This window comes from Sphingorhabdus sp., from assembly GCF_046154385.1.
Taxonomy (GTDB): domain Bacteria; phylum Pseudomonadota; class Alphaproteobacteria; order Sphingomonadales; family Sphingomonadaceae; genus Sphingorhabdus_B.
In genome coordinates this window covers 55,449-111,389 of the sequence record NZ_JBJXFW010000008.1, presented here as the reverse complement: position 1 = coordinate 111,389, position 55,941 = coordinate 55,449, and the positions used below count along the sequence as shown (strand labels likewise).

General features: G+C 52.9%; 59 protein-coding genes, 3 tRNA genes and 1 other RNA gene (1 of these 63 cut by a window edge). 30 read left to right on the top strand and 33 right to left on the bottom strand.

Annotated elements, in window-relative coordinates; translation table 11 throughout:
• Nucleotides 1-39 precede the first annotated feature (39 nt).
• On the top strand, nt 40-288 hold the full coding sequence (locus tag ACKVOS_RS02080; RefSeq protein ID WP_409210362.1) for a hypothetical protein: 249 nt from the start codon (nt 40-42) through the stop codon (nt 286-288).
• Between the two features lie 129 nt (nt 289-417).
• Here ACKVOS_RS02080 and ACKVOS_RS02075 read toward each other — a convergent pair whose 3' ends face one another.
• The 5 genes from ACKVOS_RS02075 to ffs form a co-directional block, all read right to left on the bottom strand.
• Entirely contained in the window at nt 418-690 is a 273-nt protein-coding gene (locus tag ACKVOS_RS02075) for an HU family DNA-binding protein (protein ID WP_373476944.1), read from the bottom strand.
• A gap of 190 nt (nt 691-880) precedes the next feature.
• Complete coding sequence (gene lon, locus ACKVOS_RS02070; RefSeq protein ID WP_409210361.1) at nt 881-3,280, bottom strand: endopeptidase La; 2,400 nt, start codon at nt 3,278-3,280, stop codon at nt 881-883.
• A 154-nt stretch (nt 3,281-3,434) separates the two neighbouring features.
• Nucleotides 3,435-3,770 (bottom strand): YbaB/EbfC family nucleoid-associated protein, encoded by a 336-nt coding sequence (locus ACKVOS_RS02065; RefSeq protein WP_409210360.1) that lies wholly within the window; start codon nt 3,768-3,770, stop codon nt 3,435-3,437.
• Complete coding sequence (locus ACKVOS_RS02060; RefSeq protein ID WP_409210444.1) at nt 3,767-5,410, bottom strand: DNA polymerase III subunit gamma/tau; 1,644 nt, start codon at nt 5,408-5,410, stop codon at nt 3,767-3,769. The genes ACKVOS_RS02065 and ACKVOS_RS02060 overlap by 4 nt, the downstream gene beginning before the upstream one ends.
• Before the next feature lie 150 nt (nt 5,411-5,560).
• An RNA gene (gene ffs, locus ACKVOS_RS02055) (signal recognition particle sRNA small type) lies at nt 5,561-5,655 on the bottom strand.
• 137 nt (nt 5,656-5,792) lie between these two features.
• On the opposite strand from ffs, the gene ACKVOS_RS02050 reads away from it, so the two are divergent.
• Complete coding sequence (locus ACKVOS_RS02050; RefSeq protein ID WP_409210359.1) at nt 5,793-6,143, top strand: PilZ domain-containing protein; 351 nt, start codon at nt 5,793-5,795, stop codon at nt 6,141-6,143.
• A gap of 9 nt (nt 6,144-6,152) precedes the next feature.
• Here ACKVOS_RS02050 and ACKVOS_RS02045 read toward each other — a convergent pair whose 3' ends face one another.
• The 8 genes from ACKVOS_RS02045 to ACKVOS_RS02010 all read right to left on the bottom strand — a co-directional run bounded on the left by ACKVOS_RS02045 (nt 6,153) and on the right by ACKVOS_RS02010 (nt 15,129).
• Nucleotides 6,153-7,559, bottom strand: a complete 1,407-nt coding sequence (locus tag ACKVOS_RS02045) for a glutamine synthetase family protein (protein ID WP_409210358.1) — start codon at nt 7,557-7,559, stop codon at nt 6,153-6,155.
• Nucleotides 7,559-8,902 carry an aspartate aminotransferase family protein gene (locus tag ACKVOS_RS02040; protein ID WP_409210357.1) on the bottom strand — a complete coding sequence of 448 codons (1,344 nt, stop codon included), beginning with the start codon at nt 8,900-8,902 and terminating at the stop codon, nt 7,559-7,561. The genes ACKVOS_RS02045 and ACKVOS_RS02040 overlap by 1 nt, the downstream gene beginning before the upstream one ends.
• On the bottom strand, nt 8,899-10,125 hold the full coding sequence (locus ACKVOS_RS02035) for an NAD(P)/FAD-dependent oxidoreductase (protein WP_409210356.1): 1,227 nt from the start codon (nt 10,123-10,125) through the stop codon (nt 8,899-8,901). Before ACKVOS_RS02035 ends, ACKVOS_RS02040 begins: the two co-directional genes overlap by 4 nt.
• A gap of 16 nt (nt 10,126-10,141) precedes the next feature.
• Complete coding sequence (locus tag ACKVOS_RS02030; RefSeq protein ID WP_409210355.1) at nt 10,142-10,504, bottom strand: cupin domain-containing protein; 363 nt, start codon at nt 10,502-10,504, stop codon at nt 10,142-10,144.
• A gap of 10 nt (nt 10,505-10,514) precedes the next feature.
• Nucleotides 10,515-11,861, bottom strand: coding sequence for a glutamine synthetase family protein (locus ACKVOS_RS02025; protein ID WP_409210354.1), 1,347 nt, complete (start codon nt 11,859-11,861; stop codon nt 10,515-10,517).
• 98 nt (nt 11,862-11,959) lie between these two features.
• Nucleotides 11,960-12,679 carry a TorF family putative porin gene (locus tag ACKVOS_RS02020; protein ID WP_409210353.1) on the bottom strand — a complete coding sequence of 240 codons (720 nt, stop codon included), beginning with the start codon at nt 12,677-12,679 and terminating at the stop codon, nt 11,960-11,962.
• 329 nt (nt 12,680-13,008) lie between these two features.
• A complete protein-coding gene (locus ACKVOS_RS02015; RefSeq protein ID WP_409210352.1) occupies nt 13,009-14,394 on the bottom strand; it encodes a hypothetical protein in 1,386 nt (461 codons plus the stop codon).
• Nucleotides 14,395-14,661: 267 nt separating this feature from the next.
• Nucleotides 14,662-15,129, bottom strand: coding sequence for an Lrp/AsnC family transcriptional regulator (locus ACKVOS_RS02010; protein ID WP_409210351.1), 468 nt, complete (start codon nt 15,127-15,129; stop codon nt 14,662-14,664).
• A 132-nt stretch (nt 15,130-15,261) separates the two neighbouring features.
• On the opposite strand from ACKVOS_RS02010, the gene ald reads away from it, so the two are divergent.
• Together ald and ACKVOS_RS02000 are read left to right on the top strand one after the other, a co-directional pair.
• Nucleotides 15,262-16,389: an alanine dehydrogenase gene (ald, locus tag ACKVOS_RS02005; protein WP_409210350.1), complete on the top strand. Its 1,128-nt coding sequence runs from the start codon at nt 15,262-15,264 to the stop codon at nt 16,387-16,389.
• Complete coding sequence (locus ACKVOS_RS02000; protein ID WP_409210349.1) at nt 16,386-17,438, top strand: LacI family DNA-binding transcriptional regulator; 1,053 nt, start codon at nt 16,386-16,388, stop codon at nt 17,436-17,438. The genes ald and ACKVOS_RS02000 overlap by 4 nt, the downstream gene beginning before the upstream one ends.
• Before the next feature lie 130 nt (nt 17,439-17,568).
• On the opposite strand, the gene ACKVOS_RS01995 is transcribed toward ACKVOS_RS02000, so the two are convergent.
• Entirely contained in the window at nt 17,569-18,093 is a 525-nt protein-coding gene (locus tag ACKVOS_RS01995; RefSeq protein WP_409210348.1) for a DUF2239 family protein, read from the bottom strand.
• Nucleotides 18,094-18,675: 582 nt separating this feature from the next.
• Between ACKVOS_RS01995 and ACKVOS_RS01990 the strand changes: the two genes are divergently transcribed.
• Nucleotides 18,676-18,978 (top strand): hypothetical protein, encoded by a 303-nt coding sequence (locus ACKVOS_RS01990; protein ID WP_409210347.1) that lies wholly within the window; start codon nt 18,676-18,678, stop codon nt 18,976-18,978.
• Between the two features lie 599 nt (nt 18,979-19,577).
• On the opposite strand, the gene ACKVOS_RS01985 is transcribed toward ACKVOS_RS01990, so the two are convergent.
• From ACKVOS_RS01985 to ACKVOS_RS01955, 7 genes are all read right to left on the bottom strand, one after another.
• Nucleotides 19,578-22,607 (bottom strand): NACHT domain-containing protein, encoded by a 3,030-nt coding sequence (locus ACKVOS_RS01985; RefSeq protein ID WP_409210346.1) that lies wholly within the window; start codon nt 22,605-22,607, stop codon nt 19,578-19,580.
• Between the two features lie 128 nt (nt 22,608-22,735).
• The gene (locus ACKVOS_RS01980) at nt 22,736-23,365 is read right to left on the bottom strand and encodes a hypothetical protein (RefSeq protein WP_409210345.1); all 630 of its coding nucleotides are present in this window, start codon (nt 23,363-23,365) and stop codon (nt 22,736-22,738) included.
• Nucleotides 23,362-23,682 (bottom strand): hypothetical protein, encoded by a 321-nt coding sequence (locus ACKVOS_RS01975; RefSeq protein WP_409210344.1) that lies wholly within the window; start codon nt 23,680-23,682, stop codon nt 23,362-23,364. The genes ACKVOS_RS01980 and ACKVOS_RS01975 overlap by 4 nt, the downstream gene beginning before the upstream one ends.
• Nucleotides 23,683-23,685: 3 nt before the next feature.
• Complete coding sequence (locus tag ACKVOS_RS01970) at nt 23,686-23,871, bottom strand: DNA-binding protein (protein ID WP_409210343.1); 186 nt, start codon at nt 23,869-23,871, stop codon at nt 23,686-23,688.
• An 85-nt stretch (nt 23,872-23,956) separates the two neighbouring features.
• The gene (locus tag ACKVOS_RS01965; RefSeq protein ID WP_409210342.1) at nt 23,957-24,658 is read right to left on the bottom strand and encodes a hypothetical protein; all 702 of its coding nucleotides are present in this window, start codon (nt 24,656-24,658) and stop codon (nt 23,957-23,959) included.
• Entirely contained in the window at nt 24,655-25,881 is a 1,227-nt protein-coding gene (locus ACKVOS_RS01960) for a tyrosine-type recombinase/integrase (RefSeq protein WP_409210341.1), read from the bottom strand. The genes ACKVOS_RS01965 and ACKVOS_RS01960 overlap by 4 nt, the downstream gene beginning before the upstream one ends.
• A gap of 196 nt (nt 25,882-26,077) precedes the next feature.
• Nucleotides 26,078-26,163, bottom strand: a tRNA-Tyr gene (locus ACKVOS_RS01955).
• Nucleotides 26,164-26,308: 145 nt separating this feature from the next.
• On the opposite strand from ACKVOS_RS01955, the gene rlmB reads away from it, so the two are divergent.
• From rlmB to ACKVOS_RS01940, 3 genes are read left to right on the top strand one after another with little or no spacing between them, the layout of a single operon-like run.
• The gene (gene rlmB, locus ACKVOS_RS01950) at nt 26,309-27,067 is read left to right on the top strand and encodes a 23S rRNA (guanosine(2251)-2'-O)-methyltransferase RlmB (protein WP_409210340.1); all 759 of its coding nucleotides are present in this window, start codon (nt 26,309-26,311) and stop codon (nt 27,065-27,067) included.
• An 18-nt stretch (nt 27,068-27,085) separates the two neighbouring features.
• Nucleotides 27,086-28,168, top strand: a complete 1,083-nt coding sequence (locus ACKVOS_RS01945; RefSeq protein WP_409210339.1) for a hypothetical protein — start codon at nt 27,086-27,088, stop codon at nt 28,166-28,168.
• Complete coding sequence (locus tag ACKVOS_RS01940; RefSeq protein WP_409210338.1) at nt 28,168-28,791, top strand: DNA-3-methyladenine glycosylase family protein; 624 nt, start codon at nt 28,168-28,170, stop codon at nt 28,789-28,791. Before ACKVOS_RS01945 ends, ACKVOS_RS01940 begins: the two co-directional genes overlap by 1 nt.
• A 9-nt stretch (nt 28,792-28,800) precedes the next feature.
• Here ACKVOS_RS01940 and ACKVOS_RS01935 read toward each other — a convergent pair whose 3' ends face one another.
• Entirely contained in the window at nt 28,801-29,310 is a 510-nt protein-coding gene (locus ACKVOS_RS01935) for a hypothetical protein (RefSeq protein ID WP_409210337.1), read from the bottom strand.
• A gap of 117 nt (nt 29,311-29,427) precedes the next feature.
• On the opposite strand from ACKVOS_RS01935, the gene ACKVOS_RS01930 reads away from it, so the two are divergent.
• Nucleotides 29,428-30,246 (top strand): SDR family oxidoreductase, encoded by an 819-nt coding sequence (locus ACKVOS_RS01930; RefSeq protein ID WP_409210336.1) that lies wholly within the window; start codon nt 29,428-29,430, stop codon nt 30,244-30,246.
• Here ACKVOS_RS01930 and ACKVOS_RS01925 read toward each other — a convergent pair.
• Nucleotides 30,236-30,529: a 4a-hydroxytetrahydrobiopterin dehydratase gene (locus ACKVOS_RS01925; protein WP_409210335.1), complete on the bottom strand. Its 294-nt coding sequence runs from the start codon at nt 30,527-30,529 to the stop codon at nt 30,236-30,238. The genes ACKVOS_RS01930 and ACKVOS_RS01925 overlap by 11 nt on opposite strands.
• 49 nt (nt 30,530-30,578) lie before the next feature.
• On the opposite strand from ACKVOS_RS01925, the gene ccmA reads away from it, so the two are divergent.
• Together ccmA and ACKVOS_RS01915 are read left to right on the top strand one after the other, a co-directional pair.
• Nucleotides 30,579-31,190, top strand: a complete 612-nt coding sequence (ccmA, locus tag ACKVOS_RS01920) for a heme ABC exporter ATP-binding protein CcmA (RefSeq protein ID WP_409210334.1) — start codon at nt 30,579-30,581, stop codon at nt 31,188-31,190.
• Nucleotides 31,187-31,834 (top strand): heme exporter protein CcmB, encoded by a 648-nt coding sequence (locus tag ACKVOS_RS01915; protein ID WP_409210333.1) that lies wholly within the window; start codon nt 31,187-31,189, stop codon nt 31,832-31,834. The genes ccmA and ACKVOS_RS01915 overlap by 4 nt, the downstream gene beginning before the upstream one ends.
• 18 nt (nt 31,835-31,852) lie before the next feature.
• Here the strand turns inward: ACKVOS_RS01915 and ACKVOS_RS01910 are convergent, their stop codons facing one another.
• On the bottom strand, nt 31,853-32,680 hold the full coding sequence (locus ACKVOS_RS01910; protein ID WP_409210332.1) for an SDR family NAD(P)-dependent oxidoreductase: 828 nt from the start codon (nt 32,678-32,680) through the stop codon (nt 31,853-31,855).
• 99 nt (nt 32,681-32,779) lie between these two features.
• Between ACKVOS_RS01910 and ACKVOS_RS01905 the strand changes: the two genes are divergently transcribed.
• From ACKVOS_RS01905 to ACKVOS_RS01845, 13 genes are all read left to right on the top strand, one after another.
• Nucleotides 32,780-33,355, top strand: a complete 576-nt coding sequence (locus ACKVOS_RS01905; protein ID WP_409210331.1) for a NifU family protein — start codon at nt 32,780-32,782, stop codon at nt 33,353-33,355.
• A 30-nt stretch (nt 33,356-33,385) separates the two neighbouring features.
• On the top strand, nt 33,386-33,976 hold the full coding sequence (locus ACKVOS_RS01900; protein WP_409210330.1) for a malonic semialdehyde reductase: 591 nt from the start codon (nt 33,386-33,388) through the stop codon (nt 33,974-33,976).
• A gap of 17 nt (nt 33,977-33,993) precedes the next feature.
• Nucleotides 33,994-34,602, top strand: a complete 609-nt coding sequence (gene tsaB / locus ACKVOS_RS01895; protein WP_409210329.1) for a tRNA (adenosine(37)-N6)-threonylcarbamoyltransferase complex dimerization subunit type 1 TsaB — start codon at nt 33,994-33,996, stop codon at nt 34,600-34,602.
• Nucleotides 34,599-35,054 carry a GNAT family N-acetyltransferase gene (locus ACKVOS_RS01890; protein ID WP_409210328.1) on the top strand — a complete coding sequence of 152 codons (456 nt, stop codon included), beginning with the start codon at nt 34,599-34,601 and terminating at the stop codon, nt 35,052-35,054. Before tsaB ends, ACKVOS_RS01890 begins: the two co-directional genes overlap by 4 nt.
• Before the next feature lie 75 nt (nt 35,055-35,129).
• Nucleotides 35,130-35,564 (top strand): MucR family transcriptional regulator, encoded by a 435-nt coding sequence (locus ACKVOS_RS01885; RefSeq protein WP_409210327.1) that lies wholly within the window; start codon nt 35,130-35,132, stop codon nt 35,562-35,564.
• A 376-nt stretch (nt 35,565-35,940) separates the two neighbouring features.
• The gene (locus ACKVOS_RS01880) at nt 35,941-36,363 is read left to right on the top strand and encodes a Fur family transcriptional regulator (protein ID WP_409210326.1); all 423 of its coding nucleotides are present in this window, start codon (nt 35,941-35,943) and stop codon (nt 36,361-36,363) included.
• Nucleotides 36,335-37,135: a lysophospholipid acyltransferase family protein gene (locus ACKVOS_RS01875; RefSeq protein WP_409210325.1), complete on the top strand. Its 801-nt coding sequence runs from the start codon at nt 36,335-36,337 to the stop codon at nt 37,133-37,135. The genes ACKVOS_RS01880 and ACKVOS_RS01875 overlap by 29 nt, the downstream gene beginning before the upstream one ends.
• Before the next feature lie 9 nt (nt 37,136-37,144).
• Nucleotides 37,145-38,485: a tRNA (N6-isopentenyl adenosine(37)-C2)-methylthiotransferase MiaB gene (gene miaB / locus ACKVOS_RS01870; RefSeq protein ID WP_409210324.1), complete on the top strand. Its 1,341-nt coding sequence runs from the start codon at nt 37,145-37,147 to the stop codon at nt 38,483-38,485.
• A complete protein-coding gene (locus ACKVOS_RS01865; protein ID WP_409210323.1) occupies nt 38,486-39,478 on the top strand; it encodes a PhoH family protein in 993 nt (330 codons plus the stop codon).
• Nucleotides 39,475-40,017: an rRNA maturation RNase YbeY gene (gene ybeY / locus ACKVOS_RS01860; RefSeq protein ID WP_409210322.1), complete on the top strand. Its 543-nt coding sequence runs from the start codon at nt 39,475-39,477 to the stop codon at nt 40,015-40,017. The genes ACKVOS_RS01865 and ybeY overlap by 4 nt, the downstream gene beginning before the upstream one ends.
• 32 nt (nt 40,018-40,049) lie before the next feature.
• Nucleotides 40,050-40,988, top strand: a complete 939-nt coding sequence (locus ACKVOS_RS01855; protein ID WP_409210321.1) for a hemolysin family protein — start codon at nt 40,050-40,052, stop codon at nt 40,986-40,988.
• Between the two features lie 61 nt (nt 40,989-41,049).
• Nucleotides 41,050-41,373, top strand: coding sequence for a type II toxin-antitoxin system RelE/ParE family toxin (locus ACKVOS_RS01850; protein WP_409210320.1), 324 nt, complete (start codon nt 41,050-41,052; stop codon nt 41,371-41,373).
• Nucleotides 41,370-41,660: a helix-turn-helix domain-containing protein gene (locus ACKVOS_RS01845; RefSeq protein ID WP_409210319.1), complete on the top strand. Its 291-nt coding sequence runs from the start codon at nt 41,370-41,372 to the stop codon at nt 41,658-41,660. Before ACKVOS_RS01850 ends, ACKVOS_RS01845 begins: the two co-directional genes overlap by 4 nt.
• 642 nt (nt 41,661-42,302) lie before the next feature.
• On the opposite strand, the gene ACKVOS_RS01840 is transcribed toward ACKVOS_RS01845, so the two are convergent.
• Nucleotides 42,303-42,971: an MOSC domain-containing protein gene (locus ACKVOS_RS01840; protein ID WP_409210318.1), complete on the bottom strand. Its 669-nt coding sequence runs from the start codon at nt 42,969-42,971 to the stop codon at nt 42,303-42,305.
• A 96-nt stretch (nt 42,972-43,067) separates the two neighbouring features.
• Here ACKVOS_RS01840 and ACKVOS_RS01835 point away from each other — a divergent pair, with 96 nt between their 5' ends.
• The 4 genes from ACKVOS_RS01835 to ACKVOS_RS01820 all read left to right on the top strand — a co-directional run bounded on the left by ACKVOS_RS01835 (nt 43,068) and on the right by ACKVOS_RS01820 (nt 46,511).
• Complete coding sequence (locus tag ACKVOS_RS01835; protein ID WP_409210317.1) at nt 43,068-44,231, top strand: glycosyltransferase family 4 protein; 1,164 nt, start codon at nt 43,068-43,070, stop codon at nt 44,229-44,231.
• Complete coding sequence (locus ACKVOS_RS01830) at nt 44,231-45,538, top strand: replication-associated recombination protein A (RefSeq protein ID WP_409210316.1); 1,308 nt, start codon at nt 44,231-44,233, stop codon at nt 45,536-45,538. Before ACKVOS_RS01835 ends, ACKVOS_RS01830 begins: the two co-directional genes overlap by 1 nt.
• Before the next feature lie 21 nt (nt 45,539-45,559).
• Nucleotides 45,560-46,414 carry a hypothetical protein gene (locus ACKVOS_RS01825; RefSeq protein WP_409210315.1) on the top strand — a complete coding sequence of 285 codons (855 nt, stop codon included), beginning with the start codon at nt 45,560-45,562 and terminating at the stop codon, nt 46,412-46,414.
• A gap of 21 nt (nt 46,415-46,435) precedes the next feature.
• Nucleotides 46,436-46,511 (top strand) — tRNA-Thr (locus tag ACKVOS_RS01820).
• Between the two features lie 6 nt (nt 46,512-46,517).
• Here the strand turns inward: ACKVOS_RS01820 and ACKVOS_RS01815 are convergent.
• Entirely contained in the window at nt 46,518-46,649 is a 132-nt protein-coding gene (locus ACKVOS_RS01815; RefSeq protein WP_409210314.1) for a DUF2256 domain-containing protein, read from the bottom strand.
• A gap of 237 nt (nt 46,650-46,886) precedes the next feature.
• On the opposite strand from ACKVOS_RS01815, the gene ACKVOS_RS01810 reads away from it, so the two are divergent.
• Entirely contained in the window at nt 46,887-49,427 is a 2,541-nt protein-coding gene (locus tag ACKVOS_RS01810) for a TonB-dependent receptor (RefSeq protein ID WP_409210313.1), read from the top strand.
• A gap of 168 nt (nt 49,428-49,595) precedes the next feature.
• Here the strand turns inward: ACKVOS_RS01810 and ACKVOS_RS01805 are convergent.
• The 5 genes from ACKVOS_RS01805 to infA all read right to left on the bottom strand — a co-directional run bounded on the left by ACKVOS_RS01805 (nt 49,596) and on the right by infA (nt 51,696).
• A tRNA-Phe gene (locus tag ACKVOS_RS01805) sits at nt 49,596-49,670 on the bottom strand.
• A 67-nt stretch (nt 49,671-49,737) separates the two neighbouring features.
• Nucleotides 49,738-49,917: a DNA gyrase inhibitor YacG gene (locus ACKVOS_RS01800; RefSeq protein WP_409210312.1), complete on the bottom strand. Its 180-nt coding sequence runs from the start codon at nt 49,915-49,917 to the stop codon at nt 49,738-49,740.
• Nucleotides 49,901-50,890, bottom strand: a complete 990-nt coding sequence (locus ACKVOS_RS01795; protein ID WP_409210311.1) for a ribonuclease E/G — start codon at nt 50,888-50,890, stop codon at nt 49,901-49,903. Before ACKVOS_RS01795 ends, ACKVOS_RS01800 begins: the two co-directional genes overlap by 17 nt.
• The gene (locus tag ACKVOS_RS01790; RefSeq protein WP_409210443.1) at nt 50,883-51,458 is read right to left on the bottom strand and encodes a Maf family protein; all 576 of its coding nucleotides are present in this window, start codon (nt 51,456-51,458) and stop codon (nt 50,883-50,885) included. Before ACKVOS_RS01790 ends, ACKVOS_RS01795 begins: the two co-directional genes overlap by 8 nt.
• A 19-nt stretch (nt 51,459-51,477) precedes the next feature.
• On the bottom strand, nt 51,478-51,696 hold the full coding sequence (gene infA / locus ACKVOS_RS01785) for a translation initiation factor IF-1 (protein WP_125230427.1): 219 nt from the start codon (nt 51,694-51,696) through the stop codon (nt 51,478-51,480).
• A gap of 184 nt (nt 51,697-51,880) precedes the next feature.
• Here infA and ACKVOS_RS01780 point away from each other — a divergent pair, with 184 nt between their 5' ends.
• Nucleotides 51,881-54,547: a hypothetical protein gene (locus ACKVOS_RS01780; protein WP_409210310.1), complete on the top strand. Its 2,667-nt coding sequence runs from the start codon at nt 51,881-51,883 to the stop codon at nt 54,545-54,547.
• Between the two features lie 6 nt (nt 54,548-54,553).
• Here ACKVOS_RS01780 and ACKVOS_RS01775 read toward each other — a convergent pair whose 3' ends face one another.
• Nucleotides 54,554-55,393, bottom strand: coding sequence for a transcriptional regulator (locus tag ACKVOS_RS01775; RefSeq protein WP_409210309.1), 840 nt, complete (start codon nt 55,391-55,393; stop codon nt 54,554-54,556).
• On the bottom strand, nt 55,390-55,941 hold the 3' portion of the coding sequence (locus tag ACKVOS_RS01770; RefSeq protein WP_409210308.1) for a GNAT family N-acetyltransferase. 627 nt of this gene lie beyond the right edge of the window; 552 of the gene's 1,179 nt are visible here — the last part of the coding sequence; the start codon falls outside the window, past its right edge; its stop codon occupies nt 55,390-55,392. The genes ACKVOS_RS01775 and ACKVOS_RS01770 overlap by 4 nt, the downstream gene beginning before the upstream one ends.

The following is a 55,941-nucleotide window of genomic DNA, read 5'->3' as shown; positions in this document are numbered from 1 at the left end:
CCTATATAGACGACATGGGGGACATAAAGGACCAGTGCTATGACCCTCATTGCTTCCCTCCTCTTCGCTATTGCCCTTATTGCGTCAGTAGCCGTGATTGCTCTCACTTTCTCAAACTCGATGCCGCGTATCATAGAGGTGATCGATATGGAGTTGGCACCGACAGTTGCCCTCGAACGCCGCATTACATACGGTGCAATCAAAGGCCGCTCGCCGCAGCCCATTGCTGAGGTTATCGCCTTTCCACGCAAGACTGCCGCACCAGCGGATTTTCGTCTCGCCGCCTGAACGAACAATATGCGAATATTAAGGGAAGCGCCTTCGGGCGCTTTTTTTTGCGCCAGAACATGGCAGCACCAAAAAGAAGAGGGCGGAAGCTTGCGCTCCGCCCTCTTCTGCAAAAACAAAGTGTGAGGTTTAGTTCACAGCGTCCTTAAGAGCCTTACCAGCCTTGAACTTTGGCTGTGTCGAAGCCTTAATGGTCATTGGTTCGCCCGTGCGCGGGTTACGTCCAGTTGACGCTTTACGCTTTGCAACGCCGAAAGTGCCAAATCCGACCAAGCGGACTTCGTCGCCCTTTTTCAAAGTGCGTGTAATGGCTTCAAATGTTGCTTCAACAGCTTTGCCTGCATCAGCCTTTGTAAGTCCGCTAGCGTCCGCAACGGCATTGACGAGATCTTGTTTGTTCATATTGGGAACCCCCCTCTGAAAAAATAATTGAGACTCATTTATTGTTTAATTGAGTCGCGGCTTAAGCCGGTGGCGGGATAATGATGAGAATGTGCGCGCTGTCAAAGGAAATATCGGCATAAAACCGTCATTTTCTGTTAAAAACGCGACGTACTGTAACCACATCCTCAAACATTGTGCTCTTTATGCTCTAATGTGTAACCGAAGTGCCACTATCATTGGCAATTGCCGGAGGTAGCAAGGCCGCCAATTCATCTGCTTCGGTCCATTCAACGGGGATCAAGGGCGAGACCAATGCTCGCGCCAAAACCTGATCAACATGGCTTACCGGAATGATTTCCAAACCTTCTTTGATGTTATTTGGGATTTCGGCCAGATCCTTCTCATTATCCTGAGGTATCAACACAGTCTTGATACCGCCACGTAACGCCGCGAGCAATTTTTCCTTTAATCCACCGATCGGCAATACGCGCCCGCGCAACGTAACCTCTCCCGTCATCGCAACATCGCGATGCACGGCAATTCCGGTTAATGTCGAAACAATGCAGGTCACCATGCCAATGCCAGCTGATGGACCATCCTTCGGAACGGCACCTTCCGGAAGATGGATATGCACATCCTTGCGTCCGAAAAGACTAGGCTTGATACCATAGCTTGGTGCACGCGCCTTAACGTAACTCAATGCCGCCTGTATGGACTCACCCATCACCTCGCCGAGCTTACCGGTGGTTTTAATCTGGCCTTTACCCGGTACAGTCACTGCTTCTATGGTCAGCAACTCGCCGCCCACTTCAGTCCATGCCAGTCCGGTCACGGCACCTATCTGGTTTTCTTCTTCGCCCATATCATGGCGATATTTTCGGACACCCGAAAAGTCCGCCAGATTTTCCGGTGTAATCGAAATGCTGTTGGCTTTGCCTTCCAATATGCGGCGAAGCGCCTTCCGCGCGAGTTTCGCAATCTCGCGCTCAAGGGTACGGACACCGGCTTCACGCGTATAATAACGGATAAGATCGCGTAAGGCATCGTCCGAAACCGAAAATTCTTCGGGCTTCAATCCATGGGCGTCGACCTGCTTTTCAAACAAGTGGCGTTTTGCGATTTCCAACTTTTCGTCTTCGGTATAGCCTTCAAGCCTGATGATTTCCATCCGGTCAAGCAACGCTTGTGGCAAGTTCATGCTGTTTGCGGTTGTCACAAACATGACATCGGACAGATCAAGATCGATCTCGAGATAGTGGTCATTGAACTTGTTATTCTGTTCCGGATCAAGCACTTCAAGCAACGCCGAAGCTGGGTCACCCCTGAAATCCTGACCCAATTTGTCAATTTCATCGAGCAGGAACAGCGGGTTCATGGTACCCGCCTTTTTCAGATTGGCCGCGACCTTACCGGGCATCGAACCGATATAGGTACGACGGTGCCCGCGAATTTCTGCTTCATCGCGTACGCCGCCTAACGACTGGCGTATGAATTCACGCCCCGTTGCCTTGGCAATCGACTTGCCAAGTGAGGTTTTGCCCACACCGGGCGGGCCCACCAGACACAGGATCGGACCTTTCAACTTGTTGGTCCGCGCTTGCACGGCGAGATATTCGACGATCCGGTCCTTGACCTTCTCCAAGGCAAAATGGTCGGCATCAAGAACCCCTTGCGCGGCGGCAATGTCACGTTTCAATTTCGACTTTTTGCCCCACGGAATTCCCAACAAAGTATCGAGATAATTGCGAATAACAGTGGCTTCAGCCGACATCGGCGCCATGCCGCGCAGCTTTTTCAATTCGGCGTTGGCTTTTGTTTTTGCTTCCTTCGATAACTTCATTGTATCGATTTTGGTCTGCAACTCAGCGACTTCGTCGCCACCATCGCCGTCATCATTGCCCAGTTCGCGCTGGATAGCCTTCATCTGCTCATTGAGATAATATTCGCGCTGGGTCTTCTCCATCTGGCGCTTCACGCGCCCACGGATTTTCTTTTCGACCTGCAACACACCCAATTCGCCCTCCATAAAGGCAAATGCCATTTCCAGGCGGCGCATAGGGTTAGGTTCGACAAGCAAAGACTGCTTGTCCGATACTTTTAACTGGATATTGGCTGCTACCGCATCGGCCAACGCGGCGGGCGTTGCGATTTCAGTTAGTTGCACCGCTGTTTCTGCGGGCATTTTTTTGTTGAGCTTCGAATAATTTTCAAATTGCTCGGTTACCGAGCGCATCATCGCCGTTGCTTCCGGGCCTTCGGCCACTTGCTCTTCAATCAAGCGCACACCGGCTTCGACATAGTCGCTGCCACGCGAAACCAAATCGCGCAGTTCGGCGCGTTGCTTACCCTCGACCAGCACGCGGACTGTTCCATCGGGCAGTTTCAGCAATTGCATGATCGTCGCGGTGACGCCGATATCGTACAGATCGTCTTTTTCAGGATCATCTTCCGCAGGATCAAGCTGCGCCACCAGGAAAATTTCCTTGTTGGCTGACATGGCCCTTTCGAGTGCCACCACGGATTTGTCGCGACCAACGAACAAAGGAACAATCATGCCAGGGAAAACAACGATATCGCGCAACGGCAACAGCGGAAGGTTCAATTCCATATATACTCCAATTGGCGGCCCATAAAGCGGCACCTGCCTCATCGCCCCTCAATATGTGTGCTTTTACTCCGCTTTCAATGAGTTTGCGTTAACTCGGCGTGATTTGTTGGGGAAAAGACGGGACATTAGCTGCTCCCGTCTTCCCGAATCCCGCTTAAAAAGGCAGTTTGAAACCTGCTGGCAACGGCAAACCGCTCGACATTTTACTCATTTCGGCATTGCTCGCGGCATCGGCCTTGTCGCGCGCGTCATTGAATGCTGCGGTTATCAGATCTTCAAGCATAGTCTTGTCTGCAGGCACAATAAGGCTGTCATCGATAGCAACGCCCAATATTCGACCTTTGGCCGTCGCACGAACCTTGACCAATCCGCCACCAGACACGCCTTCAACTTGGATATTGTCAAGAGTGACCTGCGCTTGTTCCATTTGCTTTTGGATATTCTGCGCGGCTTCCTGTGCGGCTTTAATCATGTCTTCCATGCTTTTCATGCACGTTTACTCCATTTGGCTTCATTTTCATCGCCGTTAAGCAACTCGGCCTCCGGGAAAGCGGCGAAAGCTGCTTTAACCAGAGGGGATTCCATTATTATGCGACGCTCTGCTTCAGCTTCAGCCTGTTCTGTTTCCAAAAGGCTCGGGCTCGATGGGCCTTCACGTTCTTCGACATCCCAGCGTGTACCTGTTGTTTTTGCCAGCGCATCGCGTAACTCAGCGACAAAGTCAGGTGCGACCGGTCCTGCCAACTGATAGGCGAGTAAAGGCGGAGAATATTCGACCAAACGCACGACATCCCGCAATGTCATTTCAAGACTGACATAGCCTTCTCTCGACAATCGTTCCAGCATCGCCTCAAAATTGGTCGGCATCAATGCCTCGACCTTGGCAGGGGAAGGCATATCCAGTGATGTGGGGGCCGAGGCGGGAGGTGCAGTTGAAAGCCCAGCTTGCGTTATCATTTTTGCAAGCTCGCCCGGATCAGGCAAAGTCGCGGCATGGATTACCCGCAATAGCGCCATGTCTGCGGCGTCCAACGGCACTGAAGCCCGCGCAACCTCCTCTTGACCCTTTAACAGCAACTGCCATAGGCGATGCAAATTGGGGAATGAAAGCTGGTCAGCATGACCTTCAACCAACTCCGCCGTCCCCGCGTCAAGCGCGCGATCATGCGGAGCGCCCACTTTGGCGAGTGTCAAACGATGGACCTCGGACAAAAGCCCTGCAAACATTGCGAGCGGTTCTACGCCCAGATTATATTGGGCGTTGGCCTCTGCCAGCATGGCGATCGCATCACCCGTCAGAATAAGCCCGAACAGACGTCTAATGGCACCGCGGTCGGATAAGCCCAACATATCGCGCACCTGCGATGCTGTTACCTTGCCATCGCCTTCCATGTCGGCATGGGCAATCGCTTGGTCTAAGATAGATTGGCCATCACGCGCCGACCCTTCGGCCGCCTGTGCGATTAAAGCCAATGCCTCATCTTCGGCATTCACGCCTTCATTGGCACAAATCATCCTGAAATTCTGAACCAGCAGTTCAGGCGTAATCCGCTTCAGGTCAAATCTCTGGCACCGCGACAGGACGGTGATCGGCACCTTGTTCACCTCGGTAGTCGCAAAAAGGAATTTCACATGACCGGGCGGCTCTTCCAATGTTTTCAGCAATGCGTTGAACGCATTTTTGGACAGCATATGCACTTCGTCGATGATGTAGATTTTATAGCGCGCGGATACCGCGGAATATCGGACGGCTTCAATAATTTCGCGCACATCGTCGACGCCTGTATGGCTTGCGGCGTCCATTTCGATAACATCGATATGACGACCTTCGGCAATGGCGACACAAGGTTCACACACACCGCATGGATCGATTGTTGGACCCCCCTGCCCATCAACCCCGATACAGTTCAAAGCCTTCGCTATAAGCCGTGCTGTCGAAGTTTTTCCCACCCCGCGAACACCTGTCATCAGAAAAGCATGGGCCAGACGGTCGCGCTTGATCGCATTGCCAAGCGTCTGCACCATGGCATCCTGACCGATCAGTTCGGCAAATGTCTGAGGGCGATATTTTCGCGCCAGCACACGATATGCTGCGCCACCGGCGGATACAGGCCTGGCCTGTTGTGGCATATCCAGACCAAGCCCGAGAGCATCGTCGGGCATATCCGGATCGCGCTCGGCGATCTCTATTTCAGGTGAATCGTCCATCGGTGTCATGTTAGGCTGCGGATATACCAATGTCGAAGATGTTTTCTTGCGGATTGGGAACGCAGAGAAAATAAAATAGGAGCCGAATGACCCGCAGCGAATTCGTTGTGGCTGCTTCCGTCAGGATCTGACCAGGTTGGCGAGTACCACGTCCATCCGACTCCCGCCGCGCATATGGCGAGAGAAGCTGCAAAATGCAAGCGCAGCGTTACGGGGAGATTTGGTAAACATGTTCTTTACCGCAAAATGAAATAAATCATTCATTTAGATCAGTTATCCCATCTTATTCATGTTGGGAGTATCGATGATGATTATCTCGCAAAAACTGGAACGAGCTTATATGCGTTATGAAGACGCCGCACAGGAAGATCGCTGCGCGCCACGCGTAAAGCTGCATATTCCGGCACAAATGCGCCCATCAGGGTCGCCCTCTTTTTCTGTTGTAGTCAAAGACCTCTCATTATCCGGGGTTGCGTGTGAAGCGCTGACAGGAATGTCGGCGGGCACCCGTGTCTGGCTCACACTGCCGGGATTATCCGCGCTTCAGGCAAAGATTGTCTGGAATGACGGCACGATGGTGGGTTGCGAATTTGACACGCTGCTAAATCTTGCGGTCATGGAAAATGTCCTCGCCCGCTTTCCTGTCCAAGCCTAGGGGCACGACCTAGGCGTTTCGCAGGTACCAGTCATAATCAAGCGAAGGCACTTGCCCGAAATAACGGTCCTGTTCCACGCGCTTTACAATCGTGAACATATCGACAAAGCGTTCGCCCAAATAATCGCGCATCAGGCCAGAAGCATGGAATCTGTCAACCGCCGCAAACCAGTTGCTCGGCGGCTTATCATCGCCTGAACTGTCCCGGTCATAGCCGTTGCCAACAACGGCGGGGCCGGGATCAACCTGATTGACAATACCGTGATGAATCCCTGCCAAAACACCTGCAACTGCCAAATAGGGGTTGGCATCCGCGCCACAAGCGCGATGTTCCACATGGCGACTTGCCGGTGGTCCTGCCGGAATACGGAAAGATACCGTGCGGTTGTTCACACCCCAAGTCGGTGCAACCGGCGCATAGCTATTCGCCTTAAACCGGCGGTAGCTGTTGGCGTGAGGGGCAAAAAGGGCAAAACAATCGCCCACGGACGCGATCATGCCGCCGATGGCGTGGCGTAACATGGGTGTTCCCTCCGGATCCTCATCCGCGAAAAGATTCTTTCCGGTCGTGTCATTCATTGAAACATGGATATGCATGCCGCTGCCAGCCTGCTCGGCAAAAGGCTTGGCCATGAAAGTGGCTTCCAATCCATGCGCTTGCGCTACCGCCTTCACCACACGCTTATACATGATCGCATCGTCACAAGCGCGCAGAACGTCTGGTTTGTAGCGCAATGTAAGTTCGCACTGCCCCGGCGCAAATTCGGATATCGCCGATTCCAAAGGCAGACCCTGTATATCGCACGCTTCATACAGTTCATCAAAAAAGGGACGGAAATCATCCAGTTCGCGCAGGCCGTAAACCTCGACCATCTGCGGCGTCGTGCCGCTATAATCCGGCCGCGCCGGACGCACCGATCCATCCCGCGCCCTTTTGGGGTCGAGCAAGTAAAATTCGAGCTCCACCGCCAACGCTGGCGTAAGGCCCATTTCGGCAAAGCGATCAACCACAAGACCCAGCACATGGCGCGGGTCAAGGTCATGCGGTTGGCCGTCCAACTCGTAAAAATCGACCATGAACTGCGCCGCGTTGTCGCCCGCCCATGGTGTCCGCACCAAAGTGCCCGGAATGGGTTTCATGGATCGGTCAGCGTCACCATCTTCCCAGACAAGGCCGGTTTCCACCGTATCCTGCCCCGTTATATCGACCACTGTGATTGATCCCGGAAAGAAACGGCCAATTTCGTAAACCGACAACACCTCGTGCTGCCGCAGCCGCTTGCCACGCGGGACGCCACCGAAATCGGTGTAGATCATTTCGATGGAATCGATATCCGGATTGGCGGCAAAAAAAGCCTCGGCCTCACTGCGTGGTGCGATGGTTGCAGATGATTTGGCGCGTCTAATCATATTCATTACTCCAAAAGCTCGCCTACACAGGAATCAAGCGCATGCAAGAGCCGATCAATCTGCACCTCCTGCGTCACAGGACTTAAGAGCATCATATTATGAAATGGCGCGAGCAAAATGCCGCGATTGGTGAGATACAAATGGACCACGGACTCCAGATCATGGTCCATTGCCGCCCGCGCCTCGCTGCCGTTGGCGGGTGGATGCGGGGCGCAGACAAATTCCACCCGTGCGCCGACATGACTGACATGCCACGGCAAGCCATGTCTCTCAATAACTTGCCGGAGACCTAACACCAGCCTGTCCGCCATCGCCAGCATATGATCATACGCATCCCGCGTAATAACCTGCCCCAGCATGGCATGCATGGCCGAGATCGCCAGCGCATTGGCAGAAAGCGTAGTTCCGATGCCGCTATGTCCAGCGGGACGCGCTTTGTTCAGCGCCTCCATCTGGGCCGAAATTTCGGAGGAAAAGCCATAGACCGCGCAGGGCACGCCGCCGCCGATGGACTTGCCTATGACCATGATGTCGGGCATCGGTCCATAGCTATTGCTATGCCCTCCATAACCGGACGAGATCGTGTGTGTTTCGTCAAAAACCAGCAATGTCCCGGTTTCGCTACACAATCGGCGCAGTGTTTCCAAATAGCCCGGCGCGTCCCGAACCATGCCGATATTGGTCATCACCGGCTCCGCCAATACGCACGCAATATCGCCGCCCCGCAACGCGCTTTCCAGCGCCTCCACATCGTTGAACTCGATAACGACTGTGGTCGGCAGCAAATCCTGCACCTGCCCGATCAGGCTGGGCCGGTTAACGGCGACGCCATCACGCAAATCGACGAAAACATCGTCGACCGCGCCATGATAACAGCCATTAAAAATCAGAATTTTGTCGCGACCGGTCAAACCGCGGCACCAGCGAATGACAGCACGGTTTGCCTCACTGGCGGTTGTTGTCACCTGCCAATGCGGCAATCCGAACATCGCGGCCAGCATATCGCCCAATTCCGCGCCTTTGGTTGTGGGCAGCATATAGCTCAGCCCCTGCCCTGCTTGCTCCGCCAACGCAGCGGCAAGTGCGGGTGGGGAATGGCCGAACATACTGGCTGTGTCGCCAAGGCAAAAATCGTCGAATATTTGTCCGTCCAGGCTGTTTAGGGTGGTGTCTTTTGCGCTGGCGGCGACGATCGGAAAGGGGCTTGGCCAGTCCAGCATCCAGTGGAACGGAACATGCTGGAACCAGCCATTGGAGTTATCGAAACAGCTTTTCGACTTCGGGTTGGCCTCGACAAAACGAGCGACCTCGCGTGCGCGCAGTGCGGACAATTGGTTCGGATCAATCACAGCCGGTCTCGCAAGGCATAATAAAGCAGACCCAGAGTGGCGAGTGGCCGGGCAAGCCATTTGCCCCCCGGAAAGGGCTGGTGCGGAAGATTGGCAAAGACGTCGAAGCGCTCCATCGTCCCTGTCACTGCCTCTGCCAATAACTCACCCGCCAGCGTTGTAACCAAGGCACCATGTCCGGAAAAGCCATGGGCGAAGAATATATTCCCCTCGCGGCCCAAATGCGGGAGGCGGTTCATGGTTACGCCCACTGCGCCGCCCCAGGCATAGTCGATTGGCGTGTGTGCCAAGGAAGGGAACACCTCGACAATATGCTTGCGTACAAATGCCGCAATGTCGGCAGGCGGGGTCTGCACATATTTCTCACCACCGCCAAAGATCAGGCGTTTGTCGGCGGACAGGCGGAAATAGTTCAGCACAAAGCGGCTGTCCGCAACCGCTGCATCGCTCGGCAACAAGCTCTCCCAATCAGATAGGGGCGTGGTGGCAATATTATAGTTCATGATCGGGATCGTGTAACGACCAAGCTTACCGTCGATATCGCTTATCCAACTGTCGGTCGCCACTATTACATTCCGGGCGTTCACATCCGCAGGCCGAACAAAACTATTTTCGAAGATGGTAACGCCGGCTTTTTGTGCGGCCGCTGCAAGGCCCAGGGCATAATTCAGCGGATGAAAATGCCCACCTCGAGAATCATAAATACCGCCATGATATCCGCCGCCATTGATATGTCGCCCCATATCCTTGAGCTGCACAATTTCGCTTTCCCAGCCAAAATGCTGTTCCAGATATTCGGCATCGCGCTGCATCGCGTCGAAATGCGCAGGCTTGTAGGCGGCCTCCAGATGTCCACTCTTCAAGTCACATTGGATTCCATGTCGGGCGATCCTGCCTTTCACCCGATCGACAGCACCATAGGCCAAATCGAAAATCGCCTGCGCCCGTTCGCGTCCGAATTCTTCGTCCAGCTCGCGCATCGACCAGCGCAGGCCGGGAATTAGTTGCCCACCATTACGTCCAGATGCGCCGTAGCCGATGGTCTTGGCCTCCAACAGCGCGACTTTAAGGCCCTTTTCCGCGCAGGCGAGTGCAGCCGACAACCCGGTAAACCCGCCGCCGATGACCGCAACGTCATATTCCCCCTCGCCCGTGAAGACGGGCTGTGTCTCCCACGCGTTGGCGGTGGCACGATAATAGCTGTTGTTGAGAGCGTCGGTCATGGAAAGGATAGCGGAACTAGTCCATGCCCTCCGCCGGCGGTCCCAGATCGATGACATAGAGCTTTCGCACTGGTGTCAGATTTTCCCAAATGCCTTCGAAACCCGGTTCGATGACCAAATTACCCTCCGGTCCTGCTTCAATTTCGGTGCCGTCATCGCCGGTCAATCGGACTTGGCCCTCCAATATGCGGCAATACTCCCACTCCGAATAGGACACGCGCCATGCCCCCTCCCCGCAACTCCATTCGCCGAAATATTTTCGGCCATCTGCGGATTCATAGGCGTTACGCGTTTCGCCTCGCGGAATGCCACTTACAACCCGGTCGGGTGTAGGTGCAAAATCCTCTGCTTGAGCTGTGTCTATATAGATTCTGCGCACCGTCACCGGATTATACCCGCAGCAACAAATGCTCGCGTTCCCAGCTACTCACCACCGATTGGTAGTTGAACAGTTCATAATCTTTGACCGCATGGAAAATCTCGAAGAAATCTTCGCCAAGCAAATTCCGCACCGGCTTGCATGCCGAAAATCGGTCAAGCGCTGCCTCAAGAGTGCGCGGCAATGTACGCGCGCGGTTATAGGCACTGCCGGTAATGGCTTTAGCTGGCACCATGCGCTCGACCATACCGATATAACCGCAGACAAGCGACGCTGCCATTGCCAGATAGGGATTGGAATCCGCACCCGGCAGCCGGTTTTCGACGCGGCGATTGGCCTTGTCGGAAATCGGAACACGAAAACCGCAACTGCGGTTATCCTCTCCCCATTGCACGTTGATTGGCGCCGCGCTGTCCGGACGCATCCGGCGGAAGCTGTTGACGTTGGGTGCCCAAAGCGGCGAAATCTGCGGCATAAATTTGACCAACCCCGCAATATAGCTGCGGAACATCGCGCTATCTTTACCGTTGGCGTTCGAAAACAAGTTCTTTCCGGTTTCCGCATCGACAACCGATTGGTGAATATGCATCGCGCTACCTGGCTGGCCGGCCATAGGGTTCGCCATAAAGGTCGCATAAACGCCATGTTGCTTGGCAACGGCACGCACGACTCGTTTGAACAGGAATACTTGATCCGCCAATTTGAGCGGGTCGCCATGGATGAAATTCACTTCCAACTGGGCAGCCCCCATTTCGTGGATCATCGTATCGATATCCAGCCCCATCAACTCACAATTGTCGTAAATATGGTCGATGATGTCTTCATATTCGTTCATCGCCTCCAGCCCGTAAGGCTGGCTTGCGGTTTCAGCGCGGCCGCTTGATCCCGTGGGCGGAACGAGAGGAAAATCAGGGTCGGTATTTTGCGACACGAGATAAAATTCAACTTCGGGCGCGATGATCGGTTTCCACCCCTTTGCCGCGTATAGGCCAAGAACCTTTTTCAATATTGTTCGCGGAGCCAAGTCAACTTCGGTCCCATCGCCATTAAACGCATCGGCAATGACAAACGCAGTCGGCGATTTGAAGCCGGGCGCGACACAGATGGTATCGGGATCGGCGATCAGTATCTTGTCGGGGTCTTTATCCCACACATCTTCGATATCTTCCGGATAATGGCCGTCGATAGTGCAGATAAACACACTTCCGGGAATACGGAGCGACTTGTCACGAACCGATGACAGGAACTTTTTTGCGGGCAACACTTTGCCACGCTGGACACCATTTATGTCGGGAACGATGCATTCGACTTCGTCGATTTTATGCTCTGCGATCCAACTCGCAAGATTGACAGACATTGTTTTTCACCAGCTTTCTGTAAGCTGGATAAGGACATGCCGGGCTTGAAAGGTCAAGCCCGGCATGCGAATTATTCCGAAGAACCGGTAAAACGGACTTAGAAAGCGTAGTTTACAGAGAACACAACGCCAGCTTTTGAATCTTCAAAGGCGAAAATCGAACGGCGGTTCGTATCGACATATGATGCGCCAAGCGTGAATCCGGAAACCGCAGCGGTAAGACCAAGCGACCAATCCACTTTTTCATTGCCAGCGGTAAATGCACCGTCTTCGACACCGATCGAGCCCACGATCGAAATCGGGGAATCAGGCAAAGCTATGGTTCCATTTGTGCCATAATAAATGTTGTCGCTGTTGCCTGTATTGTCCTGACTTGGAACGTAGGACAATTGAACGCCGACCGTTGCCGGTCCAAAAGTCGAACCCAGCTTTCCAGTGAACTCAACATAGTTAAGGCTGGAGACACCGGGGTACAAATAATAAGTGGCACCGATATCATAGGTCAGCTCTTCACCGCCTGAAAACCCGGCATACAGATCGACTTCGATATCATCGCCTGTATTTTCGGACAGATTTGATGCCCACGCACCAACATAAAAACCGGATTCATGGCTAACCGTTATTGTTGGTTGGATAGCGAAATCCTTATCGGACAAAGTGACGCCGCGGAAGCGGTAGTCAGTTACACCGGTGATGCCGCCGGAAATGGTAATTGGACCGGATTCCTCTTCGGCTTCTTGCGCGAATGCTGGTGTTGCTGCGGCGAATGCGCCCATCGCAACGCTGATCGCTGCCATCTTATAAATCGATTTACGCATAAAATACCCCTTCTTAGGTGCGCTAGTAAACAAGCCGGAAATAGGGAATTGCTTCCCATCCAGCAAAAGCTGTTCTCTTCCCGCTAAATCTATTGCCTGCGCTATCGTTAATTTTTGTTTACCAGCGCATTATTGTGCAACTGCACACAAACATCAAAGAGGCCTGCAATCAAGCAATTTAATGTCGGTGGACTTGTCCTTTTTGACAATTGTGACAATTTCATCACAGTCCTGGACAGCTTTTCACAGCGGCGACGGCCAAGAAATAAGGCGTCCTATTCGCAAACAAAACGAGAGAGGGCGACCCTGTTAAGAGCCGCCCTTCTAACTTATACAGCCCCACCCAGCGATGTGCCTGAGTTGAAGAATGCGTGTACTTCTTCGCCGATTGTGAGGCCTAACGGAACTCCGCCAATATTGTCCGCCGGATCACGCGGCAGGCCATCGAACCGCCAATGCACGCCCAAATAAATCCGGCTAACCGAATTTTCCCAAACCGGACGGGCGAAATTGGTGAATGTTACAGGCGCGAGTTGCCGGACCGAGCCATTTGAATCGACCGAAATGCCATTGAGTTCGTCCGACACGAAGGTAAAAGTTTCATCTGCATTTGCCGCGCCGGGCGCAACTTCTTCGGCCATCACCTCCGCCGTCGTTAACGGTGTTGATGAGGTATCAAGAGACAAACGAAGGGATTGGAACAACGCCGCCCCGAATGTCGCATGGCCCGATGGATAGGCCGGAAATGGCGGCGTAAACGTCGAGCGTCCCGTTACATTGGTTTGCGGGGCACCCAGTGGTGACCAGAACGGATCTCCATCAGGCGCAGGCTCAGCGCGGACGCCGACAACCGGACGCCACAGGTCAAAAAGATATTTATAATGCCACGCATCGATACCTGCATCTGCCATTGCCACGTTTATCTGGGCAAAAACTTCGGCCGTGCGTGCCACGCTGAGTGATTTGCTTGCCACAATCTTTCGGGCAATCTGATTGTATAAGCGCGGCGGCACGCCAAGGTTCATAACACCGTCATAAGCCCAATACACGCCGACACGTTCTTGTTCGGCGGTCCGGCTGCGACGATCTTCGGCACCATATTGCACGACTTCATCATAATCGGCCTTATAACCCGCGTCCGACAAAAGACTTGGCGCGCCTTGGCCGGGATATGGGTCCAATGGCTGGTGCGCGGCACCTGTAAACCGTGTCACATCACCCCACGCCAAGCCCAGTCGGGGTTGACCTGGTGCAAAAGGATCTGCGCGATGTTGTCCATAAACAGGCGAAACGACCTGAGGCGGGGTCAACATAACGTCCGAACCATCATTTGATCGTGCCACCAAAAGCGCGTTGGCGATCTCTTCACCGTAATTGAAGCGCGCATTGTCACCACCGTCGTAACTATCGTCAATAAAATCGGCATATCGGGGATACATCGCCTTTAAAGTTGTCACTGCCGCACCGCCGACAATATCATCAACAGATCCAGCGGGCGGTGCACCAACGGTATGCGCGATATTCTTTTTGTTCAGATACGCCGCAGCCGGAAAGCCGTTTTTGAAGGCGACAGCGTCGTGAATGGCAAGATGGACAATCGCCATAGCGCGCGAGGTCCTAATTGGGCCCGGCTGTTGGCTATTGGCATTACCACGCGTAAAATCGCGGCGCGAACATTCAAGTAAAACGCCATTCCAAAATAGAACTATATTCATAATATTCTCCGAAGCAGGATCGGCACAATAGCCACGCGCCTGCATATCACGCGTCGCGACCCGTGATTCGAATAGATTATTCAGTAAATTTGATTCAAATTACATCGAACCAACCATGATTAGTTGGAAATCGATGTTCCGATATTAGGATAGGTATTTTACAATTTATAGGATGGAATTATCATCAATAAAATATTAACGACATTTTATCGATAAATTTGCATTGTCCGTCGCTTTATTACTACGCTGCAAATCATTATATCGCTTTTACAGCAACAACCTTGGCGGCACCGTGCGATTCACGACTTCGCGCAGCGCAAATGCCGTTTCAATCCGGGCAACCCGGGGCAATCGCGCTATTTCCTGACGGTGAATAACCTCATAATCTTCAATGGAAGAGGCGCGAACGACCACAAGATAGTCATTGCGTCCACTCATAAGATGGCATCGGATAATCGACGGGCTATCCGCAACAGCCGATTCAAACGCCGCCATCGCTTCTTCGCTTTGGCTATCAAGCGTGATCGTTACCATGACTGTTGCACCCATCCCTAGTTTACGCAGGTTCACATCTGCGCGATATCCGCGCAATATGCCTGCATCTTCCAACGCCTTTTGTCGCCGCGCCGCCGCACTTGGTGATAGCCCCGCGGCATCGCCGAGCTCTTGCTGTGTTGCGCGGCCGTTTACGACTAAAGCGCGGAGCAATTTGCGGTCAGCGCGATCAAGTTGCATATTTTGGTCACCTTTATAACAATGTACGCAGATTATATGCGTCAAATATGAAAACTTGTCGAATCTTTGCGGATTATCGGCACAACGACAGTGCTATTTCTCCATATCAGAGACTCGATCAGGAGAAGAGCAATGCGTGTAGGCGTTCCAAGCGAAATCAAAGTACATGAATATCGGGTTGGCCTAACCCCCGGAGCGGTGCGCGAATATGTGGCACGCGGGCATCAGGTTGTTGTGCAATCCGGCGCAGGCGCAGGAATTATGGCGACCGACGACGCCTATCGCGCCGCTGGCGCGGAAATCGCGTCGACAGCGGCCGAGATATTCGCCGGATGCGACATGATCGTAAAGGTCAAAGAACCCCAGCCGTCGGAATGGGTGCAACTTCGCCCGGACCAGTTGCTGTTTACCTATCTTCACCTTGCCCCGGACCCCGAGCAAGCGAAGGGCCTGATTGCAAGCGGTTGCACGGCCATAGCCTACGAAACAGTAACCGATGACAAGGGCACCCTGCCCCTTCTTGCCCCCATGAGCGAAGTGGCAGGTCGGCTCGCAATTGAAGCGGCCGGTGAGGCTATGCGCAGGAGTGAAGGCGGCGCAGGTATATTGTTGGGCGGCGTTCCTGGCGTTCCGGCAGGACGTGTATGTGTCATCGGAGGCGGCGTGGTCGGAACGCACGCTGCGCGAATGGCTGTTGGCCTCGGTGCTGAGGTAACTGTTGTTGACCGCTCCATCCCCCGATTGCGCGAACTGGACGAATTGTTTCAAGGACGGGTGCGGACCCGTTATTCGACGCTGGAAACAATCGACCATGAAATCAGCATTGCCGATGCAGTTATCGGCGCTGTGCTTATTCCGGGGGCAAGCGCACCCAAGCTTGTTACCCGTGCCATGCTGAAACATATGAAGCCTGGTTCTGTTCTGGTCGACGTTGCAATTGACCAAGGCGGTTGCTTTGAAACATCAAAGGCAACTACCCATGCCGAACCGACATATGTGGTCGATGGCATCATCCATTATTGCGTCGCAAATATGCCGGGCGCCGTGCCGCAAACCAGTGCTGCCGCGCTTAACAACGCTACTTTGCCTTATGGATTGGCGTTGGCTGAAAAGGGTGTAGGCGCGCTGCACTCTCTTTCCGAAACCGGACGCGGGCTGTTGGCGGGCCTAAACGTCCATCAGGGCAAAGTCACCAGCAAGGCCGTAGCCGACAGTTTGAACCTGGAATTTGTTGCACCGGAAACCGCGCTAGCCGCGTGACTTCGGAACGCCGCAATGCTAACCGCACCCCAATGGGAAAAGAGGGGCGGATAACAGCGCATCAGATCGCGGCGATGCTGGGGGTGTCTCAACCCACAGTATCGCGCGCGTTGCGTGGTGATAAAAAGGTCAACGAAGACACAAGAGCTCGTATTGTCGCATTGGCAAACGAACTCAATTATTCAGTTGACCACAATGCCCTGCGCCTTCGCATGCAACAAACATTTTCAATCGCTTTGGTAATTTTGTGCCGACGGGGTGAAAACAAGGCAAATATCAACCCGTTTTACTTGTCCTTACTGGGTTGTATCGCTGCCTCCGCCTCCGAACGCGGATATAATCTGATAGTTTCATTTCAAGATAATCCAGCGAACTTTTTCGCCAACTACACCGGCAGCCGTCAGGCCGACGGCCTGATCGTGATAGGCAGCGGCCAGAATATCGAGGGCTGGCAGTATTTCGGCGAATATTCCAAACATAAAACGCCGATGATTTGCTGGGGTGCCAGCAAACAGGATCTGATTTCGATTAAAAGTGATAATGCACAAGGCACCCGGCTCGCGATCGAACATTTGCGTGCCTGTGGATGCACTTCAATCGCCTATATCGGGCCGAGCGAGAGCGAGCAGCCGCAATTTCAGGACCGGATCATCGCGTATCGCAACATCATGCGGGAAATCGATTTGCAAGCTATCTGCCCTCCCCTTCCCGAGAATGCCGTCCGCGAAGAGCAAGGATATGAAGCCGTATGCGCGTTACTTCGCGAACAGGTAAAATTTGATGGCCTTTTTTGCGCCAATGACTTCATCGCCTTGGGCGCGATGCGTGCGTTAGATGAAAATGGTGTCATTCCAGGTAAGGACGTTCGCGTTATCGGCTTTGATGGAATAGCGATTGGTGGCTACGCCCAACCCCCGCTGTCCACTATCAAACAAGATTATTATCGGGCCGGTGAAATGCTGGTAGAGGCACTGGTCGCGGTTTTGAACGGGAATGAACCCGATACGTCCCCGGTTCCTGTTCGATTATTACAACGCGGAAGCGCTTGATAGATGTGGGGAGACGGTCCAAAATTCCCGAAAAGGCGCTAAAGATGGAAGCTTTCTCAATATCCTAACCAATATCGGTGCTACGCCGTTCATGACACAACATCAAAATAAACCCTGAACGCAGATGGCGTTATGCCCCGTTTCGGAGGCGCCCATCCCCGTCGGAGGTTAGCAGTTTGCGAATATAGCGGCCAAGGTCTTCGGGCCATTGGTCAACGGCTGCGAAAAATTCGTCGTCACGTGCAGAGTAAAGCGCACGAAGCGCCTCTTCATAGCCCGGCATGTCTCCACATGCGGCTTGCATGAAGCGGTAAACGGCGTCCCGGCACTCCCGATCTGTCCGACCTTTGCGGCGTGCGTCCTCAACCAGCCGCCTCAAGACAGCAGATGCACCGCCCGGCTGTTCGGACAGCCACTCCCAATGCCGGGGAAGAAGCGTTACTTCGCGCGCTTGCACACCCAGCTTCGGCCGACCCGCACTGCGCGGTGCGGTGTCCCGATAATCAATGTCGGTGATCCGGCCTGAACCATCTTCAAACACCAGCACTGCGCCATCTTGCTCTAAAAGTTGCTGATTGATGCTTTGTGCTACTTCATCGCGCTCACCTGACGCGATCTGCCTTCCTGCGAGGAATGCGGTAAAACTGGACGCCATATTGTTGCTCCCAACTGAGAAGCGCCGACATTATATCCGGATATAATTATTGTCAATAACATCCGGGTAAAATACTTGCTCTGGCAGACAGTTTTCGGATTTCGAGATATCATCCATCCTCTCTCATTGCCCTCCGGCAGCCTTCAGTTCAGGGGCAAGGGGGAGATCGCGCACCTTACTCCCCTCCCGCTTGCGGGAGGGGCTGGGGGAGGGTGAATCGGAACCGCCCCACGGCGCGCCTGCGGCACGCCGCCCTCCCCCTAACCCCTCCCGCACGCGGGAGGGGGACTTCACTCCCGCCTTAAACATAATCGTCACCCTGAACTTGGTTCAGGGTGACGTTGGTTGGGAGTTCAGGGTGACGGTAAGGGTGCGGGGTTTGGCACTTTACCCCCCTCCCGCATGCGGGAGGGGGATTGGTTCGCGCGAGGGATGGCTCGCCTTCCTTCATTTCACAAATCATGCTAGCGCAAAGTCACGTCAAAAAAGTCGGAGCGTTCAGTCATGCATCCACTTCACATCCAACGCTTGATCGCGCTACCCTACTTCATTCTTGGCGGTTGGTGTTTACTCGCACCGAGAATGGTTGAGCGCCTTACTGTCACTCCAGATTACCAGCATCTCAGTGCAACAAGTGCACTATTCATTGGTTGCTTTGGTGCTCAGGCCATTCTTGGCGGCCTGTTCATTTGGTTCAGCCAATGGCAGCGTAAGACATTTATGGTCTACGCCATCGCGCTTTTACCGTTTTTCTGGTTCAACTATTGGTTTGTTTTTGAAGTGCCGATCTTCAATCGCTGGTTGGCTCTGGATTTTGGAGCAAACGCCGCGATGTTGGCGCTCAGCCTATGGGGATGGAGGCTCATGGGAAGAGTTGAGCCATAACGACCGTCATGTTGTCGTATCCGGAAATTCTGCTTCCGGTGACTTTTCTCACGAATGCTGCCGTAAGTTAATGCACCAATCTATTACAACAATGCAGGGGCAAGCCCGGAATTCCAAAATATAATTTTGGTATTCCAAATAGTTAGATGGTAATTGGTGGCAGGGCTTGAATAGTACTAGTACATCAAGAGTATATAAATAATAGATAATTTATACATGGCCAGTACTACTCCCACATTCCCTCCCTCAGTGCGCTATGGATGAGGCAGATTATTGAGCAAAAGGGGCCCTCTCAATAGCTACCTCGCCCCGGGGGGATGCCTTCGTAGGTGACGCTAAACGGCCAGTCAGCTGCTTATTCGAGCCAGACACCATTATTTATCTAAATGTTCCGTAACGTCATAATTTGAAACTGAATTTAACCTCATCAGCGGTACCAGCCAAATATTTCAGGCAAATCGATGCAGCTACTCGTCGAGTTTACTGAAACGGGATTTAGCCGACCTCATTCATGGCCTTCAATGGTCTCCAACGCACCCTCATAATGCGGTTAGTCATTCCCAGCTTTGCAAAATCCAAGCGAGTTTGCGGTAATCGGATTATTCGTTTACGGCCTCCACGGTGGAGGGATCACCAGCTCGTAAGAAGGCCACTCTCGCAGCTCCCCAATCGTCGAAGATGTTACCACCAGAAATCTGGTCCGCCTTCACGAGCATTTCCAAAAAGTAGTCGTGTGGAATCAACTCTTCTACAATCCACCCTCGCTTAAACTCCTCCCCCGCAGCCCCATACCGAGCGTTTGCTTTTTTTGACCAATAGGATGAGTCGAACTCGAGAACCGTCAAAAACATCGCGAACGCGTCGCGCCAGGTAACTGAATACTTCTTCAACGCTTTAGTACGTGCATGTCCAAAATCCGTTGAGGTTTGATAAGCCCGCCGCACCAGAAATTCGCCCATTTCGGTGGAATTCCTAATCGCCCATACACTTTGAGGAACCGTCGCACGTAGGGGTACGCCGCCATTCATAGCCTTGGCAGCAACCAATGCTACAAACTCCCTACGCTCTTCGTTATCATCTCCCCCCTTTTCCATGAGGTTCTCAAAAACCTGTTCCAATATGAGATGACGGATACCCCCGTATGATTCAGGAGCATGATCTTCCCCACGGAAGAACAACAGCTCTGCCCCATGTTGTTCCCAAAGACGCTCGTAATCGGCAGCATAAGTCAAAAGATAGATTCGGGCTGTATCTACGTCGGAAAGAGCGTCGGCCAAAAACTTGATCCTAAATTTAGGACGAAGTGGTGCTGTCAAGTGACTGAGCGCTGAGTAGTCTGGCAGGGCCCCCATCGGAGCGCCGCCAAAATATCGAAAGTATCCTAAATCTTGAGCTCCCATCAGAAGCCGAGCGAACCGCTTACTTTGGGCGGAACCGGAACCTAGCTTTTTTTCGATATCTGCGTACATTAGTTCGTGAACTAGTGATTTTTTCTTTGATCGAGCGAGAAGCGTCGAATAAACTGCGATGCCAGCAGCGCTCGCTGTGCCGGCTAAGTCGCTTGCGCGGTCCATTATGGCCTGGGAGAAGGTTTCGAACCTGGTCTCTGAGATAGCCAGGTACTCCAACGCTCGCGCTGAAAACACTAGAAGGTTGAATTCCTCGTCCGATGTGCGACCGTTAGTATCCAAAAGGATATGAAGAGCCTCGACCGCTTTTCCCGCTTTCGGTCCGTTACCCGACGCTATCTGTAATGCGAGATGACTTACGACGTCCCATTCGCCTGCAATAATCTTTGGATATAGTGTCTCCAAGAGTCGTCCGACGCTCTCGCTTTCGGATTCAAGGCGTCGGGCCACAAAATATTCGAGAAACGTTCGGTGAGTGAATTTGTAAATGTTCGGACCCACATCGCACATCACCCAGGCACGACCTGTAACAAAAGTCACTAATGCTTTAGCAGCTGATGTCGCTTTTGCCTGATCGCGGTACCAGTCGAAAAAGAATTTTCGAACATGTCCAAGCAACCACTTGTCAGAGACCCCATCTTCGACGTCAGGATCCCCAAATATCTTTACGGCAAGAAAACCAAACAAGTCTAGAAGTTCAAAATCGTCCGGGTACTCGAACAGGATTTCTCGTCGTTGGTCCCATTTCATGAAGAGAAGTTGGGAGCACGCCTGATATATCGCTGGCCGATTATCCGGAACATCACCGCGTTCCATAAAAATATACACCATTAGACCCAATAGAAGCGGGTTCTCGCGCAAATCAGATGCAGTGGCTTCCGTCTGCTTTACAAACGAAATCGCACGGTCCTTTGACTTAGCTCCTGCGCTCGATATAGCTTTAATTAGCTTTTCCGCGTATTTTTGAATTTCGTCCGACTGTAGCTTGGCCAAAAGAAAGACCCCAAATTCGTCAGAAAGTGGGGCGTCGTTATATCCGACAATACGCGATGTAACCAGCGCCGGACAAGCGGCATAGTTATTGATAAACTGCTCAATGTAGGTGGTCATTTGCCGGCGTCGGCTGACCTCCAAAATCTCATCTAATCCGTCAAATAGAAGGATTGCCTTACCAGTTGTCAAAACTTGGATGAGGAACCTCTCAGCAATTTCTCCATCGTTGTCTAGGATGATTTTTATTTCATCGCGAAGATAGTCGAGGACAGTATATCCTGCTGTTGATCGCTGTATTCGATCAAGAGTACGTACCACAATTCGAAGCGGGAGGCGTAAGTCTCGATCGTCGATATGTTTAGGATTACCGAGAACATCGAGGTTTAGGCTACGGGCCATTTCGTAACAAACAAGCTGAGTTAGCGTTGATTTCCCTCCCCCTGGATCGCCTAAAACTACGCCACGATGCAATCCACGCCGGAAATCGCTAAGAGGTATCGTTGCGCTGTCGGGACGTGCCCCCCCTCCTGTAAGAGCGTGGCTACTGACTGGACTAAGTCGCGCCGGTATTACTAGCTTACTGATATTGACCCGGCGCGTTCCCCGGTCGGTTTCAACGGGCAGATCACGGTGTTCAGTTTCAATCGAGCGTGCAACGCGAGACCGTATATCTAAAAATTGTTCGGAAGTTAGAGGCTGGCTTCGCCCTGCTTTATTGAGCGCTTCGGAAATTTCGATAATCTCGTGACGAAGTTCGTCAGAACTCGCTCGGATCACTTCCATCAGCATGGGGTCCGAGGATGCAGTATCAATGCGAGCGCGGATCGCAGCCGAGAGTGCATCGAAGAGCGCCACCATTGTGAATGGCAACGGCGAAAACGTTGTATAAATGCTATCAAAAGCTGGCCTAATAAATTCTGCCGATTTTCCAGCTACAATCGATCCATACAACGCAGAAGGGACAGCGCTGGTTCGAAGCTCTAGAAGAAATCTATCAACTTGATGTGTGTACTCCCCATATTTGTTCCCAAGGACACGAACCAAATCGTCAAATGCGCCGTCAGTTCGCTTTTCCGCGGCAGGAGTACCCGATTTTCCTTCGATTGCGCTTATGATTTCCTGTCTGCGAACATCATGACTGCGCAAAGTTTGTATGGGGCGACGAATTCCTTCAAACATTGCTGATGCGACTAAATTTATCGCTAAGTCGTCTACCCCCGCGGCCATCCTCGTCCCCTGTTTACATCAATCAATAGATTCATTGATTGCACCGCCCGAGAGACGAACGTCAATCGATTTTGTTGTTTCCGTCGGATGCCCTATTGTAGTGCTTGGCGTTCGAATGTTTTCTCCGCCTAAAGGTCAAACTTAGGTCGGTGAAAGAATTTTCGTTCAGTTCCATCCCGATCTTTTTGCAACGTAAAACAGCCGTCCAGAAAGCCGTAATGAACCGCAAAATTTAGTGCGCGCTGAACTTTTTTCGGATAATTTGGCATCTCCTGTAAAGGCAATGAAAACAGCAGACGCGTCGCCAAGAATGGATATTCCAGACTGAATGGCGGAGCAGTGGTTAAAACTAGCCTGCACCAACGCGCGATACGCTCAACCGCATCGCGATCAAATGGGGTTGCTGTTGCCCGATCAAGCCAATTTTGCGCCGACAATAGGCGATCACCGTAAATATTCTTTGGATAGATATCTGAAATCGCTTCCTGAAGGCAAAAGCCCCTAGCGTCAGCTACAGCCACAATATTGTCGTAGCGCACAAACATTTCATCTGGCCCTACCATTTCACGGCACCACAGTGCATAGGCTAGCACATACGGTGAAATTCTTTTACGGGCAATTTCGTTAAGTGCTTTTTGGTGGCATCTTTCGATCTCAAAGCCGTCATCATCGTAATCAAACCCTTCTCCGTCAAAAAGACGTTTCAGCAAATTTGTTGAAATTCGATACTTGGCAGAGAGTATAGTCAGCGATTTCATGACATATTCCCCCTTCGTTTTGCTTGATTGAGGGTGCTTTCCGCTAGATTGAAACGCGTTTTCATTCTTTCGCGCGCGCGCGGGTAACTACTTAATGTAGTAATACCGCTTGGCAGCGGCATGGATTGCCGAATCCTGAAGCTAGAAGCTTCACTGCTGGTGAGTGATTGCACCTCTTGAGGCGGCGGAAAAATATCTGCCAACCGATCTTTCAAGGGAATTTGTTGCTGGATAGCTAGATTGCTGGATCCATTTTTTCTGGCCTTCTCGCAGAAGGAAAACACCGAGGGCGCTAGATGCGCGATTTTTTGAAACATTGCTCACGCCTCCCCGCCACATTCGGTGTCGATGCCAGCCAGCCTCTTCAAGCTGGATATTTTCACAAGCCGCCGCGTCCCGATGCGGACAGTTTCAAGTTGGCCCTCTGAAATCAGCTCACTCAGTTTGGTTTTGCCGATAGCAAGCATTTTGCCCGCTTCGGCCTGAGAACATAGAATAGGTTGCATACCGTTAGTCTCCGTATGTGCCGGAGCAGGATTGTCCGGCCACGAAGGACATCAACAATGAACTTGTTCTGGATAACAGCGAGGGTTAGGCAGAATTTTTAGAAGGTGGGTTAACCCAATCCGAATTTAGCAAAGCCTTGGCCCATTCCAACGGGCGTGCTTTTAGCGTTGCAGTTTTGAGGGCAGCATCAACAAACGCTCGATCTATGGATTTTTTGGGACTCTGAGAAATTCGTTCGCGAAGCTCTTCTAACTCCCTCGCAGAAACCCTTACCGGCCAATCAGAATCATTGATTAACTTTGCTGCTAGCTGAGCGGCGGGCCGAATATACGGGCGCGATTTAGCATTCCGAAAATGCTCAACACAGCATTCCATTACGATGGCTTTTTGTCCGTCAAACGCACGCTGCATGTCAGACACAGGCGGTTTTCCACCTTTTCTTGTCCGACTAGGAGTAAATAACCGACTCGCCGTGCCACGATCCGCATCAACAATTGCCGTTTGCACAGGGATAAGAGGCCAAAGCGCGGCATCGGGTATGCCCTGGCCCTTTAAATACTCGAGTAATGCCTCTGTGGTGGCGTAAACTCCCTCACGTCCGCCGTCGCCTAAACTGAGAAACACTTCCGTGGCGACGGCTAACTGTTTGTGCAATTCGTCGAAGGCAGCGACCCGGCTCGCTGTTTTTGCCTGCCGTTCGAGCAATCCTTTTCTTGGGTGAACGACAATCTCCCCTGTCGGCGGCGAGGGCGTGCGCCCATTTGGAGGCTTCGTACTGCTGTTCACTTGGCGGCTCTAACATTTGCGATCGGCACAACCACCGCGCAACCCGCGTTGCTGGCGCAATAGCGCCCCCAATCAGCCATCAACTTCACACGCGCTCCCGGCTGGGCTGGCGTTCCAAGGTAAGTTGTGCGGCGATAGGCAGCTTGCACCGCATCGGGCGTCTTGTGCGCAAGCGCGGCTTCAACCACGGCGTCCGGATGGCCCTCATTCGCGGCCCAATCGGTTAATGCAGACCGGAAGCCGTGGACGTGATAAGGTTCGCTGGCGTCGCGCAACACCTTCAACAGCGTCATGTCGCTCATCGGGTTTCCGGCAACACCGGGAAAAACAATATCAGTTCCAGCCAACCTTAAAGCTGCCGCTTTTGACAACACCATTAAGGCCTCGTCACATAGCGGAATCATGTGCGCCTTGGCACGCTTCATATGACCGGCTGGAACGGTCCATAGACGAACTTCAAGGTCAAATTCGGACCATGTTGACAGTCGAACCTCTTGCGAGCGCACACCGGTCAGGATTAGCAGTTCCAAAGCGAGCCGCCCGTAGGATGGCTTGCGTTGTAGAGCAGTGATGAACGCAGGCACCGCGATGTAAGGCATGGCTTTGCGGTTTTCGCGCTCTTTGACCTGTCTAGGTAGTCCGCGCCCTGCTTTAAGACTGCCGCTGCCCGATGGCGCTTCAGTTGATCGCCACCCCTTAGCATGGGCATAATCCAGCACCGCGCATATACGATTGCGGACTTGACGCGCCGTTTCCGGAATTTCCTGCCATATCGGCGTTAGCGCCGAAATAATATCGGAAGCGACAATACCACCGGTCGGATAGCTGCCCAATTTAGGAAACGCATAGTTTTCTAAACTAGCCAGCCATTGACGGGCATAAACCTCACTTTTCCAACCAGCCTTGTTTTCCGCATGATAGGTCGTGGCAGCTTCGCGAAATGTAACTTTAGCGGCCTTCTCATCACGGCGCTCCGCCAGAACGTCACGCCGTTCCACCTTCATTGCCGTTCGCACATCCTTCGCTTTATCGCGAGCCTTGGCTAGCGTCAGCAGCTTCGCGCTGCCAAGCCCAATATCTTGCCGCTTCCCATCACGCTGCAACCGGCAAAGCCAATAAGCCCCTCCGCGTTTGTCAACTTTTAGGATCAGCCCGTCGCCGTCGCTATGGCTTCCCGGACTCGATAGCGCGGATTTAAGCGTCAACGCCGTCAATTTGCCCATTGCTCACTCCCACATTTTGACGGCCTTCACCGCAGCAGACGTATGTGGGAGTAAAGGCTCGCTCCCACAATTTACTCCCACACCATAGCGCGATTTCAAGCGGGTAGCAACGATATAGCGCGAACCTGTACGGGCATTTATCCATTGGTAAGCTAAGCTTTTTTCGGAGTCGAGCGAGTTTTTGCGATAAGGAAATTGGTGGACAGGGCTGGATTCGAACCAGCGTACGGAAAACCGGGCAGATTTACAGTCTGCTGCCTTTAACCACTCGGCCACCTGTCCACGTCTTTAGCGGGTCTTGATGTGTAAACATAAGGGCCGGTCCCGCTAAGGAAGCAGCCCAATGGCGAAACGGCACTTGCCTGTCAATGCCTCAAGTGGGAAAGGGGCTGAACTTAACGCTTTTTATTTGGATCGAACCCAGAACATGTCTACCCATAAAAGCCACCGTCGTCGTGGCGCAGCCTCTGTTAGTGGCAATCCCAAATTCTACGGCCGTCATGCCGTCTATGCCGCACTGGACAATCCGGAACGGCGACTCATAAAGCTGTGGGGAACGCGTGACGAGATCGACAAAATCGTCATTCCTGACGGTTTGTCCGTTCAATTTGCCGAGGTCGCCGACCTTGCCCGTTTTGTGCCAAAGGACGCCCCGCACCAGGGATTGGTGCTTGAAGTCGCGCCGCTCGAAGATGTGTGGCTAACCGATGCCCTTGCGGTGGACGAGGATGACAAGCGGCCTTTGCTTATTTTGGATCAGGTCACCGACCCCCATAATGTCGGCGCAATTTTCCGCACCGCGGCGGCGTTCAATGCGGTCGCCGTGATAACCCAGGACCGGCACGCACCCCCCGAATCGGGCGCATTGGCAAAAGCGGCATCGGGCGGGATTGAAATTACACCTTGGGTGCGAGTTGTTAACCTTGCCCGTGCGTTGGAAGAAATTGCCGAAGCCGGATATTGGCGCATCGGCCTTTCCGGCCACGCGACCGCAACGCTTGACCAAGCGTTGACGCCGGGTCGCAATGCGTTGGTTCTGGGCGCTGAAGGCGACGGTATGAGGCAAAATATCGAGGAACATTGCGACCAACTGGCAAAACTGCCAATCAGTGAGCAGATGGAGTCGCTTAATGTGTCAAACGCCGCTGCGATTGCTCTTTACGCAGCTACGGTGCGCCTGGGATAAAAGCGAAGGGGAATCGCGATGGGAAATAAACTGGCTCAAAATGTGACGAAAGCTGCGATTTCGGCGATCGCTTTTTTCGCCCTCAGCGGCTGCCTGATTCTCCCGGGGGAATTTGCCTCATCGATGACCGTGCGCGAAAACGGCGATTTCAGTTTTTCCTATAAGGGGCAAATACAGCTCGTCGGGCTCGCCAATTTGCTGAATGAAGATTTGCTCGGGAATAAGGGCAGCACGGAATTCAAAGCGATATGCTGGAACGACGCGATCGAACCTGCAGAAGAGAATAGCGAGACGATGAAAACCGAGGTTGAGCGGGACGATGTTGCTGTGTTGGGCAACTCAACATTCGCTCTCTTGCCTTCAACCCATTGGCGGTCCGTTGCGTCCGGATTTCAAGATTCCGCTACCCCGCAAGCAAATGGCCCTATTGAAGAAACCATGGATACCGCCGCCGCCGCCCAAAGCTGGAACAGCAGCGAACGCGAATGTACACCCGACGAAGTCAAGCAACAGAAATCCGCTTGGGACATAGAGCAAACCGAAAAAAAGAAGCGTGATGAACAAGGCCGCAAGATGGCTGAAATGATGTTGGGCGGGATTGATCCTCAAAACCCGGAAACCGTCAAAAGATTTACCCGCGAAGTCGAACGGCTTGCCGCGTGGCATAAGGTTGAACATCTCGGCAACGGCGTATTCATGGTCGACTATAGCACCAGCGGAAAACTGGCGGATGACTATGCCTTTCCCGTTATTCCGCGCTATGCCCTTGGTGAACCGATGATCCATATTACCCGTTGGGACAATGGTCGCCTCAGGGTTGAAGCCCCGGCATTTCGCTCCGATCCAGAAATGTCGTTGAGTTCCATCATCGGCATGGGAACAATGGCGAGCGGCCTGTTTGGCAAAAGCGGCGCCGATAAAATGCCCGCAGAACCCATTGCAATCAAAGGGCGCTTCACGTTGACCACCGATGCGCGTATCCTTGCCAACAACAGCGAGGATGGCCCCGAGGAAGCGGACGGAGGAATGCAAACCCTGAGCTGGGACATTGGACCAGCTTTATACGGAGCACCCATGGCCTTGTTGAAGCTTGCACGATAATGGGAATATCTGCATCCAAACTGAAAGCATCTCTCGATGCTCTCGCCATAATTGAACCGCGCTTTGCCGATGCAATTGAAGCAACCGGTTATCCCGAAGCGCGCATTCGCGAACCGGGCTATACCACTTTGCTTCGCACTATTGTGGGCCAGCAAGTGAGTGTCGCGGCGGCGGCCTCGGTTTGGAACAAGCTTGAATTGTTGCTCGGTGAAGGATGCTCTGCCCAAAAGTTGATTGAACAGGATTTCGACGCCCTACGAAGTTGCGGTTTAAGCCGGCAGAAACAGGGCTATGCACGGTCGTTGGCCGAATTGGTGTTATCGGGCGAACTTCCGCTTGAAACGCTGCCTTCGGATGACGAGGACGCCATATCTTATTTGACGAAAGTCAAAGGTATAGGCCGCTGGTCGGCAGAGATTTATTTGCTGTTTGCAGAAGGTCGGGTCGATATATGGCCAGCTGGCGACCTTGCCGTTCAAGAGGGTGTTGGTCGTCTGTTAAAGCTCGATGCCAGACCTTCTGAAAAAGAAATCCGCACACTGGCCGAAAAATGGCGCCCCCATCGCGGTGCTGCCGCAATATTCACCTGGCACATCTACGCCAAAGGCTTTCAAGCGATTTAGGGTCAGGACCTACAGCTTCAACCCGGGATTGAGCTTCATCATTTCGAGGATGAAGCTCTTGGGCTTTTTGAACAGCTTGCTCCGCCGGTTGACGTTCAACCCGAGTAACGCCGCGGCTTCCATCGCAAAATGGACGCAATTGCGCTTATTCAGGCTATAGCTGTTCCCGGGAATGTTCCGCCATTTAACAACCATAGCCACCAATTTCGCATATTCGCTATCCGACAGACGCACCGAAAAATGCGGGTTGCTGCTTGCAATATATTTTTGATCCTTGGTTTCGACCATGCCCTTGACCGAACCCATCAAAATTGCAGGCGATACGCTGACGGCGGTAAACCCATAATTGGTATCCACCTGCTCACCGGTCGAATCAACCCTGCCCTTCAGCTTCACGAACGCGTGCGGGAAATGGTCGCCAAAATCATGGCTATAGAAAGTTGCGATAACCTCCGCCTTGGCTGCGACCGGGTTCAGGCTGGCAAAAAGAACGAAAAGCAGGGGGAAAATGCGAAACATATCTACTCCTTAAGTGCGCCGGATTTATCCAGCCTTTATGGCGACGGCAAGAAACTGTTGACGCGAACGTCAAATTGATGTCGCTGACAATAGTGTAAACGGGAGAGAGTCGACGATATGGCTGAACAACAGAAAAGCATTTTTATCACCGGAGCCGCATCCGGTCTGGGCCGCGAAGTTGCTCGATATTTTGCCAATATCGGCTGGTTTGTCGGTCTCGCTGACGTGAATATGGCAGGACTTGCCGAAACCGAAAAATTGCTGCCCCCCGGTATGTCGTCTTCCCATAAGCTCGATGTCACGGATCGCGCGCAATGGAAAAAGGCAGTTGCTGATTTCGCCAAGCACACCGGCGGCCAAATGACTGTTTTGTTCAACAACGCCGGAATCGGGACCGGCGGCCCGATTCAGAATATGACCGACGAAGAGATCGACAGGATGATCGCAATCAACCTGACCGGCGTTATCAGCGGCACGCGCGCTTGCTTTGATTTATTGAAGAATACGCCCGACGCATGCGTACTATACACCAGCTCTGCAGCCGGCATTTACGGGTCAGCAGGCCTGAGTGTATACAGCGCAACCAAATTCGCCGTGCGCGGTCTTGCCGAAGCACATGACATCGAATGGCGGCATTTGGGCATTAAATCACGCAGCCTGATGCCCGGATTTATCGATACAAATATAATCGGTGCGGTTGATGCGGGCAGTAATATGTCCGGCAAAGACAAGCTCCAGTCCGCCGGTATCGAAGTCAGCCCAGTTTCCATCATCGGCCCGGCGGCCTGGAACGCAATTCATGGCGACAAGGTGCATACGACCGTCAACAAGATGGCCAAGCAACTGGCTTTTTCCGCACGATGGTTTCCGGGCCGGCTCAGAAAGTCATTGGGGCTGATGGAGGGGATCGGGGATATTGTCCAACCTAAGACGTAATCTGATCAATCAGAGCGGCCATTGAAATATCCCGTTGGGACAGCCCACCGGCGTCGTGGGTTGTCAGAAGAATTTCAACACGGTTATAGACGTTAAACCATTCCGGATGATGGTCGGCTTTTTCGGCCAAAATAGCAACGCGCGCCATGAAACCGAACGCCTCGGCAAAATCTGAAAACAGCAACTCTCTGCGGATTCCCTTGGAATCTGCATCATAGGTCCATTTGGGCAAGTGGCTTAGCGCCGCAGTCCTTTCAGTATCATCCAGACTTCGCAGTGCCATTATATCATCCCGGTTTTGCAATTCGTATAATTCATGCCTATGTCGGCGCATGACTTCCCGTCAAGCCCACCTGTCATCCCTCCATCTTAAAAATGTAGCGGTCTTTCGCGGCAACCGGTTTGTGCTGAATGCGATAAATCTCGCCGCAGGGGACGGCGATATTGTGTGGATCAGAGGTGCTAACGGGTGCGGTAAATCTACATTATTGCGGACGATCGCAGGTCTTTTGGATGTTCATTCAGGGTCGGTTGATATCTTGGGGACTGTGGCTTTATCCGACGAAAATCTCGCCCTTGAATCCAACCTACCGCTTTCCAAAGCACTGCAATTTTGGGCGTTTCTTGACAATGCAACGCCGCAAGACTGTGTTGAGTCAATGACCGCAATGGACATAATATCCTTATCAGAAGTGCCGGTCCGTTATTTATCGACTGGCCAGCGGAAGCGTGCCGGGCTGGCGCGGATATTGGCGTCGAAAGCATCGATTTGGTTGCTCGACGAGCCGTATAACGGATTGGATAGCGCAAGCAGTGCACATTTGGATGCGGCCATTGTCAAACATTCGAACGCAGGCGGTGTCACATTACTCGCCGCGCATCAGTCACCTTCTATCAACGTATCACAAAGCGTAGTGCTTGACCGTCCGGTGCATGCGGCGTGAAAAAATTTGTGGAATTGGTCGTTCGTGAAATCCGGCTTGCATGGATAGGGGGCGGCATATGGTTGCCTGTTATCTTTTACCTCGCGGTTGCAACGCTTTTCCCTTTTGTCACAGGCCCCGACAAGGCTTTGCTCGCACGCACCGGCGGCGGTATTTTGTGGATCGCCGCGTTGCTTTCAACGCTCTTACCTGTTGAGCGGTTGATTTTGCCTGATCGTCAAAGCGGGGTTTTGGATCAATTGTACATTCGTGGCTGGTCCGATGAATTGATAGCTGTGGTCAAAATTGTCGGCCAATGGGTCGCGTTTGCGGTTCCCCTGTTATTGGCCACGATCATAGCGTCAGCATTGATAGGCTTGCCTGAATCAAAGCTGCAGACGTTGCTCATCGGGCTTGCTTTTGCCTTGCCTGCGCTATCAGGGCTAGCCGTCACGATTTCAGCTCTCACCGCAGGGTTAAACGGGGCGAGCGCATTAGGTGGGTTGTTGCTTATTCCTTTGGCAATACCGATACTCATTTTTGGAGCAGGTACATTGTCGGATGACCCGGGCAATGCCATGCAGCTCCTTGCGGCGACCGCCGTCGCTATAGCCGCACTGTCACCTTTCGCGGCCGGTGCAGCGCTTAGAGCCGGACGCAATTAAACATCCATTAGATCAATTCTAAGGCTGCGCTGCCAGCTTTTGGGCATAGCCGCCGGCGACCATAGCCTCGACCATATCGAAGAGCTTTTCCGGGTCATGGGCACGCAACACCGGAATGCTGGCCTCCATTCCCTCGGCAATTACGATTTCCCGTTTGCCATCTGCCACCGCATCCCAAATGGTGCGCGCAACAACAGCAGGATCAATGCCATTGTCGATTGCGGCGTCGCTACTGCCCCGAACAGATCCGTCGGCGTTCAACGCGTTGCGCGAGACATTGGTCCGAACTGAACCGGGCGCGACGACAAGCACGCCTATCCCCTGCCCGGCAATCTCACTTCTCAATGCATCACTATATCCTATTAAGCCATGCTTTGCGGCACAATAAGCCGTCCGCAAAGGCACCCCGGCCTTGCCGGCGACGCTGGATATCATCACGAGTTGGCCAGACCTGCGTTCAACCAGATGCGGCAAAAGCGCCTGTGTTAACGCAATAGGGGCAAGCAGATCGATCGCAACAATCCTATTGTAGACCGAAAAATCAGTATCGATTGCCAATGAACGCTGAGAAATTCCGGCATTGTTGACGAGCACGTCGACCGAACCGCGAAACGCCACTGCCGTTGCCGCCATTTCGGCAAGCACATCGAAATCCTGGGTGTCGAATGGCAAGATAAGGCATCGTTCGGGCGCACCCGTTTCACGCACGACACGCTCTAACTCCGGTATTTGCCGACCAGATAATATTGCCGCGCCGCCATCGGCGACAAAAGCTTTTACCAAAGCTTCGCCAATGCCGGATGAAGCACCCGTAACCCAAACCGTTTTCCCGCTTTGATCGACCATGTCTTTCCTCCGAAAACTCGCACTGGGGATGACAGTTGCTTGCCCCCTGTCAAGCAAAACTCGCTTGCACTTTCGCGCACCTCGCACCACATACGCATCATGCTGATAGAAACCGAACTGACCCCAAACCCCGCCACCATCAAATTCCTTCCCGGCCAAATCGTGATGGAAAACGGCACCCGCGATTTTGCCGATCCCGAAGAGGCCGCCGCATCGCCCTTGGCCGAAGCGCTTTTTGGCCTTGGGGATGTCACCGGCGTTTTCTTCGGACGCGAATTTATTTCGGTGACCGCCGCGCCGGGCGTGGAATGGGCAGCCCTAAAACCGGATGTTCTGGGTATGTTGCTCGATCATTTCAGCGCCAACATGCCGCTGTTTCATGCCGCAGCCGCCGGATTTTCAGTGCCTGCCGCGAACGCAGATTATCCTCTCGATGACCCGGCCGACGAAGATATCGTTGTGCAGATCAAAGAACTGATCGAAACCCGCGTCCGTCCGGCGGTGGCCAATGACGGTGGGGACATCGTGTATCGTGGTTTTCAAAAAGGCGTCGTATATTTGCAAATGCAAGGTGCGTGTTCGGGATGCCCTTCTTCGTCTGCAACCTTGAAAAATGGAATCGAACAGCTTTTGAAACATTATGTTCCAGAAGTCACCGAAGTCCGCGCCGCCTGATTTTCCAGAATATTGAAAGATACACGGTCAATGAACATGCCCTTGAACGACGCCGCTTTAGACCAATTGTTCCGGACCGCACGGACCTATAACGGATATCTGGACACGCCAGTCAGCGAAGCGCAGCTTGAAGCGATTTGGGATCTTTTGAAATTTGGACCAACTTCGGCCAATTGCCTGCCGGCACGCATTATGTGGTGCGTAAGCCAAGACGCCAAGGAAAAACTGGCGGCTCTTGCAATGCCTGCCAATGGCGCAAAGATACTGAAAGCGCCGGTGACCGCTATTATAGGAATGGATATGGCGTTTTATGAACAGCTTCCCGATCTGTTCCCCCATACTGACGCGCGCAGTTGGTTTGTCGGTAATGACCAGTTGATCGAAAAAACCGCCTTTCGAAATTCAAGCTTGCAAGGCGCCTATTTCATAATGGCCGCACGTGCGCTTGGACTTGATACAGGTGCCATGTCGGGTTTCAGCAATGATGCCGTCGATGCAGCGTTTTTCGCCGGAACCACGGTCAAATCAAACTTCATTTCAACCCTGGGATATGGTGATCCAGCCAGTATTTTTGAACGTAGCCCGCGCCCGGATTTCGATCGTTTCAATACAATTGCTTGAACAGTTAGCCTGACTGCATGCGAACATTAGTCATCGACACCGCGACGAAAGCCTGCTCCGTCGCGCTTTACCGAGACGCCATTGTTGAAAGCGCAAGTTTCGAAGTGATTGGCCGCGGACACGCCGAGCGACTTTTACCGCTGATCGCGGCATTACCGGAACGCGGACGCGCGGACCAGATTTTGGTCGATATAGGCCCCGGCAGTTTTACAGGAATACGGATTGGAGTTGCGGCAGCAAAGGCTTTGGGTCTTGCATGGGATATCCCGGTGCACGGTTATTCCTGTCTATCGTTGGTCGCAGGCATGACTTTGGAAAAATACCCCGACGCTCCTGCGGTCGATATTGTTATGACGGGTGGTCACGGGGAATATTTTACCAGTAGCTTTGATTCAGGCTGCAAAGCCACTTCACCTACTGTTTCGATAAAGCCCGAAGCCATCACTGCGATGTGCCATGCCGAATATATCGGTGGCGATTTTGACCCCGGGATCGATGAAAAAACCTGGGTCGATATGTTACCCGATGCCAAAAAATGGCACTTGATACGGCAGTTGCCAAATCTTCCCCCTTCCCCGTCATATGGCCGCGCTCCTGATGCCAAACCTGTTTTGGTGGTGACATGATTGAAATTGTCGAAGGCGACGCAACCGATATAGCGAAGATCATGCCAATAATGGGTGATGCATTCGACCCCGCGTTTGGCGAGGCATGGTCAGCCGCACAGTGCCTGTCCGCTTTAGCAATGCCCGATTGCCGGTTGTTAATCGCGAAATCCAAGGACGAAGTTTTGGGATTTTCAATAAGCCGATGGGTGTTGGATACCGAAGAACTGCTGATGATCGGCGTCGTTAAAGATCGTCAAAGACAAAAAATCGGAAGCTCTTTATTATATGAAACGATAAAAAACGCGACCACAGGAAATAGAACGCAATTATTTCTCGAATGCCGAGAAGGAAATAAGGCAATTGATTTTTACAGTAACATTGGTTTTCAACCAATCGGTCGCAGAAAAAAATACTATAGCAGCGATGACGGCAACCGACCTGATGCAATTACAATGTCTTACATTATATAGTATTATTGACTTGATTTGACATCATCTATAATTCCACGTTTGCTAGAAAACAAAATGGGGTCATGGAGAAATTAGATGTCACAAGAAAGTATCGATGCAGCAGAATTGCTGATCACTTTAACTGCCGATATTGTTGCTGCACATGTAAGTAATAACAGTGTTGCAGTTTCGGATGTTCCGACCTTGATCGGAAATGTTCATGCCGCTTTAGCAGGTCTTTCAACCGAAGTTGTTGTCGTCGAAGCTGCGTTAGAACCGGCCGTGCCTATTCGCACGTCGATCAAGAAAGATTATATCATTTGCCTTGAAGACGGCAAGAAACTCAAAATGCTGAAACGTCACCTTATGACGCATTATGGCATGACTCCTGATGATTATCGGGCAAAATGGGGACTTGCCGCCGATTATCCGATGGTCGCACCTGCATATGCCGAACAACGCCGCGTGTTGGCGAAGGCGATTGGCCTGGGGCGGGCACCGGGATCCGGACGCAAAAAGAAAATTAAATAATATTTTAGCTATCCGGAACGATGCGCTAGCCATCGGAGGTAGAATTAGGCCGTGAACTCATAAATATCGTCGTCGAGGTTTGAGGCCATTTTGTTCAGGGCAAGGAAGGAAGCCGACGGGATATAGATATATCTCAAGGCTTTCTGACGCAGCCATGGGCAAAATGGGTCAAATCCTTCGGACGTCAAAATGGCTTCGATCTCGAACCAAAATGCGCTTGCCGGTAGAATGACTATCGGCGGCGCGCATTTTGCTCCGATATCTTTGCCATTTTGACGCCTCGACGACGATATTTATGAGTTCACGGCCTAAGGCCGAGTATATGCTCGGCCTTTTTCTTTGACGAATCGCGGGGCCGCACTAAACATCACATCCAATGGAAACCAAAATCGACATTGAGGCCTTGTGCCAGGAACGCGGCCTTCGCATTACAGATCAACGCCGCGTTATTGCGCGCGTTATTTCGGATGCGGTTGACCACCCCGATGTCGAAGAACTGTATAAGCGTTCATCCGCGATTGACCCGAAAATTTCGATTGCGACGGTGTACAGAACGGTCCGCTTGTTTGAGGAAGCCGGCATATTGGACCGCCATGATTTTGGCGACGGACGCGCCCGGTACGAAGCATCGCCCGAGGCGCATCACGACCATTTGATCGACGTTGAAACTGGCAAAGTTGTGGAATTTGTCGACCCCGAGCTGGAGGCGCTTCAAAAAATAATTGCCGAACGCCTTGGCTATCGCTTGGTTGACCACCGGATGGAGTTATATGGCGTCGCCATCGACCGTAAAGATTGAACGGCGCACGCCCGCTGCATTTATTGCGGGCCAGTTGATGTTCCTTTGCCGCTTGCTTTTGATGACCGGCAGCCTGTTTGTGGCGCTTATATTGCATAATATTTGGCGGTTATTTCGGCAAGATTCTCCTTGGCCGCGGCTTTTTCTGCTCTCGATCAGTTGGACCAGCGGCATTGCTACGGCGACCTCGGGCACGCGCATCCGCAGGAATGTCTTTTACGCGGCGAACCATCATAGCTGGATCGATATTCCCGTTATGTCCGGTGTTACCGGCTGCACCTTTGTCGCCAATGACGGTATTGAAGGCTGGCCACTCATCGGATGGCTATGCAAGATCAACAATACAATATTCGTCAGCCGCGAAAACCGGCTGGACGTCAGCAATCAGGTAAATGAATTACGCGAAGCCATGACAAGTGACCAGCCGGTGACGATTTTCCCGGAGGGTACAACACACGATGGCACGGGCCTTTTGCCGTTCAAGCCCTCATTATTCGCGGCGCTGGTCCCCCCGCCCCCCGGCATGTGGGTGCAGCCGGTTTACATAAGCTATGGACGTCACACCCACAGAATCGCCTGGGTTGGTGACGAAAAAGTCACCGACAATTTCTGGCGACTGTTGTCATATCTGAAACCCATAACTGCAACTCTGCATTTTCTCGATCCTTTTGATCCTGTGCATTATCCCGACAGGAAGGCCATTTCGGCCGAGGTACGCCGGCGCATCGGTTCGGCGATGGAGGCTGGCGGTGGCCCGTCGCGCTATGTATAGGCGCTCGCCATGAGCAAGAATTTACCCAAAACATACACAATTAAAAATTACGGCTGCCAGATGAACGTTTATGATGGCGAACGGATGGCCGAGCTTTTTGATGCCCAGGGCATGACCCCCGCGGACGACAAGAATGACGCGGATATTGTTGTCCTTAACACCTGCCATATCAGGGAAAAAGCGGCGGAAAAGGTGTATTCGGAAATCGGGCGGCTGGGCAAGACCAGTCGAAATCCCGGTGGCCCGATGATTGCGGTCGCCGGATGCGTTGCGCAGGCGGAAGGCTCCGAAATCAGTCGGCGCGCACCAACCGTCGACATTGTGGTCGGTCCGCAAGCTTATCATAACTTACCACAGATGATTGCCGATGTCGCCGATGGCAAACGCGCCGTAGACTTGGATTTACCCGGGCTCGATAAATTTTCACAGCTCCCACAAAAGCGCAAAACCGGAGCTTCGGCGTTTTTAACCGTGCAAGAAGGCTGCGACAAATTTTGCACCTACTGCGTTGTTCCCTATACCCGCGGGGCGGAAGTTTCCCGAAGCTGGAACGCCCTTATCGATGAAGCAAAGGCCCTTATTGACGGGGGTGCGAAAGAAATCACATTGCTTGGGCAAAATGTGAATGCATGGACGGGCGAAGATGACACTGGCCGGGCGCAGGGCCTCGACGGCCTGATACGTGCCCTTGATCGCCTGAATGGCCTTAACCGCATTCGCTATATGACCAGCCACCCCAATGATATGACCGAAGGCCTGATCGCCGCGCATGGTGACGTGGAATCGCTGATGCCTTTTCTGCATCTGCCGGTTCAATCCGGTTCAGATCGAATATTGAAGGCGATGAACAGAAGCCACAGCCGTGACAGCTATCTGAAAATCCTTGATCGTGCGCGCACGGTGCGTCCCGACATCGCCCTTTCCGGCGATTTTATCGTTGGATTTCCGGGCGAGAGCGATGCAGATTTTGCCGATACCCTAAGCCTCGTGCGTGCGGTTGGCTACGCGCAGGCATTTTCATTCAAATATAGCCCGCGGCCCGGTACTCCTGCTGCTGATATGGACGCTCAAATTTCAACAGACATAATGGACGACAGGCTGCAGCAGCTTCAATCGCAGCTTGTTGCCGATCAATCTGCATTTAATAGCAAATCGCTCGGACAAACATGTGAAGTGTTGCTCGAAAGACCCGGAAAATTCGGCAACCAGCTAATTGGTAAATCGCCCTGGATGCAATCGGTGCATGTGCTTGCACCTGACCTGACAATCGGTGATATTGTCGAAGTAGAGATTACCGATTCTGGACCATTGAGTTTGAAAGGTGAACCGACAATGAGAGCAGCGGCCTGAATGGCAAAAAGAGCGCAAGCGCAAGCTGGTGATATGTCGCGGCTCGAGATGAGCTTTGACAAACCACATCTTATCAACTCTGTTTTCGGTGAATTCGACCGGAATTTGGTGACAATCGAGAATCGGCTTGGGGTCTATATCTCCGCGCGCGGCAATCGCGTTCAGATCGAAGGCGAAGCAGGCGCGACCGCAAGGGCTCGGGATATCCTCAATGATATCTATTCAAGGGTCCTTCGTGGCGAGAATATTGATGCCGAGGCTGTGCAATCAATCATCGCAATGACCGCCGAGCCCACATTGGAAGGCATCGTCCGCAAAGAAGTCTCGGATGCGCCCGGCATCATGATCCGCACCCGCAAGAAAACGCTGGTCCCGCGCTCGGCCAATCAGGTGCCCTATATGGAGGCACTAGCCCGTGACGAAATAATATTTGCGCTTGGACCGGCGGGTACCGGTAAAACCTATCTTGCGGTCGCACAGGCCGTGGCGATGCTGATAACCGGAGCGGTCCAGCGGCTTGTTCTTTCGCGTCCCGCGGTTGAAGCAGGCGAACGACTTGGGTTTCTGCCGGGCGACATGAAGGAGAAAGTCGATCCCTATCTCCGCCCGATTTACGATGCCCTGTATGACTGCCTTCCCGCCGAGCAAGTGGAACGGCGGATAGCATCCGGTGAAATCGAAATCGCACCTATTGCGTTCATGCGCGGACGTACATTGGCAGATGCTTTTATCATTCTGGACGAAGCCCAAAATACCACCGCCGCGCAGATGAAGATGTTTTTGACCCGATTTGGCATGAACAGCCGCATGGTCATATGCGGCGATCCCCATCAAGTTGACATCCCGGGCGGCGAACGCATGTCCGGCCTGAACGATGCAGTGCAGCGGCTGGAGGGTGTGGATGGCATTCAAACTATCCGCTTCAACAGCAGCGACGTTGTCCGCCATCCGTTGGTAGGACGCATCGTCGATGCGTATGAGGGCCGCGAATGATTGATGTCGAATTGGACATCGGCCTTGATTGGCGCAGCAGCGGGTTCGGACAAGTTGAAGTTGAAAAGGCGGTGGATGCGGCGGTGAAGTTTGCCGGGTTGCCGGGCCTTGCCGATTCCCCATCGCCGATCGAGGTTAGCATCAAGCTGTCGGACAATGACGAGGTCCACGCCCTTAATCGCGAATGGCGCGATAAGGATAAGGCGACCAATGTCTTGAGCTTTCCCACGTTGGATGACGATGAATTGAATTCTCTCCGTCACCCTGAACTCGTTTTACCTTCGGTGAAACAAGTTCAGGGTGACGTGCCGGAGATGGAGTTACTATTGGGTGACATCATCTTGGCTTATGGCGTTTGCGAGGCCGAAGCCGCCGAAAAGAACATCCCCATTACCGACCATGCCACACATTTGGTCATCCATGGTATGCTACATTTGCTCGGCCACGACCATATCGACGATGACGAAGCAGAGGCGATGGAAGCTTTGGAAGTAAAAGCGCTTGCATCGATAGGCCTCGGCAATCCATATAGCGAATAATCTACGGCAATAAGAGGTACCGATTTTCCCCAATGTCAGAGGGTGACAGTTTTAACGGTGTAAAGACCGCAACGGACGACGATAGCGACGGACGAATATGGCAGCGGCTGAGGACTATGTTTTTCGGCCGCCATCACGAACCGACCTTACGCGAACAGCTTGAAGTAGCCATTGCCGAGCATGAAGAAGACAGCGAGGAAAGCCGCCAGTCCGATCAGGACGGCGACCTGACCGCAGTCGAGCGCACAATGCTGCGCAACCTGCTGCATTTCAGCGAGCATCGCGTCGATGACGTCATGGTGCCACGCAGCGATATCATCGCCATCGACGAAAGCGCAAGCTTTGCCGAATGCGTCGCATCGTTCGCCGAACACGGCCACAGCCGCCTGCCCGTATATCGCGACACGCTCGACGCAATAACGGGCATGATCCATATCAAGGATATTTTCGCCGTGCTGGCCGAGGGTCGGGAAACCCCAGACAGCCTCGAAGCTTTCATCCGCCAGCCGCGCTTTGTCCCGCAAAATATGAGCGTGCTCGCATTGCTTGACGAAATGCGCCGCACACGCACCCACCTTGCCATCGTACTGGACGAATATTCTGGCACCGAAGGCCTTGTCACCATCGAGGATCTGGTCGAGGAAATCGTCGGCGAGATCGAGGACGAACATGACGAGGAACCCGAGGCCCTGTTCGCGCAACTAAGCCCCGAAATGTGGGAAGCCGACGCGCGCGCCGAACTCGATGACTTGGCAGAAGCCATCGACCCAAAACTGGCGCTGATTGACGAAGATGTCGATACTTTGGGCGGGCTGGCGTTCGTGATTGCCGGGCAAGTGCCGAATATCGGGCAGATGCTGCTCCACGAAGCCAGCGGCTGGCGGTTGGAAATACTCGAAGCAGACGAGAAGCGGGTGACGAAAATAAGGCTGTTCGCGCCAGTGCCGGATTTGGATGAAGAGGGGGAGTGAGGAGTTGGGGGAACCAGAATCTTCCATTGCCAAACTGTATCAGTTCTGATACAGTTCACCCATGAAGCCAATTGCTTTTTTGGGTGACAGTCTTAGATGTTTGCGGGATTTCCCCGAGAACGCTCGCTCAACGGCTGGTTTCCAGTTGCGTGAAGTTCAAAAGGGTAACGATCCCGCCGACTGGAAGCCGATGAAGACAATCGGCTCTGGCGTTCGCGAAATCAGGATTAGGGAGGCATCGGGTGCCTTCAGGATCATCTATCTCGCGTCGTTCAAGGAACAGGTTGTCGTTCTGCACGCCTTTCAGAAGAAGACTCAGAAGACATTGCAAAAGGATATCGATTTGGCGGCAACCCGCCTTAAATTATGGAAAGGACAAATATGATGGCCATTGAAGTCCAGACATTTGGCGACGTGTTCGATGCCATATCCGACACCCCGGCAGAGGCCGCAAATTTGAAGGCACGTGCCGACCTGCTGTCGGCGGTAAAGGCGCAGGTGGAATCGTGGAAGGTCGCGCAAGGTGCGGCGGCAACGCGGTTGGGCATTACCCGTCCGCGCCTCAATGACTTGTTGCAAGGCAAGCTCGAAAAATTCTCGCTCGATGCGCTGGTCAATCTTGCAGCGGCATCGGGACTGGTGCTGGAAATGAAGTTTGCTGCCGCGGCTTGAATTCCGGGGACACTTGCTAACTAGCTCCTCAGCCCAGTTCCAGATTTGTAAAAGAGGCGGAGAGGGAGTGAGGGTTTGCGCGCCGCCTCAGGCTTCGTTCTCGACAACTTGCCGTCCGATGGGCCGTCCCGTTCGCGGTCTGCCTCGCGATAAATGCGCCGACCTCTCTCCCCCTCCTGTCTCTTTTACCCCTACCCACCTTCTCGGAAAAGCGCGTCCTGTTTCGTTTAAGGCCTCACGACCCTTGCAATGTAGGATTTGATTTGAGATTGTCGGCGTGAGCGGCCTGCAGAGGCTCGATTGGCTCTTTCTCACTGTCCGATTTTGCCTTTAGCTGACGGCAGGGGATTGTCCCAAGCGCAGCGCTGTGGACTGTCCCCGGGATGCCACACACAGGTGTTTTGGAAACCCGGTTCCAGATTTGCAAAAGAGGCGGAGAGGGAGAGAGGGTTTGCGCGCCGCCTCAGGCTTCGTTCTCGACAACTCGCCGTCCGACGGGCCGTCCCGTTCGCGGTCTGCCTCGCGATAAATGCGCCGCGCCCTCTCCCCCTCCTGTCTCTTTTACCCCTGCCCACCTTTTTTAGAAAAGCACTTCACGTGTCAACTTAGTGTCAACTTAGACGCTTTTTGAAGGTTTTCGTCCTACCCAGCCAGCTTCGCCGCCCTCGCCCGCCAGTTTTCGGCGAGTGTTTCAAGTTCGGCCAGCGCCTTTAATTCCGCCGTTGCACCCTCCCCCCGATGGCCGCCGCCGATCAGCAGTTTGAACACCCGAGCTATCGTCCAGTCATGGCCGGACTGTTCGGCCTGCTCGATCCGGTCCCCCGGCGCGACCTCGCCTTCTTCGATAACTCGAAAGTAACCGCCGCAGCGGCCGGTTTTGATAACCGCGCCCGTCAAGCCATGCACGCCAAAATGATGGTCGATTTTCCAGCAAGGCTGCCGCCCTTGCGCGACCTCGACCAGTGCGTCGCCAATACGGAAACGGTCGCCGATGCGCACTTTGTCCTCGGTCAGGCCCGATGCGCTGATATTCTCACCAAAGGCTCCGGCGGCATCAAGGAGCGGATGCGATATGCCTTCACCTGCAAAATGCGCTATCCATTTTGGGTAATGTTCCGCAGGATAGAAATGCACCGCTTTGTCAGCGCCGCCATGCACCGTTGGGTCCGCGACCTGATCCCCATCAAAACCAAGCATTCGCAGCATAACTGGTCGGTCCACAGGCTCGCGCGCCATCGCGCTCATTGTGCCATCGGCGCGGAACGGCTTTGGACCGCCGATTAGGAGGCTGTCTAAACGGGTTATAATCATAATGCTCCCCTTACCCGTTCGTGTCGAGTGAAGTCGAGACACGTATTCCTTCCATTCTCATTGGCAATCCGCACTCCCCTGTCTAAAAGCGTGCCCATGCAAACCAGCGATCTTCGCATTGCCCTGTTCAGCGGCAATTATAATTATGTGCGGGACGGCGCAAATCAGGCGTTAAACCGGCTTGTCGGCTATTTATTGCGGCAAGGCGCATCCGTTCGCGTCTATTCCCCAACCATCAACAAACCGGCATTTCCGCCCACCGGCGACTTGGTCAGCGTTCCTTCCATGGCTATTCCCAATCGCCCGGAATACCGCATTCCGTTATCTTTATCGCGCAAAGTAAAACAGGACCTGGAGGCTTTTGGTCCGAATGTGGTCCACATCTCAAGCCCGGACCGCGTTGCACGGCAGGCTGCCAGTTGGGCAAGAAAGCGAAACCTGCCCGTACTGTGTTCGGTTCACACACGATTTGAGACGTATTTTCGTTATTATAACATGTCGTTCGTAGAACCGCTGGTCGAAGCATGGCTTCGCAAGCTTTACCGGAAATGCGATGCTCTGGTTGCGCCATCGGAGAGCTTTGCCCAGGTTTTGCGCGAACAGCGGATGAATTATGACATCGACATCTGGTCCCGCGGGGTCGACCGCGACATTTTCAACCCGCAACGCCGGGATATGGATTGGCGAAGGTTGCACGGGTTGACCGATGAAAGTCCCGTGATTGGATTTCTTGGCCGTCTGGTCATGGAAAAGGGCCTTGATGTCTTCTCCGATGCCATTGACCAGCTTCGTCGACGTGAAGTAGCGCATCAGGTGATGGTTATCGGTGAAGGCCCGGCCCGCAGCTGGTTTGAAAGCCGGTTGCCACATGCGCGCTTTGTCGGTTTCCAGGGCGGGAATGATCTTGGCCGGGCGGTGGCCAGCATGGATTTGCTCTTCAACCCCAGCATCACCGAGACATTTGGCAATGTCACGTTGGAGGCTATGGCGTGCGGCCTTCCGGTAGTTGCCGCAAAAGCTACAGGTAGCCAGAGTTTGGTGGAAGACAAGGTTTCCGGTCGCTTGATAACGCCCGGTGCAATCAACCAGTTCGCCGACGTTCTGCAGAATTATTGCACACAATCAGACCTGCGTCATCAACATGGCCAAGCGGGGGAAATGCGTTCGCTTAATTATAGCTGGGATGCGATCAATCAGACGGTTGCCGATACCTATATCCGCCTAATCCGTCAGCGCGCGGCCCGAACGATGGCCGCTTGATGTCAGATCTGTTCGGCGCACCTGAAGTGTCAAAACATGTTCCGGCAAATGGTCCGCTTGCCGACCGGCTGCGGCCCGCGAAACTCTCCGAAATTATCGGTCAGGAACATTTGACAGGTCCGCACGGGGCGATCGGGCGAATGGTGGCGGCGGGCAAGTTATCGTCGATGATCCTATGGGGACCACCGGGGACCGGAAAAACAAGTATCGCCCGGTTGCTCGCCGACGCCGTAGATATGCATTACAAAGCGATATCGGCCGTGTTTTCGGGTGTCGCTGATCTTAAAAAGGCTTTTGCAGAAGCTGAAACTATCGCGCGAACAGGCAAGAAGACCTTGCTGTTTGTAGACGAGATACATCGTTTCAACCGCGCCCAGCAGGATGGTTTCCTTCCCTTTGTCGAAAGCGGCGTAGTCACGCTGATCGGGGCCACCACGGAAAACCCGTCCTTTGAATTAAATGCTGCATTATTGTCCCGCTCTCAGGTGATGATATTGCACCGGCTTAATGAAGCCGCGCTCGACACACTGCTCACAAGGGCCGAAGAGATCGAGCAACGCGCGCTGCCGGTAACGCAAGAGGCGCGAACCGCTTTGGTAACAAGTGCCGACGGCGACGGACGGTTTTTGCTCAATCAAGCCGAAACCCTGTTTTCGATTACAATTGAAAAGCCGCTTGATCCTGCGGCGATGGCCATGCTGCTACAACGGCGGATGCCGGTCTATGATAAAGACCGCGAAGGGCATTATAACCTGATTTCTGCCCTGCATAAAAGCTTGCGCGGATCCGACCCGCAGGCTGCCCTATACTGGATGGCACGAATGCTGGTTGCGGGTGAAGAACCGCTTTATGTCCTTCGCCGACTTGTCCGTTTCGCAAGCGAAGATGTCGGTCTGGCCGACCCGCAGGCGCTGGTTCAGTGCCTGGCTGCCAAGACGGCATATGAGTTTCTGGGTAGCCCGGAAGGTGAGCTCGCAATCGTTCAGGCTTGCTTGTATTTGGCCACAGCCCCCAAATCCAACGCGACTTATAAGGCTCAGAAATCCGCTTGGAAAATGGCGCGCGAAACCGGCTCCCTGATGCCGCCGGCACATATTCTCAATGCGCCGACCAAGCTGATGAAGGATATTGGCTATGGCAAGGGATATGCCTATGATCATGATGCCGACGATGGATTTTCGGGTGCAAATTACTGGCCCGACGAATTGTCACCTGCCAAGCTCTATCAACCTGTTGATCGGGGTTTTGAACATAAGATAGCCGAGCGCCTGCTGCATTGGGAAAAGCTGCGAACCAATCGTGCATAAACATCGGCTTTGCACGACTATATGACGCGCCAATTCTCTCGGTTTGCGTGCGTGGACTGGTCAGGTGCGAAGGGCAGCCGGCATAAGGGTATCGCGCTTGCTGTCTGTGAACCCGGCACGTCAGCGCCGCAATTGATAATCCCCAAAGGTGGCATATGGTCACGACAAGACGTGGCCGATTGGGTGCTGGCGCAGCAGGATGATGTGCTGATCGGATTCGACTTCAGTTTTGCGCCGCCATTCATCGAACGCGGGAGCTTTCTGCCTGGCGATGATGTGCCGGACACTGCGCGTGCGTTTTGGGCTTATGTCGATGCCCAATGCAAGGATGAAGATCTGGGTGCAGCATCCTTGTTGGAACATCGGCATCGCCGCCATTTCTATTTCGGTGCAGCGGACGGGCGGAAAGCAGATTTTATGCATTTGCGCAGATGTGAAGCGCTCTATAACGCCAAAGGCGGAGGCAAGCCTTCAACAATTTATGACGCCATCGGTGCAGCGCAAGTGGCCAAAGCAAGTTTCGCCGGTATGCGTTTATTGCATTATGTTGGCCAAGCTTTGCCGATTTGGCCCTTCGACAACCTTTCCAACTCTGGTCCACAGATAATTGAGATTTATACGCAAATTGCGGCGCGGGCGTCGGGTATGCGTAAGGGCAGGAGCAAAATTCGCGACGCATTTGCTCTCGATACTGCCCTGGCAAATGTTGATTCATTGCCGCATGATCCGCTAGACCGCTATACCGACCATGCCACCGACGCTATTTTAACAGCCGCATGGCTCCGAAATATCGCTGAAAATCCAACATTCTGGGCGCCACCCAAATTAAATTTGGCAATTGCCTCAACAGAGGGCTGGACCTTTGGCGTCATTTGACGCTATGGGCGCCAACAACGTGCCGGCTTAGCTCAGTTGGTAGAGCACCTGATTTGTAATCAGGGGGTCACGAGTTCGAACCTTGTAGCCGGCACCACTTTTCCTATCTGCTTCTTCGACAACGGTCGGAACAGTAACGGACGTGCTCCCAGTCCTTCGCCCATTTCTTTCGCCATGCGAACGGTTTTTCGCACGCCGCGCAGATTTTTGACGGAAGTTCCGACTTCTTAACCATTTTTGGCACAATAAAGGTCCGTTCAGAATTTGCGGATTAAGGGCACCGTATCATTTTTATCGCACATTTGAGTATATTTACGCTTTGCAAACTATCCAATTGCTGCGCCGCATTTGTGGCGTTATTGAAATTGCAAAGCTTCTTGGAAGGTCAACGGCCTGCCGGGAAGCGATAAAATAATAATATCCCCATGAAAAACCGGAACACCGGTACAAAAGCTACAACAGGAGAGAGTTTATGAATTTGGCAAATCGGTTGATGAAAGCATCCATGCTATCGACTATTAGCATCGCCTCACTCGGCATGGGAACCATTGCATATGCACAAGATGCAACCCCGCAATCGGAAGAAGCGGCCGCTGACGAAAACGTCATTATCGTAACCGCAACAAAGCGCGAGCAGACGTTGCAGGAAATTCCGATTTCCGTTTCGGTTACATCGGGTGAGACCATTGAACAGGCTCAAATCCGTGACATTCTTGATCTAAAAACAGTTGTGCCTTCATTGCGCGTCAGCCAGCTGCAGAATTCTTCATCGTCGACATTCATTATCCGTGGTTTCGGCAATGGCGACAACAACTTCGGGATCGAACCATCGGTTGGTGTTTTCATTGATGGCGTTTTCCGTTCGCGCTCTGCGTCGTCTTTGAACGACCTTGCAAATGTGCAACGCATTGAGGTTCTGAACGGACCGCAATCGACTCTTTTCGGCAAGAACGCTTCTGCAGGCGTTATTTCAGTTATTACCCGTGAGCCACAATATGATTTTGGCGGCAGCGTCGAAGCAACTTATGGCAATTTCAATGCCTTCACCATCAAGGGCGATGTAACTGGCCCAATTAGCGAGAATATCGCGTTTTCGGTTGATGCCAGCTACAACCGCCGTGATGGATATGGCACGATCGTCAATCTGGATGAAGAAGTCTCCGATCGTAACCGCTGGACGGCACGCGGCCAATTGTTGATTGAGCCAACCGAAAGCCTGAAAATCCGTGCAATTTTGGATTATTCGCAAATTGACGAAATTTGTTGCGTCGTAAGCACGCTGGTCGCTGGACCGACTGCTCCCGCTGTATTTGGTGTCGGCGGCGCATTGAACACCGATTTCTTCAGCTACGACATTTTTCTGAACCGTCCGCCGGTCAACGAAGTCGACAATTATGGCGGCTCGGTGCAAGTTGATTGGGAATCCGGCCCGATTTCGGTCACTTCGATCAGCTCATATCGCGAACTGAAAAACTTTGTTGATCAGGATGTCGATTTCACCAGCGCGGATATCGTAAACGAAATTCGTGACCAACAGGTCGAAACCCTTACACAGGAAATACGCATCGCATCCGATTTTGACGGCCCGATCAATTTCTTGCTTGGCGGTTTCTATTTTGATGAATCGGTTACGCAAGACAGCTCGCTGACAGTTGGCGCAGCGGCGCGACCTTTCTTCTCCTTGCTGGCTGGCAATCCTGCCGTATTCAATGGCGTCGAAGCAGCACTTGGCCTTGCCCAAAACTCGATTTTCTCGCCTGGCTTGCTGACATCCGAAGCATATACGCTGGATAACCAGTCGTGGTCCGTATTCGGAACCGTTGACTTCGAACCACTAGATGGCCTCGTTTTCACCGGTGGCTTCAACTTCACCAAAGACAAAAAGGATTTCGCACTCAGCCAGACGTCGTTTGATGAACTGGGTCAAATCAATCTCGTTGATGCGTTCATCGGAATCGCAACAGCCGGTGCCGTCACGACCCGTGCCCAGTTTTTGGCATTACCTGCCGCAAACCAGGCCGCGTTGGCTGCCGCAGCGACATCGGCAGCTAATCCATTCCTCGGATTGGCCGCATTCCAGTTCCAGCCGCCGTTCCTCAATATTCCAAATGCTGTGGAAGATGGCCGGACACGCGATGATGATTTGAGCTACACATTGCGCGTTGCTTATGATGTGTCGGACAATATCAATGCATATTTCAGCTATGCCACGGGCTTCAAGGCCAGTTCGGTGAACCTGTCGCGTGATAGCCGTCCATCATCGACGGATTTCATTCGCGGCACTGGTGGTTCGAATTTCCTTGCGCCAGCATCAGCAATTCTGAATGCCGGTTTGGCCGTCCCCAATTTGTTGACTGGCTCGCGCTTTGCAGGGCCAGAGGACGCGGAAGTCTTCGAAATCGGTGTGAAAGCACAGTTCCCCGGATTGAGTGTCAACCTGGCTTTGTTTGACCAATCACTCAAGGGTTTCCAAAGCTTTTTGTTCACCGGCACAGGCTTCGGCCTCAGCAACGCTGAAGAACAATCGGTGCGTGGTTTTGAACTGGATGCCAAGATTAACCCAGCCAAGGGTTTGGCGTTTACATTCGCGATGACATATCTTGACCCCTTGTTCGACAGCTTTACCGCTGGACCGCTCGGCGATTTGAGTGGCGAACGGCCTGCCGGTATTCCTGAATACAGCATTTCGACTTCGGCAACTTACACCCATGAATTCGGTGGAAGTGGCAACCGTCTGATCACCCGCGTTGATTTCAACCATGAAAGCAACACACTGATCAATAACGGGCTGCCGACTTTTGGTGTGAATAACTTCAAACGTGAAGTTAATCTCGTGAATGCTTCAACGACCTTTTCGCTCAGCAACGGACTGGAACTTGGTCTATGGGCACGTAACTTGCTCGATGATAAATACATTCTGACTGTATTTGACGGCGTTGCACAAAGCCGAACGGTATCGGGCTATCCAAGCCAACCGCGGACTTATGGTGCGGTTGCCCGCTTCAAATTCTAAACACCCGAAAGGGTAAGCGAACAGGCTGGGGCAGCATTGCTGCTCCGGCTTTTTCTTTGAGGAGAAGAGGGGCAAGGGTCCGCACCCACCTACAGGGAAGTGGGTAAGGAAGGTTACCGGCGGTTAGGCCCATTACCGGAGGCTAGAAATTGGTTTAAGGAGGGAAAATGGTGCCCGAGGGCGGATTTGAACCACCGACACGCGGATTTTCAATCCGCTGCTCTACCCCTGAGCTACTCGGGCTACACGGCAAAAACCGTGTGGGAGCGCAGCCTATAGAGAGGCGATATACCCCTTGGCAAGCGCAAAATCAGTCTTGATCGAACCCTTCCATGCTATCTGCATATTCGGCAGGTGGGCCCGCCACACGATATCCTTCATCCAGCCATTTTAGCAGATCACGATCCTTGCAGCCCTGGCTACAAAATGGTCTGAAATCCGCGCTTTGCGGCATATGGCATAAAGGGCATTTATTAGCTTTGCGCGACATGAACATGTCCATAGCCGGTAATATTTTCACCGACAATAATCGTCATCGAAGCCCCGATCAGCCTCTCGCACTGCGTATGCAGCGCATTCCATTTGGGCGATCGCAAGATATTTGCGACGTCACTGTTTGTGGTGACGATCCGCGGACCAAAGCCGGTTGATGCGACGGCATTGCGATAAAGCCAAAGCGCCTGTGTTTCACTGGAAAGCGACGAAATGCGTGTTCCGAACATTATATCAAGTACAGATGGCCTTGGTCGCCCACGAACAACCTGCATCATGCCAAACCCGTTGACCGCACTACGTTCAAAGGCCCGTCCGTCATTCTGGGAAGCGACATCGAATATGTCGGCAATTTCTTGCCTTTTGTTTTTCGAATCGACCGCAACGAAATCAATAATAACCATTCCGCCGATCTGATAGAGCCGCAACAATCGGGCTATTTCCTGTGCGGCGATGCTATTGATGGCAGATGCATCCCCTATTCCATCGACATCAAATACAACGCCCGCTTTTGTGCGCTGAAAATAGACCGTGGCATCCCCAATCTTCGATGAACCTGCAACCGCAATGTCAAACGCATCACCAAAGGGCACAGATATTGGGGACTTCGCGTTCAGCGCGCCAAGTCGGGCATTCCATAGGCTTTCCGTATCGACTGCTTCTTCGCACAACGCCGTCACGCGGGCTTCGGCGGGCTTGACCCTACCAGGCTCCGATATGCTCTCTCGAATGATCTCATACCTGATTTGTGCACCATCTGGCTTATCGATCGTGCCACGGATCAGTATTTCAGTGCCATCTTCTGTGATAACATAAGACCCCGACGGCGATTTTCGTTCAATGCGACCCAAGCCAGCCTGCCCGAGAATAAGTTGCATATCACGTTGGATATGAATTTCTAAGATTTCGCCATCTACGACCAATGCCGCACGCCGTTCACCCGGCGCGTTGTCAATCCACAGATCAGTCAACCGGATACCCTGCCGCACGTAACAAAATTCGTGCTTCGTATAATGGTAAGCCTATTACGCCAGAATGGCTTCCCGCCATCCAGTCGATCAAGGCTTCCGCCCTACCCTGAATTGCATAGCCGCCTGCTTTACCAAGACCTTCGCCGCAGCCGATATAACTTTCTATCTCATCGTCGCCAAGACGTTTGAAACACACAATGCTGTCGCAAATGCGGCTCCGCATCCTGCCTTGGGTATCGATGACGGCCACGGCGCTCAAAACATGATGCCGCCTGCCGCTTAACAGTTTCAGAAAGCCGCGTTGCATGTCGGGATTCTCGGCCTGTTGCAAAATACGTCGTCCGACCGCCACCGTCGTATCACCGGCGATAACTATTTCATCGACACCACGCGTCACGGCAAGTGCCTTCTCCTCAGCCATCCGCAACGCGTATACGCGGGGAAGTTCCGCCTTTCGGGGACGCTCGTCGATATCAGGCGAGGCAATGCGGCCCGGCACAATGCCCAGACGCGCCAACAAGTCTCGCCGGCGAGGGCTGGAAGATGCCAAAACAAGTTCAGGGTCCAGACCCAAGGTCTGCGCCGTCTTACTTAAAGCGGTAAGTGATCCGGCCTTTGGTCAGATCATAAGGGGTCAGCTCGCACAAAACCTCATCACCCACCAGAACGCGGATGCGGTTTTTGCGCATTTTGCCTGCGGTATGGCCCAAAACTTCATGGCCATTTTCCAGCTCGACACGAAACATGGCGTTGGGCAGCAATTCACGCACTGTCCCGCGCATTTCGAGTAATTCTTCTTTTGCCATTCGGCCCCTTAAAATGCTTGAAAATCCAAAGTTGCTGCGCCCTTAGCTTGAATGCGTGCAAAAAGAAAGAGGCACCGCACAAAAGCTGTATTGCGACAAAATGTGACAAAGTTCATCTTTCACAGCTACTAAGATCGGATGCATAGCATTTCTGCCTCAATAAAAATTTGAGCTTCTCCCCACTATGACTTTCATCCGATTCAGTACGATCTTGCTCTCGACTTCTGCATTTCCAGCATTGGCATATGGCAATGCATTGCAGGTCGAAATTGTATCGAGCCAATTGACCGAAGAAATTGATCCGGAATCATCCGGCGAAATCATTGTAACGGCTGAACGCATCCGGGGTTCGGTTGACACGGATATCCCACCAGTTGAGGAATTGGGCGAAGCCGACATTGCGGCGGTCGGCGCCTCATCGCTGACCGATCTGGTGGCGGCGCTCGCACCACAAGTGAATTCAGGGCGTGGCCGGGGTGGCGGTCAGCCCGTCATTTTACTTAACGGGCAACGCATTTCCGGGTTTCGCGAGCTCCGCGATTTACCGTCGGAGGCAATCAAGCAAGTACAAATCTTCCCTGAAGAGGTGGCGCTAAAATATGGGTTTCGTCCGGACCAGCGTGTTCTCAATTTTATCTTGAAGGATAATTTTTCATCTTTTGCGGCCGAATTTGAACATGCCCAGCCCCAGGATGGCGGCCTTGGAAACAATGAGTTCGGAACAACATTGACCCAAATAGGCCGAAAAACCCGTTTCAATCTTGACCTTCAGATCGAACATTCAACGCAATTGACCGAAAACGAACGTAACCTGGTATTCGCCGACAATTCACTGTTGGCACTTGGCGGCAATGTAAGTGGGCTGACGAGCGGCGGAGAAATCTCACCGGCCCTATCCGCGCTGACGGGAAGAATTGTCACAGAAGCGGGAGTTCCGGTTAGCAATGGTAATCCTACGCTGGCGCAATTTGTAACAACAGCCGGTAATCGCAACAGCGGCGACATCAGCGAATTCCGATCGTTGTTACCGCGAACCGAGAGGCTCGAGGTCAATGGCACGTGGAGCTATTTGTTGGGGCCTCAGTCCATTATTTCGCTGAATGCCAATTACGCTCTGAACGACAGCACCGCATTATTAGGATTGCCCGGTGCAAGCTTCGTTTTGCCCGGTAGCAGCCCGTTTTCGCCCTTTGGCAATGATGTGACGATCAATCGGTTTTTCAATGCACCCAGGCCATTAGAACGCAAAATCGAAGCCCATAGTTTTCAAACCGGCGGTACGTTCAATCATCTCGTCAGTGGGTGGCGCTGGACTGTAACGGGCAATTTTTCGCGCACCGAGACCGATACGACTACCACCCACAGTATCGATTTTGCAACATCAAGAGCCGACGTTTTAGCTGGATCTGAAAATCCATTTTTGGAAAATTTTGGGTCAGATCTCGTTTTTCTGGCTCCTGACTTGGCCAATATCCGTATCCAGAATATCGACGCCCGTAGCACTATTGCCGGTGCGCCTTTTGCCCTGCCCGCTGGCGAGGTTCAGATGACATTTGCTTCAGGATTTTCCCGACAAATGCTGGACAGTGAAACGGTAAGGCTGGGATCGGAAACACAAGTATCGCTTCGCCGCAATATATTCGCCCATTCGGTCAATGCGGAATTTCCTCTGACGGCAAGTGATTTCGGAATAGGCCGCGCAATCGGCGAATGGGCCATCAACGGAAATATCGGCTTCAGCGATCTTTCCGATTTTGGTCGCTTGACCGAATATGGTGCTGGTCTGCGCTGGTCACCTTTCAAAAGCCTGACCTTTCAGGCTTCTATAACAGGAGATGAAAATGCGCCGGGCATTGGTCAACTTGGCAATCCGACCATTGTAACACCAAATGTCGCGACATTTGATTTCGTGACGGGACAAAGTCTCTTCGTTTCAATAGCCAGCGGTGGCAACCCGTTTTTGATTGGCGAAAAACGACGTGATTTCATCTTGAACGCAAATTGGAACCCGGATTTTGTTAAGGATCTTGGCATTCAACTAAGTTACTTCAATAACAATAGCCGGAATGCATCAGCCAATTTTCCCCTGTTAACGCCGGAGATCGAAGCCGCTTTTCCGGATCGTGTTACGCGCAACGGCGCGGGGCAATTGACAAGCATCGATCAACGTCCGGTCAACTTCGACCGGGAAGTGTCCCAACGTATTCGTTGGGGATTCAATATTTCAGGCGCAATTGGTCAACAACCGCAGGGTCGCGGTCCAATGGGGGGGGCGCCCGGTGCTGCTGGATCGCGTGGAGCCCCCCCGCCAAGCGCGAACAGCCCGCGCGGCGGCGGACGGGGTTTTGGTCCAGGCGGTGGAATGCCGAGCCGGTGGAACATCGCTCTTTATCATGTGTATCGAATTCAAGAAGAAATATTGATCCGCCCCGGAATCCCGGTGCTGGATCTGTTAAACGGGTCAGCGGTAACTGCGAACGGCGGAGCGTCAAGGCACGAGGTTGAATTGTCCGGCGGCGTGTTCCACAAAGGCTTCGGGCTAAGGCTGCAAGGTGCATATAGAAGCAGCACCACAGCGGATGGCTCCGGCCTTCCGGGTAGCACCGATTTGAGATTCGGCGATCTTGCCGCAATCAACGCGTTTTTCTTTATCAACTTCGATCAACAGGCGCGCATAATCAAGGCAGCGCCTTTCTTGAAAGGGAGCCGCATTGCGTTTCGTATCGAAAATATCCTGAACGATGTTATCGATGTACGTGATCAGAATGGGCAAGTTCCCTTGGGGTATCAACCCGCATATCTTGATCCGCGAGGGCGGGTATTTGAATTGAGCTTTCGCAAGAGATTTTGACCGATATCAGGAACGCAATTTCCTGATAATGCGCCAGGCTATGGCCTTGCCAGTATTTGTAGCGGGGAAACGTCCGGGTGCCTTGGGCTTCACGCCCAGTTTACGCAAAAGACCGTTGAATGCCCGCGCATCGGCCTCCGCAAAGCTCCAGTCGCTGCGCCAAGTGATGGACAAGGATATCGAAACGGCAGGCCCGTTTTTCACATGATGTGGTGCCATCACCGGAACAAACAGGCCCTGCCCCGCACGCAATGGCCACTGCGTCCCACCATGCGCCAATTCATCTTGCCAGACGAGGTTACGGTGGCCGCCGGTATGATAGCCTTCATGTGTCTGATCGGGGGCGTAAAGCGGATCGCCAGCGGGGAATTGGGTCATCACTTTTGAACCAGTCAATTGAAGCAAGATGTTATGTTCGGGATCGAAATGATAGGGTGTGACCGCATTGGGGCTGGATACGAAGATGAAGCCCTGCGGCATCAACATTTTACCCGTTTTTATTTCGATACAAGGCTTTAGTTCACCCAACAAATCCAGTAACAAGATCCTATATTCGGGAATTTGTTCGATATTTTTTAAAACGGCCCAACTACCACTGGTTTGGGCATTCCTGATCGTCTCACCGATAGTTAATCCATTTGCTTGCACATGATCCGGATCAATGCCCACGGGCAGATCGCCTTTGTTATACTCGATTGATTTTGTCGGTAAGCGCTCTCCTAGCTCGGCGAGGGCAGCTATCGTTAGGAGCGGATGATCGCGCAGATTATGGGAAACAATATGTGGTGTTTCAGGATAGGCATCGGCAAACTTCTCACGCGCGGCGGCGTCGAAAACAGAAGTCATGACACTTCGCCTGCGAGAGTTTTCTGTTCTTCGCCCGCAGTGCGACCGGCAACGCGCGCCAGCTCCGCCTTAAGGAAAGCGCCGAAAACCGATCGTCGGCCAAATCCACCAATCGCGATCGAATAACGACCAATTGACCGACGACCGGTCCAAATACTGTCTATCATAGGATGCCCCGGCGCGGCGCAGCTGTCACACCACATTATTTCGGGATTATCGAGCAGCGCCAGATTTTCGATTTGCAACAGAACCCCCGGAGAAAAACGGGCAAAATCTTCGTCAAACGCGGTTTTGAACGAGAAGCAGCCTGGGGCCGAAATAAAATTGACCAACATAGCCATCGGCTTACCATCCAAGCGCAAATCGAGCCGTTCAAGCTTGCCTAATGTCGCTGCTCCAATCACAGATTCTGTAAACAACGCGCGGGTTGACTCGAAACTTGCCAAGGCGGAACCATTCCGACCCTTCCACCCGCGGTTTTCAAGATCGAGAAACTCGCCAATCCATTCCGCCAAACCCACTTCACTGGCATCGCGCGCAAACGTCAG

Bases quoted from the DNA above. Each gene is read 5' to 3' on its own strand.
- ACKVOS_RS01980 (WP_409210345.1), bottom strand. From the start codon at position 23,365: ATGAAATCGCTGACTATACTCTCTGCCAAGTATCGAATTTCAACAAAT.
- ACKVOS_RS01865 (WP_409210323.1), top strand. From the start codon at position 38,486: ATGGCAAAAAGAGCGCAAGCGCAAGCTGGTGATATGTCGCGGCTCGAG.
- ACKVOS_RS01945 (WP_409210339.1), top strand. From the start codon at position 27,086: ATGGGAAATAAACTGGCTCAAAATGTGACGAAAGCTGCGATTTCGGCG.
- ACKVOS_RS02010 (WP_409210351.1), bottom strand. From the start codon at position 15,129: ATGCAACTTGATCGCGCTGACCGCAAATTGCTCCGCGCTTTAGTCGTA.
- ybeY (WP_409210322.1), top strand. From the start codon at position 39,475: ATGATTGATGTCGAATTGGACATCGGCCTTGATTGGCGCAGCAGCGGG.
- ACKVOS_RS02060 (WP_409210444.1), bottom strand. From the start codon at position 5,410: ATGCCACAACAGGCCAGGCCTGTATCCGCCGGTGGCGCAGCATATCGT.
- ACKVOS_RS02045 (WP_409210358.1), bottom strand. From the start codon at position 7,559: ATGAATATGATTAGACGCGCCAAATCATCTGCAACCATCGCACCACGC.
- ACKVOS_RS01775 (WP_409210309.1), bottom strand. From the start codon at position 55,393: ATGACTTCTGTTTTCGACGCCGCCGCGCGTGAGAAGTTTGCCGATGCC.
- ald (WP_409210350.1), top strand. From the start codon at position 15,262: ATGCGTGTAGGCGTTCCAAGCGAAATCAAAGTACATGAATATCGGGTT.
- ACKVOS_RS01800 (WP_409210312.1), bottom strand. From the start codon at position 49,917: ATGTCGCGCAAAGCTAATAAATGCCCTTTATGCCATATGCCGCAAAGC.
- ccmA (WP_409210334.1), top strand. From the start codon at position 30,579: ATGACTTCCCGTCAAGCCCACCTGTCATCCCTCCATCTTAAAAATGTA.
- ACKVOS_RS01855 (WP_409210321.1), top strand. From the start codon at position 40,050: ATGTCAGAGGGTGACAGTTTTAACGGTGTAAAGACCGCAACGGACGAC.
- ACKVOS_RS01830 (WP_409210316.1), top strand. From the start codon at position 44,231: ATGTCAGATCTGTTCGGCGCACCTGAAGTGTCAAAACATGTTCCGGCA.
- ACKVOS_RS01995 (WP_409210348.1), bottom strand. From the start codon at position 18,093: ATGGCGTCCAGTTTTACCGCATTCCTCGCAGGAAGGCAGATCGCGTCA.
- ACKVOS_RS01905 (WP_409210331.1), top strand. From the start codon at position 32,780: ATGCTGATAGAAACCGAACTGACCCCAAACCCCGCCACCATCAAATTC.
- ACKVOS_RS01960 (WP_409210341.1), bottom strand. From the start codon at position 25,881: ATGGGCAAATTGACGGCGTTGACGCTTAAATCCGCGCTATCGAGTCCG.
- ACKVOS_RS01940 (WP_409210338.1), top strand. From the start codon at position 28,168: ATGGGAATATCTGCATCCAAACTGAAAGCATCTCTCGATGCTCTCGCC.
- ACKVOS_RS01925 (WP_409210335.1), bottom strand. From the start codon at position 30,529: ATGGCACTGCGAAGTCTGGATGATACTGAAAGGACTGCGGCGCTAAGC.
- ACKVOS_RS01910 (WP_409210332.1), bottom strand. From the start codon at position 32,680: ATGGTCGATCAAAGCGGGAAAACGGTTTGGGTTACGGGTGCTTCATCC.
- ACKVOS_RS02015 (WP_409210352.1), bottom strand. From the start codon at position 14,394: ATGAATATAGTTCTATTTTGGAATGGCGTTTTACTTGAATGTTCGCGC.
- ACKVOS_RS01970 (WP_409210343.1), bottom strand. From the start codon at position 23,871: ATGCAACCTATTCTATGTTCTCAGGCCGAAGCGGGCAAAATGCTTGCT.
- ACKVOS_RS02025 (WP_409210354.1), bottom strand. From the start codon at position 11,861: ATGTCTGTCAATCTTGCGAGTTGGATCGCAGAGCATAAAATCGACGAA.
- infA (WP_125230427.1), bottom strand. From the start codon at position 51,696: ATGGCAAAAGAAGAATTACTCGAAATGCGCGGGACAGTGCGTGAATTG.
- ACKVOS_RS01850 (WP_409210320.1), top strand. From the start codon at position 41,050: ATGAAGCCAATTGCTTTTTTGGGTGACAGTCTTAGATGTTTGCGGGAT.
- ACKVOS_RS01825 (WP_409210315.1), top strand. From the start codon at position 45,560: ATGACGCGCCAATTCTCTCGGTTTGCGTGCGTGGACTGGTCAGGTGCG.
- ACKVOS_RS01890 (WP_409210328.1), top strand. From the start codon at position 34,599: ATGATTGAAATTGTCGAAGGCGACGCAACCGATATAGCGAAGATCATG.
- ACKVOS_RS02080 (WP_409210362.1), top strand. From the start codon at position 40: ATGACCCTCATTGCTTCCCTCCTCTTCGCTATTGCCCTTATTGCGTCA.
- ACKVOS_RS01990 (WP_409210347.1), top strand. From the start codon at position 18,676: ATGGTTGAGCGCCTTACTGTCACTCCAGATTACCAGCATCTCAGTGCA.
- ACKVOS_RS01810 (WP_409210313.1), top strand. From the start codon at position 46,887: ATGAATTTGGCAAATCGGTTGATGAAAGCATCCATGCTATCGACTATT.
- ACKVOS_RS01935 (WP_409210337.1), bottom strand. From the start codon at position 29,310: ATGTTTCGCATTTTCCCCCTGCTTTTCGTTCTTTTTGCCAGCCTGAAC.
- ACKVOS_RS02050 (WP_409210359.1), top strand. From the start codon at position 5,793: ATGATGATTATCTCGCAAAAACTGGAACGAGCTTATATGCGTTATGAA.
- lon (WP_409210361.1), bottom strand. From the start codon at position 3,280: ATGGAATTGAACCTTCCGCTGTTGCCGTTGCGCGATATCGTTGTTTTC.
- miaB (WP_409210324.1), top strand. From the start codon at position 37,145: ATGAGCAAGAATTTACCCAAAACATACACAATTAAAAATTACGGCTGC.
- ACKVOS_RS01780 (WP_409210310.1), top strand. From the start codon at position 51,881: ATGACTTTCATCCGATTCAGTACGATCTTGCTCTCGACTTCTGCATTT.
- ACKVOS_RS02065 (WP_409210360.1), bottom strand. From the start codon at position 3,770: ATGAAAAGCATGGAAGACATGATTAAAGCCGCACAGGAAGCCGCGCAG.
- ACKVOS_RS01880 (WP_409210326.1), top strand. From the start codon at position 35,941: ATGGAAACCAAAATCGACATTGAGGCCTTGTGCCAGGAACGCGGCCTT.
- rlmB (WP_409210340.1), top strand. From the start codon at position 26,309: ATGTCTACCCATAAAAGCCACCGTCGTCGTGGCGCAGCCTCTGTTAGT.
- ACKVOS_RS01900 (WP_409210330.1), top strand. From the start codon at position 33,386: ATGAACATGCCCTTGAACGACGCCGCTTTAGACCAATTGTTCCGGACC.
- ACKVOS_RS02035 (WP_409210356.1), bottom strand. From the start codon at position 10,125: ATGACCGACGCTCTCAACAACAGCTATTATCGTGCCACCGCCAACGCG.
- ACKVOS_RS01840 (WP_409210318.1), bottom strand. From the start codon at position 42,971: ATGATTATAACCCGTTTAGACAGCCTCCTAATCGGCGGTCCAAAGCCG.
- tsaB (WP_409210329.1), top strand. From the start codon at position 33,994: ATGCGAACATTAGTCATCGACACCGCGACGAAAGCCTGCTCCGTCGCG.
- ACKVOS_RS01845 (WP_409210319.1), top strand. From the start codon at position 41,370: ATGATGGCCATTGAAGTCCAGACATTTGGCGACGTGTTCGATGCCATA.
- ACKVOS_RS01815 (WP_409210314.1), bottom strand. From the start codon at position 46,649: ATGGTTAAGAAGTCGGAACTTCCGTCAAAAATCTGCGCGGCGTGCGAA.
- ACKVOS_RS01875 (WP_409210325.1), top strand. From the start codon at position 36,335: ATGGCGTCGCCATCGACCGTAAAGATTGAACGGCGCACGCCCGCTGCA.
- ACKVOS_RS02020 (WP_409210353.1), bottom strand. From the start codon at position 12,679: ATGCGTAAATCGATTTATAAGATGGCAGCGATCAGCGTTGCGATGGGC.
- ACKVOS_RS01985 (WP_409210346.1), bottom strand. From the start codon at position 22,607: ATGGCCGCGGGGGTAGACGACTTAGCGATAAATTTAGTCGCATCAGCA.
- ACKVOS_RS01835 (WP_409210317.1), top strand. From the start codon at position 43,068: ATGCAAACCAGCGATCTTCGCATTGCCCTGTTCAGCGGCAATTATAAT.
- ACKVOS_RS01885 (WP_409210327.1), top strand. From the start codon at position 35,130: ATGTCACAAGAAAGTATCGATGCAGCAGAATTGCTGATCACTTTAACT.
- ACKVOS_RS01975 (WP_409210344.1), bottom strand. From the start codon at position 23,682: ATGTTTCAAAAAATCGCGCATCTAGCGCCCTCGGTGTTTTCCTTCTGC.
- ACKVOS_RS01930 (WP_409210336.1), top strand. From the start codon at position 29,428: ATGGCTGAACAACAGAAAAGCATTTTTATCACCGGAGCCGCATCCGGT.
- ACKVOS_RS02075 (WP_373476944.1), bottom strand. From the start codon at position 690: ATGAACAAACAAGATCTCGTCAATGCCGTTGCGGACGCTAGCGGACTT.